The sequence below is a fragment of the Streptomyces sp. NPDC005438 genome, from assembly GCF_040606315.1.
In the GTDB taxonomy this organism is placed as follows: Bacteria; Actinomycetota; Actinomycetes; order Streptomycetales; family Streptomycetaceae; genus Streptomyces.
This window is the reverse complement of sequence record NZ_JBEXEP010000009.1, coordinates 174,784-231,003: the sequence shown is the minus strand read 5'-3', so window position 1 is coordinate 231,003 and position 56,220 is coordinate 174,784. Positions and strand designations below refer to the sequence as shown.

The following is a 56,220-nucleotide window of genomic DNA, read 5'->3' as shown; positions in this document are numbered from 1 at the left end:
CATCGGCCTGCTCATCCGTGACGCCCGGGAACACCGTGGGCTCACCCAGAGCCAGCTGGCGGAGGCCCTGCAGACCAGTCCCGGTGAGTTGAACCAGATCGAGCGCGGCACCGGGGAGATCAGCATGGAGCTGGTCGCCCGGATCTCCGAGGCCCTGGACGCCCAGCTCGTTCCCCCTGCCGGCAGAGCCGGGCCGACCCATCTGCGGGTGGTCGGCGGACGTCGCCTGGGCGGCGCCATCGACGTACGCACCAGCAAGAACGCCTGTGTGGGACTGCTGTGCGCGGCGCTGCTGAACTCCGGGCGCACCGTGCTGCGCAAGGTGGCCCGGATCGAGGAGGTGTTCCGGCTCCTGGAGGTGCTCAACAGCCTGGGCGTGAGCGCCCGTTGGATCAACGAGGACACGGATCTGGAGATCCACACCCCGGCCCGGCTGCGCCTGGAGGACATCGACGTCGAGGCGGCCCGGCGCACCCGCAGCATCATCATGTTCCTGGGCCCCCTGCTGCACCGGGCGGACCGCTTCCGCATCCCCTACGCGGGCGGGTGCGACCTGGGCACCCGGACCGTGCACCCGCACATGAACGCGCTGCGGCACTTCGGGCTGGAGGTCACCGCCACCGAGGGCACGTACCACGCCGAGGTCGACCGGGAGGTCACCCCGGCCCGGCCGATCGTGCTGACCGAACGCGGGGACACCGTCACCGAGAACGTGCTGCTGGCCGCCGCCCTGCACGACGGGGTCACGGTGATCCGCAACGCCAGCTCCAACTACATGGTCCAGGACCTGTGCTTCTTCCTGGAGCAGCTCGGGGTGCGGATCGAGGGGGTGGGCACCACCTCGCTGACCGTCTACGGCCGGCCGTACATCGAGGAGGACGTCGACTACTCCCCCTCGGAGGACCCGGTGGAGGCGATGAGCCTGCTGACCGCCGCCGTGGTCACCGACTCGGAGCTGACGGTACGGCGGGTACCGGTGGAGTTCCTGGAGGTGGAGCTGGCGGTCCTGGAGGAGATGGGCCTGGACCACGACCGGGGTCGGGAGTACCGCACCGACAACGGCCGTACCAGGCTCGTCGACCTCACCGTGCGGCCGTCGAAGCTGCGGGCCCCGGTGGACAAGGTGCACCCCATGCCGTTCCCGGGCCTCAACATCGACAACGTGCCGTTCTTCGCCGCGCTGGCCGCCGTGGCGCAGGGGCAGACGCTGATCCACGACTGGGTGTACGACAACCGCGCCATCTACCTGGCCGACCTCAACCGGCTCGGCGCGCGGCTCCAACTCCTGGACCCGCACCGGGTGTTGGTCGAGGGACCGACCCGGTGGCGGGCCGCCGAGATGATGTGTCCGCCCGCGCTGCGTCCGGCGGTGGTGGTGCTGCTGGGGATGATGGCGGCGGAGGGCACCTCGGTGCTCCGCAACGTCTATGTGATCAACCGGGGGTACGAGGACCTGGCCCGGCGGCTGAACCAGGTCGGCGCCCGGATCGAGATCTTCCAGGACCGGTGAGTCCGGGGGGCGCGGGGCCGGGCTGACTCCGCGCCCCCCGGGCTCACTCCTGGAGGACGGCCACGCCGTCCAGTTCCACCAGGGCGGTCTCGTCCCACAGGCGTACCACCCCGATCAGCGCCATCGCGGGGTAGTCCCGGCCGGCGTGGTCCCGCCAGATGCGGCCCAGCTCCCGGGCGTGCCGCCGGTAGGCGTCCACGTCGGTGGTGTAGACGGTGACCCGGGCCAGGTCGTCGGGGTGACCGCCGGCGTGCTCCAGGGCCGCCAGCAGGTTGCCCAGCGCCTGGTCGAACTGGGTGGGCAGGTCCTCGCCCACGATCCGTCCCCGGGCGTCCAGGGCGGTCTGGCCGGCCAGGAACACCAGCCGGGAGCCGGTGGCGACCACCGCGTGGGAGAAGCCGGTCGCGGGTGCGAGCCGCTCGGGGTTGAGGCGTTCCAGGGTCACCGGTAGAGCTCCTTCGCGATGATCGAGCGTTGCACTTCGGTGGCTCCCTCATAGATACGGGGTGCCCGCACCTCGCGGTAGAGGTGCTCCAGCAGGTGGCCGCACTCCAGGGCCCGGGCGCCGTGGATCTGTACGGCGGCGTCCACCACGAACTGGGCGGTCTCGGTGGCGTAGAGCTTGGCCCTGGCGGCGGACCGGGCCAACCCGTCCTCGCCCCGGTCGGCGGCGGACGCCGCCGCGTACACCAGCAGCCGGGCCGCCTCGACCCTGGTGTCCATCTCCGCCAACTGGTGGGAGACCGCCTGGAGTTGGCGCAGCGGGGAGCCGAAGGCGGTGCGCTCGTCGGCGTGCCGCACGGCGGCGTCCAGGGCGGCGCTGGCCATCCCCACCGCGAAGGCGCCGACGCTGGGCCGGAAGAGGTTGAGGGTACGCATGGCCACCGCGAAGCCCTCACCGACCTGACCGAGCACGTCCCCGGGCCCCACCAGTACCCGGTCCAGGTCGAGCCGGCCCATGGGGTGGGGGGAGAGCATCCGCAGCGGTTGACCGCCCAGCCCCGGGCGGTCGGCCGGCACCAGGAAGGCGGTGACGCCCCGGGGGCCGGCCTCGCCGGTGCGGGCGAAGACCGAGTAGAAGTCGGCCTGGGGGGCGTTGGAGATCCAGGTCTTGGTACCGGTCAACTCCCAGCCGTCGCCGGCCGGTCGGGCCTCCAGCCGGAGGGCGGCGGCGTCCGAGCCGGCCTCGGGTTCGGACAGGGCGAAGGCGGCCACGGCCCGACCGGCCACCATCTCGGGCATCCACCGGCCCCACTGTTCCGGGTCGCCGGACAGGGCCACCGGGGAGGCGCCCAGCCCCTGGAGGGCGAGGGCGGTCTCGGCCTCGGTACTGCCGTAGGCCAGTGACTCGCGCAGCAGGCACAGGTCCAGCGCGGCGGGCCGGACCCCGGGGCCGTCACCGGGGAAGACCCGGGCCAGCAGCCCCTCCTCGCCCAGGGCCCGTACCAGGGGGCGGTTGACCACTCCCGGCTCGCCCCGCTCGGCGAGGGGGCGCAGGGTGTCCTGAGCGAGGGTGCGCAGCGAGGCGCACCACCGCCGTTGCTCGGGCTCCAGGGCGAAGGCCGGCATCACACCACTCCTCTATCGCGTACCGTTGACTGCCGTCATGAACACGTTACGCTCAGCCTAGGGCGGACCGCCCCGATCCCGGCCCGGAACCGCCCCTCAGACGGCCACCGCGAAGGGGCACCGCCATGGAACTGAGCCCATCCGCACACCAGGACACCTTCGCCCGCGACCACCTGCCACCACGCGACCAGTGGCCCGACCTGCCCCTGGGGCCGCCCCTGCCGGACTACCCCGACCGGCTCAACTGCGGGGTGGAACTGCTGGACGCCACCATCGAGCGGTACGGCGCCGACCGGCCGGCCCTGCTGGACGGCGCCGGCACCGTGTGGAGCTACGCGGAGCTGAGGAACCGGGTCAACCAGCTCGCCCACGCCCTCACCCAGGACCTGGGGGTCCGCCCCGGCGAACGGGTCCTGCTGCGCGGCCCCAACTCCCCCACGCTGGCCGCCTGTTGGCTGGCGGTGATGAAGGCCGGCGGGGTGGCGGTCACCGTGCTGGCCGCCCAGCGCAGCCGCGAACTGCGCACCCTGTGCGAGCTGGCCCGGGTACGGCACGCGGTCTGCGCGGCCGACGGCGTCGAGGACCTCGCCGGTATCCCCGGGCTGCGGGTCACCCCCTACGGCGGGGACGAGCCCGGCGACCTGCTGCGGCTGGCCGCCCGGCGCCCCGCCTCGTACCAGGCGGTGCCGGTGGCCGCCGACGACGTGGCCCTGATCGCCTTCACCTCCGGTACCACCGGGCGGCCCAAGGGCTGTATGCACTTCCACCGGGACGTGCTGGCCGTCGCCGACACCTTCTCCGAGCGGGTGCTGCGCCCCCGCCCCGAGGACCTGTTCGCCGGCAGCCCCCCGCTGGGGTTCACCTTCGGGCTGGGCGGACTGGTGGTCTTCCCGCTGCGGGCCGGCGCCAGCGCCCTGCTGGACCAGTGGGCCGGCCCCGACCAGATGCTGGAGGCGATCCGACGCCACCGGGTCACGGTGCTGTTCACCGCCCCCACCGCCTACCGCAGGATGGGCGCGCTACTCCGGGAGACCGGGCGGGACCTGCCCTCGCTGCGTCGCTGCGTCTCGGCCGGGGAGAACCTCACCGAGGGCACCTGGCGGGACTGGTACGAGCGCACCGGAACACGGCTGATCAACGGCATCGGCGCCACCGAGATGCTGCACATCTTCATCTCCGCCGCCGACGAGGACATCCGCCCCGGCACCACCGGGGTCCCGGTGCCCGGCTTCGAGGCCCGGGTGGTGGACGTCCTCGGCGAGCCGGTGCCGGACGGGGAACCCGGACTGCTGGCGGTCCGTGGCCCCGTCGGCTGCCGCTACCTGGCCGACCCACGGCAGCGGGAGTACGTACGGGACGGCTGGAACCACACCGGGGACACCTACGTCCGCGAACCCGACGGCTACTTCCGCTACGTCGCCCGCGCGGACGACATGATCATCTCCGGCGGCAACAACATCGCCGGCCCCGAGGTGGAGGACGCCCTGCTGCGGCACCCCGACGTGGAGGAGGTCGCCGTGGTGGGGGTGCCCGACGAGGAGCGCGGGGCCGTGGTGGTCGCGCACGTGGTGCTCCGCCCCGGGCGGGAGGCGGACGAGGGGACGGCCGACGAGCTGCGGGAGTTCACCCGCGCCGAGATCGCCCCCTACAAGTGCCCCCGCCGTTTCGTCTTCGCCGGCTCCCTGCCCCGCACCCCCACGGGCAAGCTCCAGCGCTACCGGCTGCGGGAGGCCGACCCGGCCGATCTACAGTGAGGCCCGTGTCCAGCGCCCGCCCCTCCCCCGGTTCCCTCATCCTCACCTGCTACGGCGCCTGGGGACGCGACTTCCCCGACCAGGGCACCGTGCCGGTGGCCACCCTGATCCGGCTGCTGGCCCCACTGGGGGTGGACGCCCCCTCGGTACGTTCGGCGGTCTCCCGGCTGAAGCGGCGCGGGCTGCTCACCGCGCACGGCTCCGGCACCCGGGGCGCCGGCTACCGCCCCTCCCCCGCCGCACGGGAACTGCTGGAGGACGGCGACCGACGCATCTTCCACCGCCCCGACCCGGACGACCGCTGGCTGCTGGTGGTGTTCTCCGTACCGGAGAGCCAACGCAGCCAACGGCACCAACTCCGGTCCCGGCTGGCCCGGTTGGGCTTCGGCACCGCCGCCCCCGGGGTGTGGATCGCCCCCGCGCACCTGGAGTCCGAGACCCGTCACGCACTGGACCGGCTGGACCTGACGCCGTACGTCGACCTGTTCACCGGAGAGCACTCCGGCTTCCAGGCCACCCCTGAGGCGGTGGCCCGCTGGTGGGACCTGGAGGACCTGGCCGGGCGGCACCGCGCCTTCCTCGCCACCCAGGAACCGGTGCTGGAACGGTGGTCGCGGGACTCCCCCGAGGGCCCCGACGACCCCGAGGAGGCGTACCGGGACTACCTGCTGGCCCTGGACGCCTGGCGCCGGCTCCCCTACGCCGACCCGGGCCTGCCCCGCCGGACGCTGCCCGAGGACTGGCCCGGACAACGCTCGGCCGAGGTCTTCGACCGGCTGCGCCAGCGGCTGTGGCGACCCGGCCGGTCCCACGTCCGACGGGTGGCCGGACTGCCCCGGGCAGAGTGACCCGTCTCGTCGGCGCCCGCGAACCGACCGGGGTTCCGTACCGGAGTGGGGGCAGGCGAGCGGCACGCCGCGCCCTCCCCGGAACCCGGGCCGGCGAGGACCACGACCGCACCGGAGGGACAGCCATGACCCATGACGAGGACCTCCTGCGGGAGCGTCTGGAGTGGGGGGTACGCCTCACCGCCGCCGTCCTGTGCCTGGGGCTGGTCGGGGCGGCGCTGTCCGGGCTCGGCGTACCCCGCACCCCCACCTGGGCGTTCGCGGTGGGCGCGGCGGTGGCCGGCTGGTGGGCCGCCGACCGGTGCGTACGCGGTCACCGGCACGGGCGCTGACCGCGCCCGGCCGCTTCCCGGACGCGGGCTCGCCCTACGGGGCCGGCGCGGGTCCTCCGCGGAGGACCAGGGTGACGAAGCCCAGGGTGCCGCGATAGCCGCTGAGCCAGGCCTCACGGTGCCGGTCAGCGAAGGTCAACGCCTCCCGGCTGTCGGGGTCGCGGGGGTGGTCCAGCGCCCAGGCGCTCAGGGTGCCGACACAGTTCCACTCGTAGGCGTCCCACTCCCCGGGGGTGCTCACATGTCCGTACACCGGCACCCAGCCGGCCTCGCGCACCGCCCGTACGGTGCCCGCCAGGTCCTGGTACTCCTCCGCCTCGAAGCCGGCGTCCAGGGTGGCCGGCCCCGGGGGCCGCTCCCAGAACCCGTCGCCCACCAGCGCGGTGCCCCCTTCGGCCAGCAGGCCCTCCACCGCCCGGAGGGTGGGCGCCAACCCCCCGAAGGCGTGGGCCGCGCCCACGCTCAGCACCACGTCGAAGCGGGTACCGGCGCTGTCGGCGTACGCCCGGGCGTCCTGGTCGAGCAGTTCCAGGCGGTCGGCCAGCCCCTCGGTGTCGCCGCGGTCCCGCCCCCGGCGCACCGCCTCCCCGTCGATGTCCACGCCCACCGCCGTGGTCTCCGGGTGCCTTCGCAGGGCGCGCCGCAGCCACTCGCCCTCCTTGCAGCCCAGGTCCAGCAGCCGGGCGGGGCCCTTCGGCAGGGAGCGGTCCAGCAGTGTGGTCACGGTGGAGTCGTCCAGGGGGCCGGCGATCGGATGGTTCCGGTGCCACAGGGCGCTGACGCGTTCACGTTCCATGGCCGGCATCCTCACGCCCGCCCGGGCCGGTGTCTCCTGGTTTTCCCCGCCCTGGGCGGCCGGTGGTGTCCCGGTGCGAGGGGCCTACGGTGGAAGGGTGAGCACGGGACCCCACGCCCCCGAGTCGGGGCCGGCCCGACGGCGGTACGCCCGGCGCCGTCGCCGCTACCTCGCGTTGATGGCCTGCTGCCTGCTGCTGTTCGTCGGGGCCGGCGCCCTGGTGCGGCTGTGGTCGGTGCCACTGGCGGTGGGCATGTGCGTGGTGGCCATGGTCATTCCCCCGGTCGCCGCCGTGGTGGCCAACCGTCGTGGCCCGGAGGACCGTTGGTGGGACGAGTGACCCCGTCACCACGGCCACGCCCCCGACTCCCGCCGGGTGGCGGGGGTCGGGGGCGTGGCACGGCCGGTCAGTAGGGGCGGTCCCCCACGATGGCGACCCGCTCGGCCACCCTGCGGTGCGGCGCGTAGTCGTTGACCGCGTAGTGCTGGGTGGCCCGGTTGTCCCAGAAGGCGATGTCACCGGGACGCCAGCGGTACCTGACCTGGACCTCGGGCAGATGGGCCTGCTGGAACAGCTGCCGCAGGAGCCGGTCGCTCTCCTCCCGCTCCAGCCCGACGATCCGGGTGGTGAAGGAGACGTTGACGAACAGCGTGCGGCGCCCGGTCTCCGGGTGGACCCGCACCACCGGGTGCTCCACGGGCGGGAACTCCTCCTGGAACCGCGCCAGTTGCTCGGGGGCGGCGAACCGGGCGAACCCGGGCAGGAAGTCGTGGACCGCGCGCAATCCGTCCACCCGTTCCCGTACCTCGGGCGGCAGGTTGTCGTACGCGGCGCCCATGTCGGCCCACATGGTGTCGCCGCCGGCCGGTGGCAGCTGGTGCAGTTGGAGCACCGCCCCCAGGGAGGGGTTCTCCCGGAAGGTGGTGTCGGCGTGCCACACGTTCTCGAAGGTGGGCAGCGCGTTCCGGTCGAAACGGGCCACCTCGGAGTCGTCCCCGGTGGCCAGGAACGGGTTGGTCTCCAACTCGCCCCAGGTGCGGGCGAAGTCGCGTTGGGCCCGGGAGGAGAGGCGCTGGGCCCGGAAGAACAGCACCTTCCACTCCAGCAGGGCCCGGTGGAGTTCCTCGCGCAGCGCGGGGGTCAGCGGCCGGGACAGGTCGAGCCCGCGTATCTCCGCGCCCAACAGGGGGCCCAGCGGGGCCAGTTCGAACAGCTGGTAGGGCTTGTCGACCTGCCCGGGGGCCAGTCGGCGCACCGTACGCGGGCCCTCGACCAGGGTGTCCCCGGGGACGCGGTGGTCGCGCAGCGGTGGGGAGCCGACCTTGGTGGACTGGGTGATGGTCATCTGTCTTCCTCCCTCTCGCTCGCTGTCGTCGTCTCTCGTACCACCGCGTGGACCGCGCCCCCTCCGGGGGTCAGCGCGTCCGGCGCGTCCGGGGCCTCCGGGCCTCTTTCGCCGTCCCGTGGGAGGGCACGGAGTACCGGTGGTGAACCGTCCGGTTCACCGGACGATCACTCAACACCACCACCGGTCGCCGGGGAAGACCGCCTCCACGCGCCCGGGACGCACTTCGGCCGGGCACCCGGTGCTCTGGGGTGGACCTGGCCGACGTCCCGTCGGGGGCCTCGCCTCGGTGGGGCCGGGCCCTGGTGTCCGGTCAGCGGACAGGGCCGGCCTCGGGCCGGTTCAACAGTGAGAACTGGCCACGCGGCAGAGGTCGATGTGGAGGCGTTCCACAAGGGGGCTGTGGTCCATGGCCCCTGCTTTCTAGCACGTCGTGCGGTCAGTGGCCAGGGTGCTCCACAGCGTGAGACACCACGGCGCCCGCGTCCGTCCCGGGTTCCGGCGGCGCCCCTGACGCCGGCTCAACGGTCCAGGCTCAGCCGGGGTTTGGGGGCGTCCAGCCGTCCGGTGGGCGGACGTCTGCTGCCGGCCCGGTAGGAGGTGGGCCAGGGGGCGCCGGGGCCCGCGTACTCCTGCTCGGCCGCCGCGTGCAGGGTCCAGTGCGGGTCGTACAGGTGCGGGCGGGCCAGCGCGCACAGGTCCGCCCGGCCGGCCAGCACCAGCGAGTTCACGTCGTCCCAGGAGGAGATGGCGCCCACCGCGACCACCGGTACGCCCACGGTGTTGCGGATACGGTCCGCGTACGGCACCTGGTAGGAGCGGCCGAAGTCGGGGGCCTCCTCGGGCACCACCTGCCCGGTGGACACGTCGATGGCGTCCGCGCCGGCCTCGGCGAAGGCGGTGGCGATGTCCAGGGCGTCCCGCGGGGAGGTGCCGCCCTCGGCCCAGTCGGTGGCCGAGATCCGTACCGTCATCGGCCGGTCGGCGGGCCACACCTCGCGGACGGCGGCGAAGACCTCCAGGGGGTAGCGCAGGCGACCGGCGAGGTCGCCCCCGTACTCGTCCCGGCGCTGGTTGGTCAGCGGGGACAGGAAACTGGACAGCAGGTAGCCGTGGGCACAGTGCAGCTCCAGCAGGTCGAACCCGGCGCGGGCGGCCCGTTCGGCGGCCCGTACGAACTCCTCGCGGACGGCGGCCAGTCGGGGCCGGTCCAGCTCCCGGGGCACCTGGTTGACCCCGGCCCGGTACGGCAGCGGGGAGGGGGCCACCACGGGCCAGTTGCCCTCCGGCAGCGGCTGGTCGATGCCCTCCCACATCAGCCGGGTGGAGCCCTTCCGCCCGGAGTGGCCCAGCTGGACGCCGAGGGCGCAGCCGGGGGCCCGCTGGTGGACGAACCCGGTGATCCGCCGCCAGGCGTCCTCCTGGGCGTCGGTGTACAGGCCGGTGCAGCCGGGGGTGATCCGGCCCTCGGCGCTGACACAGACCATCTCGGTCATCACCAGCCCGGCCCCGCCCAGGGCGCGAGCGCCCAGGTGGACCAGGTGGAAGTCGTCCGGCAGCCCGTCGGTGGCCTGGTACATGTCCATCGGGGAGACCACCACCCGGTTCCGCAGCCGCAGCCCGCCCAGGGTGTACGGGGTGAACATCGGCGGGGTGCCCTCGGGGACGCCCGCCTCCCGCTCCACCCGGGCCACGAACTCCGGGTCACGCAGCCGCAGGTTGTCGTGGGTGATGCGGCGGCTGCGGGTGAGCAGGTTGAAGGCGAACTGGTGGGGCGGCTGGTCCAGGTAGGCCGGCAGGTCCTCGAACCACTCCAGGCTGGCCCGGGCGGCCCGCTGGGTGGAGCGCACCACCGGACGGCGCTCCTCCTCGTACGCGGCCAGGGCGGAGGGCAGGTCGGGCTGTTCCTCGACGCAGGCGGCCAGGGCGAGGGCGTCCTCGACGGCCAGCTTGGTGCCCGAGCCGATGGAGAAGTGGGCGGTGTGGGCGGCGTCGCCCAGCAGCACGATGTTGCCGTGCGACCAGCGCTCGTTGACGACCGTGCGGAAGGGGATCCAGCTGGAGTTGTTGCCCCGCAGCCGGCAGCCGTCCAGGGTCTCGGGGAACAGGGCGGCGCAGCGCCGCGCGGACTCCTCCTCGTCCAGCCGGTCCAGCCCGGCCGACCGCCAGGTCTCCTCCCTCATCTCCACGATCACCGTGCTGGCTCCGGGGGTCGAGCCGGTGGGCGCGGCGTAGGGGTAGCCGTGCAGTTGCATCACGCCGTGCGGGGTCTCGGCGATGTCGAAGCGGAAGGAGTCCAGGGCGCGGTCGGCGGCCAGCCAGATGTAGCGGCAGTGGTGGGTGGTCAGCCGGGGCCGCAGGTGGTCGGCGAGGGCCGCCCTGGTGGCGCTGTGCACCCCGTCGGCGGCGACCACCAGGTCGTGGTCGGCGGCCAGTTCGGTCGCCGGTGGCGCCTCGTGGTGGAAGCGCAGCCGTACGCCGAGCGCGCGGCAGCGGTCGTGCAGCAGGGCGAGCAGCCGTTGCCGGGAGACGGCCGCGAAGCCGTGTCCGGTGGAGGTGAGGGTGCGGCCCCGGTGGGTGATCGCGATGTCCTCCCACCGTACGAACTCGGCGCTGAGGGCCGCGTACACCTCGGCGTCGGCGTCCTGGATGCCGCCCAGCGTCTCGTCGGACAGCACCACCCCGAAGCCGAAGGTACGGTCCGGGGCGTTCCGTTCGTGGACGGTGACCTCCCGGTCGGGGTCCAGCCGTTTGAGCAGCATCGCCGCGTAGAGGCCGCCCGGGCCTCCGCCGATGACCGCGATCCGTCGGGGCTTGCCCTCGGCCACCGGGATCACCTGCCTCGCCACTGCGGGGGGCGCTTCTGGGTGAAGGCGGAGTGGAACTCGGCGTAGTCGGCGCTGTTCATCAGCAGCGCCTGGGTCGCCGCGTCCATCTCGACGGCGGCGGCCAGCGGCATGTCCAGTTCGGCCGTCAGCAGCGCCTTGGTCTGGGCGTGGGCCAGGGCGGGGCCGTCGGCCAGTCGGCGGGCCAGGGCGTCGGCCGCCGGGTGGGCCTCGCCGTCGTCGACCAACTGGCTGACCAGTCCGAGGCGTTCGGCCTCCGGGGCGCGCACCGGCTCCCCCAGCATCAGCACCCGGGTGGCGTGGCCGAGGCCGATCACCCGGGGCAGCAGGTAGGCGGCGCCCATGTCGCCGCCGCTGAGCCCGACCCGGGTGAACAGGAAGGAGAAGGTGGCAGTGGGGTCGGCCACCCGGAAGTCGGAGGCGAGGGCGAGCACCGCTCCGGCTCCGGCCGCCGCCCCGTGCACGGCGGCGATCACCGGGAACGGCGCCTCCCGGATCGCCCGCACCACCTGGCCGGTCATCCGGTTGAAGTCCAACAGTTCGGCGGTGTCCAGCTCCAGGGTGGCCCCGATGATCTCCTCGACGTCGCCGCCCGAGCAGAAGCTCCGTCCGGTGCCGCCCAGCACCAGGGCCCGCGCGCCCCGGGTGCGGGACAGTTCGGCGAGCAGGTCCCTGAGGTCGGCGTAGGCCTCGAAGGTGAGGGCGTTGAGCTTCTCCGGGCGGTCCAGGGTCACGGTGACGACCCCGTCGCGCTGGCTGACCCTGAGGTGCCGCCAGCTCTCGGTGTTCTGGGCGGTGCCGGTGAACGGGCTCATGGGGCGGCCTTCCTGTGCCGGCCGACGCCGGCGGTTCGGCTACGTCTACCGTCAGCAACGTATCACCGGTTTATGACCGTCGTCACGAGTACGCGATACCCCTCCGCCCCACCGACAGCGCAGCACCCTTTGCGCCCACCCGGGCGCTCCACCAGCATGGAGAGCGGTAGCCACACGAACACCAACGGCAACGAGCTACGAGGTGAGCCCCATGGGCGTCGCACAGGTCTACGCGGTCCTCCCGGTGGACGACATCGACTCCGCGTCCACCTGGTACGAGCGACTCTTCGGCCGCCCCGCCGACCTGGCGCCCATGGACGGCCTCCTGGAGTGGCAGGTCACCCCCGGTGGGGCCCTCCAGGTCGTCCGCGACCAGGACCGTTCCGGCCAGGGGATGCTCACCCTGGGGGTCGACGACATCGACGAGCACACCGCCGCCCTGGCCGACCGGGGCGTGGAGGTCGGGGAGATCGTGGACACCTCTGTCGGCTTCCGCATCTCCACCCTGCTGGACCCGGCGGGCAACACCCTCACCCTCGCCGAGGAGGCCCTGGACTGAGGAGGCCCTCCGCCGAGGAGCGCCGGTGCCGGCGCCCCACGGAAGGGTGCGGGTCCGCGCGGCCGGCCGCACCAGGGGCGGCGCGGGTTCAGTCCCGCGTCAGGGTGGCGACCAGCAGGGCCTTGACGGTGTGCATCCGGTTCTCCGCCTGGTCGAACACCACCGACCTCGGCGACTCGAAGACCCGCGAGGTCACCTCCATCGACTCCAGGCCGAACCGCTCGTGGACGGTCCGCCCCACCTCGGTGCCCAGGTCGTGGAAGGCCGGCAGGCAGTGCATGAACCGGGTCTCGGGGTTGCCGGTGGCGCGCAGCACCTCCTCGGTCACCGCGTACGGCAGGAGCTGGGGGATGCGCTCCTCCCACACCCGGGGGTCCTCCCCCATGGACACCCAGACGTCGGTGCTGAGGAAGTCGGCGCCCCGTACGCCCTCCTCCACGTCCTCGGTGACGGTGATCCGGGCGCCGCTGTCGGCGGCCAGTTCGCGGGCGCGGGCGATCAGGGCGTCGTCCGGCCACAGGGGGCGGGGGGCGACGATCCGCACGTCCATGCCCAGCAGGGCCCCGGTGACCAGGGTGGAGTTGCCGGTGTTGTGGCGGGCGTCGCCGAGGTAGGCGTGGGTGAGGGAGGACGGGGGCCGGCCGGGGAGGCACTCGGTCATGGTGAGGACGTCGGCCAGCATCTGGGTGGGGTGCCAGGCGTCGGTGAGCCCGTTGTAGACGGGCACCCCGGCGTGGGCGGCCAGTTCCTCGACCACCGACTGGTCGCCGCCCCGGTACTGCAGGGCGTCGTACATCCGCCCCAGCACCCGGGCGGTGTCCCGGGCGGACTCCTTGTGCCCCAGCTGGGAGCTGCGGCCGTCCAGGTAGGTGGTGTGGGCGCCCTGCTGGGCGGCGGCCACCTCGAAGGCGCAGCGGGTGCGGGTGGAGGTCTTCTCGAAGATCAGCGCGACGGACCGCCCGACCAGGCGGGGCACCTCGGCCCCCGCCCGTCGGGCGGCCTTCAACTCGCGAGCCAGGTCGAGGAGTCGGGTGAACTCCTCAGCCGTGAGGTCCAACTCCTTGAGCAGGTGGCGGCCGAACAGATCTGTCGCCATGGCGGGCTCCCGGGTCGCGGTGGTCGTCGGTGGTGCTGGTGGACGGCCGGAGGAGCCGGCGCGTCACACCCACTGACCGAAACTCTATACGACGCTCCGCATTCTTATACGGGACCCCTCTCGACCGGGCAGCTCATGCACCGGGGGCCGCCCCGACCCCGCCCCAGCTCGCTGCCGGGGATCTCCAGCACCTCGATGCCCTGCTTGCGCAGGTAGGTGTTGATGGCCACGTTGCGCTCGTAGGCCAGCACCACCCCGGGCTCCACCGCCAGTACGTTGCAGCCGTCGTCCCACTGCTCCCGCTCGGCCGCGTACACATCCTGGGTGGCGGTCAGCACCCTGATCCGGTCCAGTCCCAGGGCCGCCGCGATGGCCCGGTGCATGTGCTCCGGCGGGTGGTCGGTGACCTTCAACTCCGACTCCTCGGCGCCCGGTTCGATGGTGTACGAACGGAGGGCCCCCAGACCGGCGTACTGGGTGAAGGTGTCACCGTCGATCATCGTCATCACGGTGTCCAGGTGCATCGAGGCCCGCGCCTTGGGCATGTCCAAGGCCACGATGGTCTTGGCCGAGCCCTGCGCGAACAGCCCCCGCGCCAGCATCTCCACCGCCTGCGGGGTGGTGCGCTCACTGATCCCCACCAGCACCGCGCCGTTGCCGATCACCAGCACGTCGCCGCCCTCGATGGTGGAGGGGTAGGCCGCCTGCCCCTCGGACCAGACGTGGAAGTCGGAGGAGGCGAACAGCGGGTGGTGCTGGTAGACGGCCTCGTAGTGCACCGTCTCGTGCCAACGGGCGGGCCAACGCATGGCGTTGATGGACACCCCGTCGTAGATCCAGGCGGAGGTGTCCCGGGTGAACAGGTGGTTGGGCAGCGGGTTGACCAGGAAGTCGTCCAGTCCCATCACATGGAAGCGGACCGAGGTCGGCTCCGCCCAGCGGGCCAGGAACTCCCGCTTGGTCATCCCCCCGATCATCGACTCCGCCAGCTCGGCCGGGGACAGCTCCTCGAAGGCCCGCCGCAGCAGGTCGGTGGCGAGCGGACCGTACTCCTTCTCGTCGAAGACCCGGTCCAGCACCAGGTCGCGGGCCTGGGGCACCTCCAGGCTCTCGGCCAGCAGGTCACCGAACAGGTGCACCCGCACCCCACGGTCCCGCAGCACGTCCGCGAAGGTGTCGTGCTCCTGGCGGGCCCGGCCCACCCACAGCACGTCGTCGAAGAGCAACTCGTCCTTGTTGCTCGGGGTCAGGCGCTTCAGCTCCAGATCAGGGCGGTGCAGGATGACGCGGCGCAGTCTGCCCGCCTCGGAGTCGACTTGGAATCCCATACCTCCATCCTCGCCGAGGAGCGCCCCAGAAGCTCGGGGTTGGCCGGCGAAGATGACGGACCTCACCCCGCCAAGCGGACCTATCGGTCGGGGTCGGGCGGGCCGCCCCGCGCGGAACGCCCGTCCGCTGAGAGGTGCGGCCCGCCCGCTATACGGAGGAACCGCACCTCTCGGCACCGAACGGGCCACCCCTCACAAGCGGGGATCGACCGGCTCCGACTCCAGGGCCAGCACCGCGAACACCGCCTCGTGCACCCGCCACAGCGGCTCGCCCCCGGCCAGCCGGGCCAGGGACTCCAACCCGAGGGCGTACTCCCGCGAGGCCAGCGAGCGCTTGTGCCCCAGGTGCCGTTGGCGTAGCCGCTCCAGGTGCTCGGGGCGGGTGTACTCGGGGCCGTAGACGACCCGCAGGTACTCCCGGCCGCGCACCTTCAGGCCCGGCTGCACCAGTCGGCCCCGCCCGTCCCGGGTGTCCGGCCGCCAGGGCTTGACGACCATGCCCTCACCGCCCGCCGCCGTACGCTCCGTCCACCAGCGCACGCCCCGCTCCACCGACCCGGGGTCGCCGGTGTCCACCCGCAGCCTTTCGGTGGGGCGCAGCAGGGGGTCGCCGGTCCGGCAGAGCCGGTCCAGCCGGTCGACCTGCCGTTCCCTGGGCTCCAGGGCGAGGGAGGCGCCCTCGGCGGCCAGCACCTGGAAGGGCGCCAGACGCACCCCGGCGAGCGGGTCGCCGTCCTGGCCGGTGCGCCAGCAGTAGCGGCGGTACGCCTCGGTGTACGCCCGGGTGTCGGCGGCCCGCTCCCGCTGACGCCGCCCCAGTTCGTCCACGTCCAGGCCCCGTTTCGCGGCCTTCTCCAGGGCGGCCAGGACCGGCGGGAACACCGCGGCGGCGGCCGAGCCCACCTGGGCGTACTGGTCCCGCAGCAGCCCCTCGGCCTTGAGCGACCAGGGCAGCACCTCGGCGTCCAGCAGCAGCCAGTCGGTCCCCAGCTCCTCCCAGAGGCCGGCCGCCCCGACCGCCCGGCCCAGCCGCTCCAACAGCGCCCGCTCCAGCGCCGGTTCGCCCAGGAAGGGCCGGCCGGTACGGGTGTAGAGGGAGCCCGGTACGTCCCCGGGCACGTCGAACCGGCGGCGGGTGACCTCCGGGTCGCGGCACACCAGGGCGACGGCCCGGGAACCCATGTGCTTCTCCTCGCACACCACCTCGGCCACCCCGTCCTGGCGGTAGGCGTCGAAGGGCTCCCGGGGGTGTTCGAGGTACCCCTCCTCGCGGGAGGTGGCGCAGGGGGCCATGGTCGGCGGCAGGTACGGCATCAGCCGGGGGTCCACCGCGAACCGGCTCATCACCTCCAACGCGGCGGCGGCGTTCTCCTCCCGCACCGAGAGCCGGCCCGAGAAGCGGGTCTCGACCACCCGCCTGCCCTGGACGTCGGTCAGGTCCAGGGGGCGGCCCTCGGCACCGCCCGGGGCCTCGGTGGCCAGCGGACGCACCGGCTCGTACCAGACCCGCTCGGCGGGCACGTCCACCAGTTCCCGCTCCGGCCAGCGCAGCGCGGTCAGGGCGCCGCCGAACACGCAACCGGTGTCCAGGCAGAGGGTGTTGTTGACCCAGGAGGCCCGTGGGGTGGGGGTGTGGCCGTAGACCACGGCGGCCCGCCCCCGGTACTCCTCGGCCCAGGGGTAGCGCACCGGCAGCCCGTACTCGTCGGTCTCCCCGGTGGTGTCGCCGTACAGGGCGTGCGAGCGGACCCGGCCCGAGGTGCGCCCGTGGTACCTCTCGGGCAGACCGGCGTGGCAGACCACCAGGTCGCCGCCGTCCAGCAGGTAGTGGCTGACCAGGGAGTCGATGAACCGGGCGGCCCGCTCGGCGAAGTCCGGCTCCTCGGCGGCGACGGCCTCCAACTGCGCGACGGTCTCCGCCAGTCCGTGGGTGAGCCGTACGGTGCGGCCCGCCAGGTGCCGTGTCAGCTTGTTCTCGTGGTTGCCGGGCACACACAGCGCGGTACCGGCCTCCACCATGCCCATCACCAGGCGCAGCACCCCGGGGCTGTCCGGCCCCCGGTCCACCAGGTCGCCGACGAGGACGGCGGTGCGTCCCGCCGGGTGGCGGGCGCCGGTGGGACGCCCCCGGTCGTCCCGCTCCAGGACGTACCCCAGCCGGTCGAGCAGGGCCTCCAACTCCGAACGGCACCCGTGCACGTCGCCGACCAGGTCGAAGGGGCCGGTCAGGTGGCGCAGGTCGTTGTACCGGCGGGTGAGCCGTACGGTGGCCGCCTCGACCTCCTCCACGCCCCGCAGGTGGTGCACCCTGCGGAAGCCCTCGCGGGCCAGTCCGCGCAGCGAACCGCGCAGTTCCCTGCGCTGGCGGCCCACCACCCGGGCCGGCATGTCCGCACGGTCCGACCGTTGGGCGTTGCGGGCCAGACAGACCTCCTCGGGTACGTCCAGCACCACCGCCACCGGCAACACGTCGTGTTCCCTGGCCAGTTGGACCAGCTGACGCCGTGCCTCCCGCTGGACGTTGGTGGCGTCGACCACGGTCAGCCGGCCGGCGGCCAGGCGCTTGCGGGCGATGTGGTGCAGCACGTCGAAGGCGTCGCCGCTGGCCGACTGGTCGTTCTCGTCGTCGGCGACCAGCCCCCGGCAGGTGTCGGAGGAGAGCACCTCGGTGGGTCGGAAGTGCCGGCGGGCGAAGGTGGACTTGCCGGCGCCGGTGGTGCCGACCAGCACCACCAGGCACAGGTCGGGTATCTCCAGCTCGCTCATACGGCGGCCCCCTCGGTGGCGTCGGTGTGCTCGCCGCGCTCCTCGGCGTCCCGTCGGAACAGGGCGAGCTGGGTGGGTGTCCCGACCTCGGGGTCCGGCTCGCCCACTCCTCGGAACCGCACGTGGTAGCCGTGTCGTGCGGCCACCGCGCGGGCCCAGTCGGCGAAGCGGGCGCGGTCCCACTCGAAACGGTGGTCCCGGTGCCGGACCGTGCCGGCCGGCAGGGAGGCGTAGCGCACGTTGTACTCCACGTTGGGGGTGGTGACGATCACCGTGGTGGGACGGGCCGTGCCGAAGACCGCGTACTCCAGGGCCGGCAACCTGGGCTCGTCCAGGTGCTCGATCACCTCGCAGAGCACCGCCGCGTCGTAGCCCCGCAGCCGGGAGTCGGTGTACACCAACGAGCCCTGGAGCAGCCGCAGTCGGGAGGAGAGCCGCTCGCTCATCCGGTCCACCCTCAGCCGGCGTTCGGCGGCGCGCAGGGCCCGCATCGACACGTCCACGCCCACCACCTCGCCGTAGCGCGGGTCGGCGAGCAGGGCGGCCAGCAGCTGGCCCTGGCCACAGCCGAGGTCCAGCACCCGCCGCGCGCCGCTGTCCCGCAGGGCCTCCAGGACGGCCTCCCGTCGCGCCCGGGCCAGCGGCACCGGGCGCTCCGCCCGCTCTCCGGGGGTCTCCGGGTTCTCCGAGGTGGCCGGGGTGGCCGGGGCGGCCGGGTCCTCAGTGGTCCCGCTGTCGTCCGACACCTCCTCCTCCGGGGTGTCGTCCACCGCGTTGTCCAGCTCCTCGACCCCGGTGTCGTCCACCTCGGCCAGCCGGGCCAACTCCAGGCGTTCCAGGGCCTGTCGGGTCAGCTGGTGGCGCCGCATCAGGTAGCGGCGGGCGATCAGCCGCTGCTCGGGGTGCTCCTCCAGCCAGCCCTCGCCGGCGCGGAGCAGCTTGTCCACCTCGTCCGGGCCGATCCAGTAGTGCTTGGCGGCGTCCAGTACCGGCAGCAGCACGTACAGCTGACGCAGGGCGTCGGACAGCCGCTGTTCCCCGGTCAGGGTCAGCCCCAGGCAGCCGGAGTCGCCCCACTCGGGGAACTCGGGGTCCAGTGGCGCCGTCCCGACGGCCACCTCCCAGCCCAGCGGCTCGAACAGCCGCCGCACCAGGGCCGGTCCACCGCGCGCCGGCAGGGACGGCACCTCGATGGTCAACGGCCAGGTGCGCGAGGCCAGTTCGGGTCGGGCCCGGCACTGGCCCCTCAGGGCGCTGGAGAGCACCTGGGCCAGGGCCACGGCCAGCAGCGAGGAGGCCGCGTACGGGCGGTCGTTGACGTAGCCGGCCAGGCTGGCGTCCGGGGAGGGCGACCGGCCCCGGCCCCGTCGGACCAGTGCCACCGGGTCGACCTCCAGCAGCAGCGCCATGGTGCAGCGATGGTCGTCCGCCTCGGGGTAGAACACCCGCGCCCGCCCCGGGGAGACCGGGAACTCCTGCACCCGGTGCGGGTGCTTGTGCAGGACGTACCCCAGGTCGGTCGCCGGGCGGTCAGGGTCACCGGTGGTGGAGAGAGTGAGGAACACCCGTCCGAGTATGGGGACGCGACCTGCGAGGTTCACCCGGTTTTCGGGCGCCCCCGGTCGCGTACGGCCGCCAGTGCGGCGATCTGGTCCGGGCCCACCCGGCAGCAGCCGCCGACCAGTCGGGCCCCGGCCGCGTACCACGCCTCCAGCTCCGGCACCGGGAAGTGGGCCCCGCCCGACCACCGGTGGCGCCCGGCGTCCCAGCGTTCCCCGCTGTTGGGGTAGGCCACCACCGGCAGTCCGGTGACCTCGGCCGCCAGCCGTACGGCCGGCAGCACCTCCTCGGCGGCGCAGCAGTTGACCCCCACCGCCGCCACCCGGGGGTGGCCGCGCACCAGGGCGAAGGCCTCCCGCAGGGGCTGCCCGGCCCGGGTCCGGCCGTCAGCCACGGTGTAGCTGAGCCAGACCGGCACCCGGTGGTCGGCGACCACCTCCAGCAGGGCCTCGGCCTCCACCACGTCCGGCACCGTCTCCAGGGCCAGCACGTCGGGGTCGGCCTCGACGAGCGCGGCCACCCGGGGCCGGTGGAAGGCGGCCAGTCGGTCCCGGTCGAGGCCGTAGCGGCCCCGGTACTCGCTGCCGTCGGCGAGCACCGCCCCGTACGGCCCCACCGAGGCGGCCACCCACACCGGGCGGTCGCCGGCCGCGCGGCGCGCCAACTCCACGCTGTGGCGCAGCAGTCGGGCCGAGGTCGGGGCGTCCAGGCCACGGCGGGCGAACCCCTCGAAGGAGGCCTGGTAGCTGCTGGTGATCAGCACCTCGGCGCCGGCGGCCACATAGGCGGCGTGGGCCCGTTCCAACTGGTCGGGGTCCTCGGCCAGCAGCCGGGCGGACCACAGTTCGTCCCGCAGGTCCGCGCCCTGGGCCTCCAACTGGTTGGACAGTCCCCCGTCGAGCAGCAGCGGGCTCCCGCGCTCCGTGGCGGAGCGCAGGGCGCGCGGCAGGTCAACGGGCGGGCGGCTCATGACAGTTGGGGGGCGACCTGGTCGGCGATCAGCTCCAGGTGGTCCAGGTCGTGCAGGTCCAGCACCTGGAGGTAGACGCGTGAGGCGCCGGCCTCCCGGTAGTGGCCCAGCTTGTCCACCACCTCGGCCGGTGAACCGGCGAGTCCGTTCTCCCGGAGTTCCGGCACCTCCCGGCCGATGGCCCGGGCCCGACGGGCGATCTGGTCCTCGTCCCGGCCGACGCACGCCACCAGGGCGTTGGAGTACACCAACTCGTCGGCGTCGCGGCCGTGTTCCCGGGCGGCCTCGCGCACCCGGCCGAACTGCTGTCGAGCCTCCTCCACCGACACGAAGGGGCAGTTGAACTCGTCGGCGAACCGCGCGGCCAACCGGGGAGTGCGCTGGGCCCCCATGCCGCCGACCAGCACCGGGATGTGCGGCTGGTGCGGCTTGGGCAGCGCCGGGGAGTCGGTCAGCTGGTAGTGCTGGCCCTGATACTGGAAGGTCTGCCCCGGCTCGGTGTTCCACAGGCCGGTGATCACCTCCAACTGCTCCTCCAGCCGGGACATCCGGGCCTTGGGGAAGGGGATGCCGTACGCGGTGTGCTCCGCCTCGTACCAGCCGGAGCCCAGCCCGAACTCCACCCGGCCACCCGACATGGCGTCCACCTGCGCCACCTGGATGGCCAGGACCCCCGGCAGCCGGAAGGTACCGGCGGTCATCAGGGTGCCCAGCCGGATACGGGAGGTCTCACGGGCCAGGCCGGCGAGGGTGATCCAGGCGTCGGTGGGGCCGGGCATCCCGTCCCCGTCGCCCATCACCAGGTAGTGGTCGGAGCGGAAGAAGGCGTCGAAGCCGAGGTCCTCGGTGGCCTTGGCGACCTTCAGCAGGGTGTCGTAGCTGGCCCCTTGCTGGGGTTCGGTGAATACGCGCAGTTCCATGGGTCCCATCTTGCCCCTGGCGCCGGCCGGGCGGAGACCTGACCTCGTCGGAGGGGACGGACGAAGGAGGGGCGGGGGGTGTCGTACGGACCTCGGGTGACCACCGCGCACACGTTCCGGTGCCGTGTGCCGCGTGCCGGAGGACGGCGGAGGGAGGGGGGCCACCACAGCGGCGTCGGTGACGGTGACCGTGAGAGCGACGGGGACGCCCCGGACCGGTGGCGCCCGCTCAGTGGGGGCGGTCCGCTGCTGAGCCCGTGGGGGCGGTGGCGGGGACACGGTACGACCCGACGGTGGGCCGCGAGCGGGGGTGACGCCGTTCGGCGCCCGGGACGGGTCGGCGGCGGGTGTGGGGGGACCACACACGAGCGCCCAGCACCGACATCCACCGGCGGGTTCGGTCGGTCGCTGGACGTGACACGGAAGGGCGGGCGGTCACGGCAGGTGGTCGGCCAGACCCCCGTGTTCCTCGGGCACCTCCAGGGCCCGCAGCATTCCCGCGACCCGGTCCCCGGACTCGTCCAGGGCGTCGATGGCCTCCACGCACTGCCAGTACAGGGCGGCCTCCTCGGCCCGGGCGGCGATTCCCACCAGGGCGGCGGCGCACTCCCCGAGGAGTTCGCCCAGGTCCACCAGCACCATCCGGGGCTCGTCGACACCGGACAGCAGGGCGGCCCGGGCTCCGCTCTCGTACTGGGCGAACTGACGGGGTATGCGTCGGCCCCCGGTGGCCGCCAACTCCCGGGCGTGGGAGCGCAGTTCGCGCGGGCCCCGGGAGGCGAGCCGGCCACCCACCGCACGGGCGAGGGCCTGCGCCTGCCAGGATTCGGCGAGGATCTGGGGCACCGTTTCGCCGCGCGCCAGCGCCTGACGGGTCGCCTTGATGAGTCCAGCGGCTTCCATCTGGGCCATCCCCCTCCTTAAAAAGTAACTCTGTGTAGCCATCAACAGGCCTGACTGTGCGGCAATTTGGGACTATTTTGGACATAGGCGCCAGAGGATGCACACCCATCACTCCATAGAGTGACCATTTTCCGCAGGTGGGAAACGCGACTCGTTGCGGGAGATCTTCGCTTCCAGGGCGGAGAGCGGGTCCACCCCGACGACCGTGCACAGCTGGAGCAGGTACGCCAGGACGTCCGCCACCTCGTCCTCGACCCTCCCCAGCAGCTCGGCGTCCTCCGCCACCGCCGAGGACTCCTCCGGGGTCAACCACTGGAAGATCTCCACCAGTTCGGAGGCCTCCACGCTCAGGGCCATCGCCAGGTTCTTGGGGGTGTGGTACCGGCCCCACTCGCGCCGTCGCGCGAACTCGGCCAACTCCCGCTGTAGTCGCGGCACATCCGGGGTGGTCCCCTCGCTTCGCTCACTCATCCGCCCAGGTCTACCAGGGACAACCCACCCGCCCCGACCGCACCCCGGGCCCGGCCCGCCCCCACCTTCCCCACCGACCCCGGCAGCCCGCCCCCACCCCCGACGCGCACCCGACCGGACAACGCCACCAACTCCCGGGCCCGGCCGGCGCCCAGACCCCGACCCCGGCAACCGGCCAGCACGACGTGACCCGCCCCTCCGGGGACGCCGCCCGGGCCCCGGGCGGGGACAGCACTCCCGGGCCCACCAACACCAGGGCGGGGCAGCCCGGCCCACCCTCGCCGAGCGACCCCACCGGCCGGCACCCCGTACCGCCCCGACCCACCCGCACCCGGGCCACCACCCCGGCCACCTGGGGCCCCACCGAGGTACGGCCGCCCGCCCGTAGCGCCTCCACCAACTCCCGCCGTCGTCGGGGCCGTTCGGCCCACGGCCGGCGCGGTTCGGCCGCGAGGCCGCCGCAGGGGCGCCGGACCACCGTCCAGGCCGGCCGCCTCGCCCCCTCGGGCGCCGCCGGCGCCGAGCGCGGCGACCCCGCCCGGACCGTCGGGCCGGGCGAGCGGGCCGAGGCGGTTCACGGGCGGCACCCGGTCACAGCGGTCGCGACGACGGCGGACGGACAGCCGGAGTTCGGTGAGGGCGGGGGTACGGACATGCGCTGGACGTTAGACACCACGACTGGCGGCGAACCGTTACCTCCCTCGCCGGCTCCCCCTAACGAGGGAGGCGGTCATCACCAGTGGACGCGCCGGCCGGGAGGCGAGACCGAAGGTCGCCCCACCCCGGCTACCGCGATTGGTTACCGGCCAGTATGTTGGGGGCCGACGCGATCCCGGACCAGCCGCGACCCCTGACGAGCGGCACCCCCTGGCGGGCACCCTCTGCTGCCAGTCCCCCCGGCGAGGAAGGCGAACCATGACCGCGTACCCGACCCTGCTCTCCCCCCTCGACCTGGGCCATCTGACCCTGCGCAACCGCGTGGTGATGGGGTCGATGCACACCGGTCTGGAGGACCGCGCCAAGGACCTGCCGCAGCTGACCGCCTACTTCGCCGAACGGGCCCGGGGCGGGGTGGGCCTGATCATCACCGGGGGCTACGCGCCCAACCGCACCGGCTGGCTGCTCCCCTTCTCCTCCAAGATGACCACCCGCGCCGAGGCACGCCGCCACCGGCCGCTCACCGAGGCGGTGCACCGCGAGGGCGGCCACATCGCGCTGCAACTGCTGCACGCCGGCCGTTACGCGTACCACCCGCTGTCGGTCTCGGCCTCCTCGATCAAGGCTCCGATCACCCCCTTCCGCCCCCGACGGCTCTCCGACCGGGGCGTACGCGCCCAGATCCGCGCCTTCGCCGAGTCCGCCGCCCTCGCCCGCGAGGCCGGCTACGACGGGGTGGAGATCATGGGCTCCGAGGGCTACCTGCTCAACCAGTTCCTCGCCCCCCGCACCAACCAGCGCACCGACCGCTGGGGCGGCTCGGCGGAGAACCGTCGCCGGCTGGCGGTGGAGGTCGTACGGGCCACCCGGCGCGCGGTGGGCGAGGACTTCCTGATCGTCTACCGGCTCTCCCTGGTGGACCTGGTGGAGAACGGCCAGACCTGGGAGGAGATCCTCGCGCTGGCCTCCGAGGTGGAGGCCGCCGGCGCCAGCGTCATCAACACCGGCATCGGCTGGCACGAGGCACGGGTGCCCACCATCGTCACCTCGGTGCCCCGGGCCGCCTTCGCCGGTGCCACCGCCGCCCTGCGCCCCCACGTCGGCCTCCCGGTCGCCGCCGCCAACCGCATCAACACCCCGGAACTTGCCGAGGAGTTGCTCCGGCGCGGCGACGCCGACCTGGTCACCATGGCCCGCCCCCTGCTCGCCGACCCGGAGTGGGTCCGCAAGGCCGGCGACGGCCGGGCCGAGGAGATCAACACCTGCATCGCCTGCAACCAGGCGTGCCTGGACCACGTGTTCGCCCGCCGCAAGGTCTCCTGCCTGGTCAACCCGCGCGCCGGCCGGGAGACCGAGCTACGGCTGTCCCCCACCCGCAGGGCCAGGAGGGTCGCCGTGGTGGGCGCCGGACCGGCCGGACTGGCCGCCGCCACCGGGCTGGCCGAGCGGGGCCACCGGGTGGAGCTGTTCGAGGCGCTGCCGGACATCGGCGGACAGTTCGGGATCGCCCAACGCATCCCCGGCAAGGAGGAGTTCGCCGAGACCATCCGCTACTTCCGCCGCCGCCTGGAACGCACCGGCGTCACCCTCCACCTGGGCACCGAGGTGACCGCCGACCAGCTGGCCGGGGGCGGCTGGGACGAGGTGGTGCTGGCCACCGGGGTACGCCCCCGGATACCGGCCATCCCCGGCGTGGACCACCCCAGCGTGCTGTCGTACGTGGACGTGGTGCGGCACGGCCGGCCGGTCGGGGAACGGGTCGCGGTGATCGGGGCCGGCGGCATCGGGGTGGACGTCAGCGAGTTCCTCACCCACGAGGTGGGGGCGCCGATGGACACCGAGGAGTGGAAGGCGGAGTGGGGGGTCGGCCCCTGGGACGGCACCCGGGGCGCGCTGGTCGAGGCCCGGCCCAAGGCGCCGCCGCGACAGGTGTACCTGTTGCAGCGCAAGAGCACCCGTATCGGGGCCGGGCTGGGCAAGACCTCGGGGTGGGTGCACCGGGCGACGCTGCGGGCCAAGGGGGTGGAGCAACTGACCGGCGTCAACTACGAGTTGGTCGACGACCGGGGGCTGCACCTGACCTTCGGCCCGGACCGGGAGCGCCCCCGGGTGCTGGAGGTGGACACCGTGGTGGTGTGCGCCGGGCAGGAGCCGGTACGGGAACTGGCGGACGAGCTGGAGGCCCGGGGAGTGTCCACCCATCTGATCGGCGGGGCGGAACTGGCCGCCGAGCTGGACGCCAAGCGCGCCATCGAGCAGGGCACCCGGCTGGCCGCGCGGCTGTAGCCACCGGTCACCCGCTCCCGGGTACGCCGTACCGCCGCACCGCCCGGGGTGTGGTGCCCCACCAGCGGCGGCAGCAGCGACTGAGCGCGGACTGCTCGGACAGCCCCAGGAGGGCGGCGACCTGCCCCATGGGCATGTCGGTACCGGTCAGGTACCGGAACGCGGCCTGCCGGCGCGCCTCGTCCAGCACCCGGGCGAAGGTGGTGCCCTCGGCGGCCAACCGCCGTTGCAGGGTGCGCGGGTGGAGGGTGAGCAGCCGTGCCACGGTCCCGACCTCGGGCGGGGTGGTGCCCAGGCACTGTTCCAGCGCCCCGCGCACCCGGTGGGTGGTGCTGGCCGACTCCGGCGGCGCCTCCTGGGCGAGGAAGGCCAGCGCCAGTTGCCGCAGCCGTTCGTCGCCCGGACCCAGCGGGCGGGACCGCAGGCTGAGCGGCACCCGCAGCATGGCGGCCGGCCGCCGTACGCGTACCGGCACCCCGAAGAACTCCTCGTACCGCTCCAGCGGGGCACCGGGCCGGTGGGGCAACTCGACGCTGCGCAGTCCGTAGGGCCCGTCCAGCAGGAAGGTCAGGGAGCGGTGGACGAAGCCCAGGCTCAGCTCCAGCCCCTGGGCCGGCAGCGGTACCCCCGGAAGCGCGGTGTAGCTCAGCCCGACCACTCCCGGGGCCCGGTACGGGTCGGGCTCCAGCCGCAGGCTGAGGGAACGGGCGTGGACGTGCAGGTAGCGCACCGTGCAGTCCAGGGCGTCCCCCACCGTGGGCGAGTTCTGGATGGCCACCGCCAGCGGCCCCAGCATCCCCAGGTCCTGGCGGCCGGCCACCCTCAACCCCAGGTCGGGGCAGTCGAGTTGGCGTGCGGCCAGCTCCAGGACCTCGCCCATGGCGGTCTCCGGCACCAGCACGTCGTCCGCGTCCAGGGCGCGGACGGGCACCCCGCTGGCCCGGGCGAGGGCCTCCGCGTCCCCGCCCAGCTCCGCGACCGTCGCGCGCAGCCCCCGCAGTCCCGCGGACCGGATCACCGACATGTCGCCCAGGGTCAAACAGCTGTCGTACCCGGTCAAGTTCCGGCCCCGGGCCGCCCGCACACTGGTACCCATGACGCATCTCGCCAGCGACCAGCCCTCCCCCGAGCACCTGGACGTGGTCATCGTGGGCGCCGGACTCTCCGGGGTGGGCGCCGCCTACCGGCTGGGGACCGAGTGCCCCGGACGGACCTACACCATCCTGGAGGCCCGGGACTCCCTCGGCGGCACCTGGGACCTGTTCCGCTACCCCGGCGTGCGGTCCGACTCCGACATGTTCACCCTCGGCTACCCGTTCCGCCCCTGGCGGGAAGCCAAGTCCATCGCGGACGGCCCCAGCGTCCTGCGCTACATCCGGGAGACCGCCGCCGAGTACGGCATCGACCGGCACATCCGCTACCGCACCAGGGTCCGGTCCGCCGACTGGTGCACCGACACGGCCCGTTGGACGCTCACCGTCGACCACACCGACGCCCGGGGCCGGACCACCGAACGCACCCTCACCTGCTCCTTCCTCCACAGCTGCGCCGGCTACTACGACTACGAGCGGGGCCACTCCCCCGACTTCCCCGGCGTGGACTCCTACCAGGGCGCCCTGGTCCACCCGCAGTTCTGGCCCGAGGACCTGGACCACTCCGGCAAGCGCGTGGTGGTCATCGGCAGCGGAGCCACCGCCGTCACCCTGGTCCCGGCGCTGGCCGAGCGGGCCGCGCGGGTCACCATGCTCCAGCGGTCCCCGACCTGGATCAGCTCGCTGCCGGCCCGCGACCGGTTCGCCGACGCCCTGCGCCGGGTGCTGCCGGCCGGGGCCGCGCACCAGGCGGCGCGCACCAAGAACATCCTGTTCTCCGTCGCCCTCTACCAGTTCTGCCAACGCCGGCCCCGGGCCGCCCGCAGACTGCTGAGCCGGCTCAACTCCCGTGCCCTGGGCGACCGGGAGATGGTCCGCCAGCACTTCACCCCGAGCTACGACCCCTGGGACCAGCGGCTGTGCGCGGTGCCCGACGGCGACCTGTTCACCGCCCTGCGGGAGGGCAACGCCGAGGTGGTCACCGACCACGTGGACCGCTTCGTGCCCGAGGGTGTCCGCCTGCGCTCCGGGCGGGTGCTGGAGGCCGACGTGGTGGTGACCGCGACCGGGCTGCGCCTGCTGGCCTTCGGCGGCATCACCCCACGGGTGGACGGGCGGGAGGTGCCGCTGAGCGACCAGTTCGTCTGGCGTGGGGCGATGGTCACCGGACTGCCCAACTTCGCGGTGTCCATCGGCTACACCAACGCCTCCTGGACCCTGCGCTCGGACCTCACCGCGCGGCTGGTGTGCCGGGTGCTGAACCACATGGACCGCCACCAGTACGCCGCCGTGGAGCCCCGCCCCGAGGGCGAGTTGACGCCCCGGCCGCTGCTGGACCTCGCCTCCGGCTACATCCAGCGCTCCATCGGGGCCTTCCCCCGGCAGGGCGACCGTGCCCCCTGGCGGGTACGCCAGAACTACGTGCTGGACGCGGCCACCACCCTACGCGCCGACCTCGACCGCACCCTGTGGCCCACCCACCGTTCCGCGGTCCGCTCCCCACTGCCCGTACCGGAGCGGCAGGGCGCGGGCTGACCCCTCGCCGAACGCCGGCCGTGCGGGGGTACGGCACGGGGCCGCCGCGTCCTGGGCGATGCGGCGGCCCCGTACTCCCCGAACCGGGTTGACCGGCACCGGCCGGCCGGTGGGTCACTTGTTGGGGAACTGCCAGCGGTAGGGGTCGGTGTCGTTCCTCTCGCTGGACCAGCGAACCTCGATGGTCTTGGCGTTCTCCGGGATCATGTAGGTGTCGCAGAAGGTGTGCTTCTGCCCCTGGCCCCACTCCTTCACGCTGTAGGGCTTCTCGCAGCCCGGGCTGTCCTCGGGGGCGAAGATCAGCAGTCCGCCACGCTGGCCGTCGGCGTAGATCTGGATGTTGTCGTCGACCTTCGGGGACCGCTTGACCGTCCCCCCGCCCTTGTTGGTGAACTCCACCTGGGCGGTCACGGCCACCCGGCCCTTGGCGTCCTTGGGGTCCTTGAGCATCTTCGCGGTATCAGCCGCGCTCTTGATGTCGACCTTCTTGGCCAGGACCTGGTAGGTGATCGTGCCGTCGTCCTCCTGGAACTTGTCGGTGGCCGGCTGCCCGGTGCCCAGTTCCTTGTCCCCGCCCTGCTCCTGGTCGTCGGCGGGCTGCTGGCTGGCGGACTGGCTGGGCTTCTTGTCGTCCTTCGCGTCGGAGTCCGAGTCCGAGTCGGAGTTGCAGGCGGTCAGCGCGAGACCGAGGGCGAACACGGGGGCAGCGAGCCGGAGTCCGGCGTTTCTCTTCATCAAGACGGTTCCTTGAGCGGTGGGGGCGAGCCGGGGGTGGGGTGCCCGCCCGGATGTGCGGTCTGTCGTGGCGACTGCGCTCGGTCCCTCCGTCGCGACCGAGGGGGGAGACCGTGGGTGACGGGCACCACCGACCTCCCCCGACCGGGTCCGGTGGTGTCACACCAGCCCCGGCAGTCAGTGCCTGTCTCCCAGGACGTCGGTGGGACCTTCGGGGTTGCCGAACTCCGTAACTTGCCGGTAACGGCCGTGCGACGTGCCGGTACCGGCCCGACCCTCCGCGAGCACCCGACGTACGGCGGGTGACGGACGTACCCTCGAAGCGCCCCGCGCCCGCCCATCCCACCCCTCCCCGGAGGCCGCTCGCATGGCGACGCCCGCCCCCGCCACTCCCCTGTACCGTCACCCCTCCCTGGACGAACTGGCCGCGCGCGCCCTGCGCCTGGCGCACGGCCGGCGGGCTCTGCTGGGCGTGGTGGGCGAACCGGGGGCCGGCAAGTCCACCTTCGCGGCACAGCTGTTGGCCCGCCTGCACCGGACCCACCCCGGGCTGGCGGTCGGGGTGTCCATGGACGCTTTCCACCTGGCGCACCGGGTCCTCACCGCACGGGGGCAGGTCGCGCACAAGGGCACCCCGGACACCTTCGACGGCCACGGCTTCCTGGCCCTGCTGCGGCGCACCGTCGTGGAGACCGAACACGGCGTGTGGTGGCCGGAGTTCGACCGGGAGGTGGAGGACTCGGTGTGCGCGGCCGTCGAGGTCGCCCCCGCTCATCAACTGGTCGTGGTCGACGGCAACTTCCTGCTGTGCGACTCCCCGCCCTGGCACGGGGTACGCGGGACGCTGGACGAGGCGTGGTTCCTGGACGCCTCCCCCGCACCACGGCGGGAGCGGCTGCTGCGGCGCTACGTCCACCACGGTTTCACCCCCGAGGACGCCCGCGCCAAGGTCGACGGGGTGGACGCGCGGACCAGCGCCCTCGTCCGGGGCACCCTCGGCCGGGCGGACCTGGTGCTGACCGAGGGGCCGGCCGACCGGGACGGCTGACCCCGGTGGCCACCGGCGCCAACGGGCCGGTGCCGCGCGGGCCTTGGCGGACCGGTGCGCCCGGTGTCCATCGGCGTCCATCCGTGGAGCCCCGCGTCGGGGGCCGCCCGGTGGGGCCGGTCAGCCGTGGACCGAGATCCGGGTCCGGTGGTGGCGGGGGGTGTCGATCTCGTCCAGCAGGGCCACGGCCAGGTCGGCGTAGGACAGCCGTGCCGTCGCCTCGTCCCCGACGGTCTCGCCCCCGACCCGGTAGCCGCCGGTACGGGGCGCCCCCGCCTCCAGCCGGGCCGGAGGAGTGACCATCAGCCAGTCCACCTCGGTCGGGGCGGACCGGAGCCGGTCCAGTCCGGCCTGGTGGGCCTCGGCGAAGGGACGGATCCCGGGCGGCAACATGTGGGGATCCTCGCTGAGTGGCCGCCCGTCGGGGTCACGGAGGTTGGCGAACAGGCCGACCACCAGCAGTCGGGGCACTCCGGCCCGGGCGAGCCCGTACAGCAGGGCCTCGGCCGCCCGGACGAAGAACGCGGGGTCGAGGTCCGCGAAGCCCTGTTCCGGTCCGCTGAACGGGCTGACCGCGTGGACGGCGGCGTGGTGGGCGTGTGCCGCCCGGGCCACCTGGGCGGGGTCGGTGATGTCGCCGGACACCACCCGTACCCCCTGACCGGGTTCCGCGAGGTCCGGGTGCCGGTCGGGGTCGCGCACCACGGCGGTGACCCGGTGTCCTCGGGCGCGCGCCTCGGTGGTGGCCGCCCGTCCGGCGCGACCGCCCGCGCCGAAGATCACGATGTCCGCCATGCCCCCTCCTCCCGGTGGCGTATCTCGCCTCCGAGCTGCACGGTATCCATCGGATACTGGTTACCTCAACGATACTGGGCTAGCCTCCGCACCATGTCCGAGCCGCTGGACCCCGAGATGTTCGACCCGATGTGTCCGTCGAGCGCCATGCCGTTCCAGATCGGCGACAAGTGGACCGGCATGGTGGTGCTCTGCCTGCGGGACGGACCCCGGCGCTTCAGCGAACTCCGCGTCCCCCTGCGGAACATCACCCCCAAGGTGCTCACCCAGACCCTGCGGGCCATGGAACGGGACGGCCTGGTGACCCGGACCGCGTACGACGAGAATCCGCCCCGGGTCGAGTACGAGCTGACCCCGCTGGGGCACAGCCTCTTCCCCCTGATCGAGGCGGCCCGCACCTGGAGCCGGGAACACCTGCCCGCCCTGCTGCGAGCCCGTCACGCCCACGCGGCCGGCCGGGACTGAACCCGCCGGGCTCCGGCCGGCCACACGCCCGCCGGGTCACTCCGGGGGCAGCCGCAGCGGACCGTTGCCCTCCCGCACGTCACGGATCACCCGGGGCTCGCCGACCAGCGAGCCGTCCAGGTCGGTGGTGACCCGCACCGCGTGGTCGCCCCGACAGCGGGCGGCCCCGGCCCTCCCCCGCTCCTCCGGGTGGGACCGGTCGCAGAAGAGCACGTGCCCCCACAGCCGGTCCACCCTGCCGGGCACCAGCCGCACCACCCCGTGCGGCCTCAACTGGTGGGCGCCGGGGTGCCGTGGGGCCAGCCAGGCGGCGGTGTGGTCCCCCACCGCCCGCTCGAACGCACGCCGCTCCCGGAAGGGGCGGACCAGCCGCACCGCGCCCGACCCGGCGTCCAGGACACCATTCCGGTACGTCCAGGTCACCGCGTACGAGGGCCTGGTCGCCAGCGCGGCGTGGACCCCGCGTTCGGTCAGCCGGACCAGGGTGGGTCCCCGGCCCGCCGCGTTCTCGGGGGCGTCGGGGGCGGTACCGGGAGCCGCGATGTGGACGGTGACCGCGCGCTGGCGCGAGGGGGCGGCGCCGTCGGCCGGTGAGTACGCCGACGCCCAGCCCCGCAGGCACTCCCCCAACCTCTCCAGCACCCCGGTCACGTTGTCGTTGGTCAGCCGGGCCTCGATCCAGGGCTCGCCGACCGAGGAACGGTAGGCCCGTACGGCACGCGGGGTGTGGCCGCACTCCCGCAGGGCGGCGCGCAGCAGCCGCAGGTCGCGGGCGGCGGCCCGGGCGTCCTCCAACGCCACGTCCAGGGCCCGGTCGCAGGGGGCCCCTCCGCAGACACCGGAGTCGGCGTCGATCCGCAGGCGTACCACCGCGTCCGGGTCGTCGGCCACCGACAGCGAGACCTCCGAACCGCTGGTCCGCGGGAACAGGGTGCGCGCGCCGACCACCCGCAGCAGCCCCGGATGGCGTTCGTCGGCGATCTCCTGGGCCCGCCGACGGTCCTCCCTGGTGCCCAGGCCACAGCCGGTGACCAGCAGCGCGAGACCCAGCAGCGCCAGGGCCCCGCGCGGTCGTCTCCGTCCCCTCATGGTGTCCCTCCCCGTCCGGTGTGCCGGCCACGGTAGGAGGAGGGGCCGGCCGGTCGGATGAGTACGGATACTCATCCCCGTCCCCTCGGAGGCGCCGAGGTGCCGAGGCGCCCCGCGCCGGACGCGTCCCCACAGGTCCTAAGGAACTCAGGCACCGGGGAGGCGTACCTTCCAGGTCCGCGAGCACCCCGGGGCGACCCGCACCGCGCCCGGTGACCGGAGCGCCCCCGTCCGGCGCCTCCCACCAGGACGTCGGCGGGGACGGGAGGCACGCTGGCGGTGCGCCACCCGCGGTTCCCGGGGCGCCACCGGCACCCGGCGCGGGTGTCACGGAGGCCACGGGTTGCCGAACGGTGGGAACCGTGACGTCGGCGGTCTCGTGTTGGTGGGGCGGAGGGAGAGGGAGGAGCGATGGACACGCGGTACTTCGAGCGGGACGAGGACGGTGTCGTACGGCGCTGGCGGATCAGCCGCGACGGCGTGCACTGTCACGTCGGGTGGGGTCTGGGGTGCGGACCGACCCGGCAGTCCACCACCACGCTGCCCGACGAGACCGAAGCCGGACGGCACCTGGAACGCAGGGTCCGGGAGAAGCGGCGTCAGGGCTACCAGGAGGTCACCCCGCCGGACGTCCCGGACACGGCCGGGCCTGACCGGGAGGCGTCCCTCACCGAGGGGTACCAGCCCTTCGGCGACGAGCCGGGGGTGTTCGTGAGGCCCCCCGACCCCTCGGCCGGGGCCGACCCCCACCGCTACCTGGTGCTCGACGGGGACCAGCGGCGGGGGCTCTGCTTCGAGGTCGGGGCGTCCGGTCACGACCCGGCCATGGTCCACGGCTTCCTACGGGCGGTCCGCCCTCTGGTGGACCAGGCCTTCGACGGGCGCTCCCACCACAAGTGCGCCCTGCCCCGCCCGCTGGGGCGGTTCGACCACGTGTTGCTGTGCGGGCCCTCGCTCTCCGAGCGACGGTACGGCGACCGGCTGGCCCGGGCCTTGCCCGTACTGGACTGCGAGATCGGGGACCGGGACACCGGCACCGTGGTGGAGGCCCGGCTGCGGGGCCCGGCCGCGTCGCGGTGGAGCAGTTGGGACCGCAGGCCCTGTCCGGTGACCGACCTGCGCCACCACCTGCCGGGGGCCGTGGAGGCGCCCTCGGACCGGAGGTTCGCGGTGCGCCAACCGGCCGACCTGCACCGGCTGTTGGGGGCTCTGGCCACCTCCACGGACGACGGCTGGCTGGAGGTGCGCAACTACCGGCGCCGGGTCTGGCGCCTCACCCGGGACGAGGTGACCGCCACCACGCCGACCGAGGTCGTGGCGTTCCTGTGGGGCAGCGCCGTCCCCGCACGGTGACCGCGCGGGGACGGGCGCGGGGCGGGCCCCAGGCTCACTCGGTACCGATGGCGCGCAGCACCGGAGTACGGGCCGCGGTGACGGCGGGGGCCAGGGCGGCGAGTACGCCCACCAGCGCGGCGGCCCCGAACAGCAGGCCCACGTCCTGCCAGGGCAGCACCGGGGTCACCCCGCCCTGGGCGCGTACCCCGGCGACTCCGATCGCCCCGCCGGCGACCAGGCCCAGCACCGAGCCGAACACCGAGATGAGCACCGCCTCAGCGCTGAGCAGGGAGGCCACGCCCCGCCGGTCGAGCCCCACCGCGCGCAGCAGGCCGGTCTCCCGGACCCGCTCCAGTACGGCCATGCCCATGGTGTTGACCACCCCGAGGACGCCGATCAGCATCGTGACGCTCAACAGCCCGTACATCATCGCCAGGATGGCCGAGGTGCCGGCGCCGGCCTCCGCCCGTACGTCCGCCCGGTCCTGGATCCTCAGGGCGGGGTTGTCCAGGGTCCTCCGGGCGGCCTCCCGCAGGGCCTCGGTACCGCCCGGGGCGGCCTTGAGCAGTACCGCGCGGACCCGGGTCTCCTCGCCGCCCCGCGCCGAGGAGCGGAGCAGGCGGTCGGGGACCAGGGCGGGGGTGAGGTCGTCCGGGCCGTCGTAGAGGGCGACCACCGGCAGCGTCCGCTGCTCGCCACCGGAGTGGAAGGAGCCGCTGACCCGCGAGCCCACCCGCCAGTGGCGCTCCCGGGCCACCTCGGTACTGACCGCGACACCCCGGTCCAGGTCGGCCAGTGAGCCCTGGCGCACGGTCAGCCGGGTCACCTGTCCGACCGTGCGCGGGTTCACCCCGACCACGCCCAGACCGTCACCCCGGTCCCCCGGGGCGTACAGGGTGCCCTGGACGACGGGGGTGACCGCCTCCGCCCCGTCCAACGTGGCCAGCCGGCGCGCGGCGTCCGTCCCGACCTCGGCGCCCTCCACGGCGGTGACCTGGAGGTCGGCCACCATGCGGGCGGCGGCCTCCTCCGCGTCGTGCTCCTCCACCGCCCGTACGGCCACCGTCACGGCGGTGACCAGGGCGAGGCCGATCATCAGGGTGGCGGCCGTGGCGGCGGTACGCCGGGGGGTGCGGCGGGCGTTCTCCACCGCGAGAGTGCCCCGTACCCCGGCGAGCCGGGTCAGAGGGGCGCGCAGCAGGGCGGTGAAGCCCAGAGCCAGCGAGGGGGTCAGCAGGATGAGTCCGACCAGCAGCAGCGGGGCCCCGGCGTAGAGGAGGTCCTGGGCGTCCTTGGCGGCGACCAGCAGGGCCACCCCCAGGGCGGTGACCAGCAGCCCGGTGAGGTTGCGCCGCCGCAACGGGGCGGGGGCCGGGGGCAGTTCGGAACGCAGAGCGGCGACCGGGGGCACCTGGCCGGCCCGGCGCGCGGGCAGGTAGGCGGACAGCAGGGTGACGCCGACACCCACCGCGCAGGCCGCCAACGGCGGGAGGGGCGAGTCCAGGAGCAGCGGTACCTGGCGGCCCTCGCCCAGTACCGCGAACATCCGGCCCATCAGTGTGGCCAGTCCGATGCCCAGGGCGTAGCCGAGGGCGGAGGCGACCAGGCCCAGAAGGGCGGCTTCGGCCAACACCCGTCGGGCCACCTGGCGTCGGGTGGCGCCCACCGCCCGCAACAGGGCGTGTTCCCGGGCTCGGGCGGCCGACAGGGCGGTGAAGCTGGTGGCGACCAGGAAGACCGACACGAACAGTCCGACCCCCGCGAAGCTCACCAGCAGGGAGGTGAGCTTGTCACCGCCGCTCAGGCGCACCGCCTCCCGGACGAACTGGTCGCGGGTCTGGACGGTCACCCCCTCGGGCGTCAACTTCTCCGCCTGGCGCGCGAGTTGGGTCTCCGAGGCGCCCGCCGAGGCGGTCAGGCTGATCTCGGTGTAGCGCCCGGGCGAGGGCGCGAACAGATCCCGGGCGGTGTCCGGGGCGAAGGCGGTCAGGGTGGCGCCGGAGGCGGTACGGCTGTCCCGGGCGGTGAAGGTGCCCACCAGTCGTACGTCCCGGGTCCGGCCGTCGGCCACCACCCGGATCCGGTCCCCCACCCGGTAGCCGGCGCGTTCGGCGGCCCGGCGGTCGACGGCGACCTCCCCACCCCCGCGCGGGCCACGTCCCCGGGTCAGGGGGTAGCGGGGGTCGGAGCCCTTCCGGTCGGGTGCCCAGTTGACGCCGGTGGACTGGTAGTCGCCGAGGGTCTCGCCGTCCGGGGTGACCAGCAGGGTGCCGCCCTCGACGGTGCCCCGGGCGGCCCGCGCCCCGGGGAGTCGGCGCAGTTTCCGCAGCAGGGAGTCGTCCAGCCGAGGTGCCTCACCGTCGAAGGAGGGCTCGGGGGTGAGCCGTACCGACACGTCCGGTTGGGAGGTGGTGTGGTCGCGTTCCACCGCCGCGCCCACGGACTGGCCGTAGACCAGGGAGCCGGTGAGGAAGGCGACGGCGATGACCACGGCCACCCCGGGCAGGGCGAACCGCGACCGGTGGGCGTTCAGGGTGCGCAAGGTGGAGCGGAGCATGGAAGCCTCTCGAGACAACGGGTGGGGCCGGGGGCCGGTGGCGCCCCGACAGGAGGTGGTGGCCCGGCGCCTCGGGAGCGCCGGCCAACGCCGGGGCGGGTACGGCGAGTTCAGGCCGCCTCGGGTACGGCGGGCCCGAGGCGGGGACGCTCAGGGACGTCCGGGGGACGCCGGTGAACGCCGAGAATCACCGAGGGATGCCGGGGAACCCCGGGAGCACAGCGGCAACAGCGCCCCCGACGGGGTCAGGCCGCCTCGGGTACGGCGCTCAGCTCCCGCATCACCCTCAGCACCTCGGCCGGGGTGGGGTCCTGGACGGTGTGCCGCCGCCGGCCGTCCACCAGGAACAGGGCGCGGTCGGCCCAGGCGGCGGCCGAGGGGTCGTGGGTGACCATCACCACGGTCTGCCCGAGTTCGTCGGCCGAACGGCGGAGGAACCGCAGGAGGTCGGCGGACGCGTGGGAGTCGAGGTTGCCGGTGGGTTCGTCGGCGAACACCACCTCCGGGCGGGTCACCAACGCCCGGGCGCAGGCGACCCGTTGCTGCTGTCCGCCGGACAGCTGGGCGGGCCGGTGGTCCAGCCGCCCGGTCAGGCCCAGCAGTCCGACGAGTCGGGCCAGCCAGTCCGGGTCCGGCTCGGTACGGGCCAGTCCGCAGGGCAGCAGGATGTTCTCCCGGGCGGTGAGCGTGGGCAGCAGGTTGAACTGCTGGAAGACGAAGCCCAGCCGTTCCCGGCGCAACCGGGTCAGGGCGCGGTCCCCGAGGGCGCCCAGTTCGACGTCCCCGAGGTGGACCCGCCCGGAGGTGGGGCGGTCCAGGCCGGCCAGACAGTGCAGGAGGGTCGACTTGCCGGAGCCCGAGGGGCCCATCACGGCGGTGAACCCGCCCCGGTGGAAGGTGGCGTTCACCCCTCTCAGAGCGAGTACCCTCGCCTCTCCCTCGCCGTACGCCTTGGTCAGCTCCTCGGCTCGGGCGACCTGGTCGCCCTCGGTCGGGTGGACCCCGTTCATCTTCCGCCTCCGTCTCGTCCACGGTGGTCGCCGGCCGGTTGCCGGCGGCTGGGGCGGCCGTCACCGAAGGGGAGCCGGCCACCGCTCACGGGTACCGATGCTTCCTCCGGGCGGCCACCCTCCGTATCCACCGGACGACCGAGTGGGCCGGGGACGCGCCTCAGCCGAACGGCTGAGGCGGGTGCCGGGGGGAGGCCGTAGCGTTCCGGGACATGACCTCCCTGTTGCGACGTCCCCGCGATCCCCGGCTGGTGGTGCGGGTGGTCCTGTGCGGCCTGCTGGTTCCCCTGGTGGTCCTGGAGGCGTTCAACCCCCCGCTGTGGTCGATGAGGGTGGCGGTCGCCGTCTCCGGTCTGCTGTGCCTGGTGGCGCTGGCGGTGCCCCGGCGGCTGTTCGGCCGGTGGTCGGCCTGCGCGGTGGCGTGGTCCCTGGCGGTGACGGCGGTGCAGGCGCACCTGGCCGAGCGGCCGGAGAACACCCCGGGCATGGTCGAGTTGCTCGTCCTGATCGCGCTGGTCGTCCGCTCGGTGCGGATCGACCGCCTGGCCCGGGCCGGTGCACTGGTAGCGGGCGCCTCCCTGGCGGCCGGCTCCCTGCTGCTGCGGCTGGAGGAACGGAGCGAGGTGCTGGCCACCCTGCTCGTCGGGGTGGTCGCCGCGCTGCCCTTCGCGGTGCTGCTGGGCCTGTACCTACGGTTGAGGGACACCCTGCGGGCCCGCCAACGGCAGGCGGTGCTCCAGGCCCAACGGCTGGAGCACGCCCGGGACCTGCACGACTTCGTGGCCCACCACATCACCGCGATCGTGGCGAGGACCCGGGCCGCCCGGTACACGGCCGGCTCCGGTCGCGACCCGTCGCCCGAGGAACTGGACGGGATGCTGGACGAGATCGAGCGGGCCGGGGCGGAGGCCCTGGAGTCGATGCGGGCGATGGTCAGCGAACTGCGGGACTCCTCAACCCCGGCGGCCACCCGCCCACCCGGCGACCTGCGCCGGGTACGGGACCTGGTCGCCGACTTCACGGCGGCCTCCCCCACCGGCCCCCGGGTGGAACTCAGCCTCGACCCCCGGCTGCTGGAGCAGCCACCACCCCCCGAACTCAGCACCTCCGTCCACCGGTTGGTGCAGGAGGCGCTGACCAACGTACGGCGCCACGCCGCCGGGGCCCGCGCGGTCACGGTCCGGGTGGCGCGGGTGACCGGGGCGCCCGAACTGGAGGTGAACGTCACCGACGACGGTTCCCCGGCCCCCGTCCCGGAGTCGGCGGGTGGCGGGTACGGGCTGGTGGGGCTGACCGAACGAGTGGAGGAGCTGGGCGGTTCACTGCGGAGCGGCCCACTGCCCACCGGGGGTTGGCAGGTGCGGGCGGTACTGCCCTGGCGAAAGGCCGCGAGCTAGGGAGCCGTCGTTCGGATCACCGCGAGGCTCGCGTCTCCTGGCGCCGTGTTGGTGCCATGGCGGGCGCCCGGGCTCCTCCTCCACCTGGCGCTGTCCGCACGGCGCACGACACCGAACGCGGTCACCGACCTCCCAGCATCCGAACGACGGGAACCCTCGTGCCGTACGAGCCCGGTCGCGGCCACGGACACGGCGCCCACGCGCCCGTCCGGCTCCCCCCTCCACTGACACCCCTGGCGGCTGAGGCCGCGACGGTGCCCCCTGACAACATGAGCGCCATGACGATCCGCGTACTCCTCGCCGACGACCAGCAGATGGTCCGCGCCGCCTTCCGCATGATCCTGGAGTCCCAGCCGGACATGTGCGTGGTGGCCGAGGTCGCGGACGGCGTCTCGGCCGTGGAGCGGGCGCGTGAACTGCGGCCGGACGTGAGCCTGTTGGACATCCGTATGCCGGGCATCGACGGTCTGGAGGCCACCCGCCGGCTGGCCGGCCCCGAGGTGGCCGATCCCCTGCGGGTGCTGATCGCCACCACCTTCGACCTGGACGAGTACGTCTACCAGGCGCTGCGCGGCGGGGCCTGCGGCTTCCTCCTCAAGGACGGCGCCCCGGCGCTGCTGACCGAGGCGGTCCGCGCGGCGGCGGCCGGGGACGCGCTGATCTCCCCCTCGATCACGGTGCGCCTGCTGTCCCGGATGGCGGCCCAGGACGCCACCCCGGCCCCCACGCGCGGGAGGCGGGCCGGTCGGCGTACGGAACGTAACGAGGCCGGGCCGGGCCGGTCGGCCGAGCCACTGACCGGACGGGAGCTGGACATCGTCCGGTCGGTGGCCCGGGGACGTACCAACGAGGAGGTGGCCGCCGAGCTGTACGTCACCCTGTCCACCGTCAAGACCCATCTGGCCAACGTCCAGCGGAAGTTGGCGGTACGCAACCGGGTGGAGATCGCGGCCTGGGCCTGGCGGCACGGGGTGTGCGCCGATGATGCCGACGACGCCGAGGACGCCGACTGAGGGCACCCGCCCCGAGTCCGGGCCCGGGAAAGCCGGTCCACGGGCGGCGGAGGCTCAGCCCCACACCCCCTCGGCCAACGCCTGGCCCAACGACACCGCGCCCAGTCCGGCGACCACGCTGGCCACCACGTTGACGGCCGCGTAGAACCGCGCCCCGGACTCGGCCAGCCGCAGGGTCTCGTAGGAGAAGGTGGAGTAGGTGGTGAGCGCCCCGCACAGCCCCGTACCCCACAGCAACTGCGCCGAGTGGGACGCCGCCTGATGGCTGACCGCCCCGGTCAGCGCGCCCAGCACCAGGCAACCGGCGACGTTGACCGTGAGGGTGCCCCAGGGGAACACGGTGTCGTGGCGCCGTTGCACGGACAGGTCGGTCAGATAGCGCAGCGGCGCGCCGACGACGCCGCCGAGGAACACCAGCAGCCAGTTCACCGGCCCTCCCCCGCACCGCGTCCGGCGTACCGGATGACCTCGCAGTCGTCCAGCGTGACCAGCCCCTCGGAGACCAGCTCGTCAAGCTGCGGCAGGAAGGACCGCACCCTCTCCTCCTCGTCCACCACGACCACGGCGACCGGCATGTCCTCGCTGAGCGACAGCAGCCGCTGGGTGTGGACCAGCGAGGAGGCGCCGAAGCCCTCGATGCCCCGGAACACCGAGGCACCGGCCAGTCCCGCGTCGTGGGCGCGCCGCACGATCTCGGCGTACAGCGGCTTGTGGTGCCACTGGTCGTTCTCCCCCACGAGGACGGTCAGTCGTACCGCCCGTCCGGTCAGCCTCGTCATGATCGCCTCCATGCCAGGATCAGTCGGGTCACGCGGGTCCCGCCCCAGACCGCCAGCAGGGCCGTCAGGGGGGTCAGCGCCAGGTACGCCAAGGCCGGCCGGGCGTTACCGGCGTGGAGCTGCTCGGTGAGGTCGGCCGCGTAGGTGGAGAAGGTGGTGAAGCCGCCCAGCACCCCGACCCCGAAGAACGGCCGCACCAGCCGGTGTACGGGGCGCACCTCGGTGATGACGACCATGAACACCCCGATCACCGCGCAGCCGACCGCGTTGACCGCCCAGGTGGTCCAGGGGAAGGCGCCGGTGGGGGTGGGCCAGAGTACGGCGGCGGCGTAGCGGGCCGTGGCGCCGAGACCGCCGCCCAGGGCCACCACGGCCACCGGGGCCGCCTGCGCGCGCCAGGCCCGGCGCGGTGGGCGGGTGCGGGGGAAGGCCGGGCCGGTGGACCGGTCCACGGCCGGACGGGGGGCGTTCCGGGGCATGGGTCTCCTACTCGCCGGGCGCCCGCGACGGCGGGCGCGCTTCTGCGCAAGCAGGGACCGTTGGCGGCGCTGACGCCGCGGTTCGGGTACGGCGGGCCCCACCGCCGCGCGACCTCCCGGGGGTGGTCGCCACCGCCCAGGGTACCGACCGCCGGCCCGCGCCGCCCGTGGGGTGGGGCACCTCGGTGACGGTGCCGGCGGAGGCGGGGGAAGACCGAGTGACCGGGAATGTATCCGCTTTGTATGCCCGCCCCCTTGAATCGCCCGGTCACTCGTCAACAAGGGGAGAACCATGCGAAGACACCTCCGCCGGTCGCTGACCACCGCCGGCGTGGTCGCCGCGATCGCCGTGGCGACTCCGGTCGCCGTCGCGGGGCAGGGAAGCCCGTCCGACAACGGGGAGGACTCCGTGTCGGCCGCCGCCCGGCCCGCCTTCCGTATGCCCTTCGAGTGCGGGCAGAAGTGGCTCGGCAGCAACTGGAAGGGGCACAGCCCGGCGCACTCCATCGACTGGAACCACTACGACGCGGCGGGCAACCCGGACGACCTCGGCCGTCGGGTGTTCGCCAGCGCCAAGGGCGAGGTGCTGGCCTCCTACTACTCCACCGACACCGGCTACGGCAACACCATCGTGATCGGCCACGGCAACGGCTGGCAGACCCGCTACGCGCACCTGAAGACCCGCGCCGTGCAGAAGGGCGCCCAGGTCACCCGAGGTCAGCTGATCGGCAAGGTGGGCAAGTCCTCCGCCAAGTACGAGCTGTCCCCACACCTGCACTACGAGCAGATCCACAACGGCTCCACCGTGGTGTCCGTCGTCCAGGGCGTGACCTGGAAGGACTACACCAAGCAGTACCAGACCAGCAACAACCGCTGCTGACCCGCCCGTTGACGACCACCGCCGCCTCGCCGCCGGGGGCCGGTGGTGGTCGTCCGGGGCCCGCACGGGCCGACGACACCGGGCCGCACCACGGGGGACGTGAGGGGAACCCGGGTGGGGGCGCCCGATGGATCGGCTCGGGGGTGGGGGGAGTGGGGTGGGTACGGCGCCCGGTGCACGGGTGGATCCGTACCCACCCCACCGGACCGTCCAGCCGGCGCCCGGGGCTACTCGCTCCGGGGGAGCGGCGGCAGCGGCAACGGCAACCCCGGCAGGCCGTCGATACTGGTCGCGACGTGGTCCTTCTTCTGGAAGTAGGCGTCCAGGGACGCGTCGTCCTCCCGCGCGAAGCGCGAGGCGTGCAGGGGCCGGTCCCCGTCGTAGGTCATGAACGGCACCGCGAACCCACAGGTGTCACGGATCCTCTCGGCGTTCACCATGATGATCGCGCGCAGACCGTGCGGAGTGGGGTCGACGCCCGGGAAGTGCTCCAGCAGCCCGCTCCAGCGCGGGTCGTCGCGGAAGACCGGCTGGCCACGGCCGTGTACGCGCACGATGGTGGGCGGACCGTCGAAGGCGCACCACATCAGGGTGATGCGGCCGTTCTCGCGCAGATGGGCGATGGTCTCGGCGTTGCTGCCGGCGAAGTCGAGGTAGGCCACGGTGAGTTCGTCGATCACGGCGAAGGAGCCGGACACGCCCTTGGGCGAGAGGTTGACGGTGCCGTCGCCGTCCAGAGGCGCCGTCGCGGTGAAGAACATGTGCTGCGCCTCGATGAAGGCACGTAGTCTGCCGTCGATCCGCTCGTAGCTCTTTCCCATGGTGTCGAGTATGGCGGGCGGGCGCCCGCTCCTCAGGGGAAGAGGAAGAGGTCCCGGACCGGCGCCCCGACCTCCCGCCCCCCGCGAGCTCCGCCTGGGCGTCAGGGAACCCGCCACCCCACCCCGGAGCGACTCACCCCGGACCAGCGGCAACCCCACCCGCCAGATACGGCACCCCCGTCCCACCCGTACGAGACCGGGCAAGGGCACCCACCACGGCGCCGCCAAGCCCCCGTGCCGAACCCCGCGAGATCACCCGCCCCGGCACATCCGGGAACCCGCCACCCCACCACGCGCACGCCTCCCCCGGAGCGACTCCCCGACCGCCACCGGTCACGAACGGCTGACACACGACCCGGCGGCCCGCCCGCCCCTGCGGAACCCCACGAGGGCGCGCACACACTCCCGGCACGCGCGCCTCCCCCGGAGCGACTCACCCCGGACCAGCGGCAACCCCAGCCGCCAGGTACGGCACCCCCGTCCCACCCGTACGAGACCGGACGAGGGTGCCCACCACGGGAGGTGGGGCGGCCGTGTGCCTCAGGGGAGGGAGCGCAGCTTGGCGTCCACCAACTCGGCCTGCTCGGGCACCTCCAGCCGGCGCCAGGTGGACAGGGAACGGTGGAAGTAACGGCGCGCGGTCTGCTCCCTGCCGGTCTCCCGGTGCAGCTCGCCCAACAGACAGGCCACCCGTGCCTCGGCCCGGCGGTCGCCCAGCTGCCGTTGCACCGCGAGTGCCCCCACCAGCAGTGTGGAGGCCTCCCGGGCGTCGCCCTGGCGCAGACACAGTTCGCCGATGCTCTGCTGGACGTAGGCCGCGCAGTGGCTGTCGGCCAACTCGTCGAAGATGGCCAGGGCCCGCTCCAACTCGGCGCGGGCGCCCCGGGGTTCGCCGCGCAGCTCGTGCAGCACCGCGATCCGGCGGAGCACCTGGGCCTCCCGGTGGCGGTCGCCGACCTCCCGGGAGAGCCTCAGCGCGCTGTCCAGCCAGCCGCTGGCCGCCGCCGGGTCCTGGCGCTCCAGCCACACCGAGGCGATCGCGTTGTGGGCGACCGCCTCACCGTGCCGGTCCCCGGCCTCCGCGAAGCCCCGCAGGGCGTGGGTGAACACCTCCAGGGCGGCGTCCAGGTCGTCGATGACGCGGTACACCGAGCCGCCGCCCACCGAGGCCACGGCCTCCCCGGAGCGGTGGCCCAGCTGGGCGAACAGTTGCCGGGACCGTTCGAAGCAGCGGAGGGCGTCGGCGTAGCGGTCCTGGTAGAGGTGGAGTTGGCCGAGGTTGCGCAGCAGTGCCGCCGCCCGGGTGTCGGTGTGCTCGGGCATGGCGTCCAGCACCCGTTGGTGGGTGTGCAGCCAGTCCGCGTAGTAGCCGCGCATGTCGAAGAAGCCGGCCAGCTCCACCGCGAGGTCGGCGGCGGGTTCGACGGCGCCCAGGCGCAGCGCGGCGTCCACGGCCGCGACCAGCAGGCGCCGTTCGCTCTCGAACCACTCCACGGGGCGGGCCCGGACGGCCTCGGCGACGCGGGCGGCCGGGCCGGTGGGGGTGGCGGTCTCGCCGAGGACGCCGAGGAACCGTACGGGCATCGCGGAGTTGGCGAGGCGGGCCAGGGTGGTCTGGGCGTCCAGCAGTCGCAGTCGTTGGCGGGTGCGGCCTCCGGGGCTGTCCGCCTCGGCCAGTTCCCGGGCGTAGCAGCGCAGCAGGTCGTGCATCCGGTAGCGCTGGAGGCCCAGGGGGTCGGCGCCGACCGCCTCCACCAGGTGCTCGTCCAGCAGGGTCTCCAGGGCGCCGTCGTCGCCGTGGCCGGTGGCCACCGCCACGGCCCAGCCGGCCACCTCCTCCTCGGCCAGCTGGCCGAGGGTGCGGAAGGCCCGGGCGGCGGGTTCGGGCAGGTGGCGGTAGCTCAGTTCGGCGCTGGCGCGCACCTCCATCTCGCCGGTCTGCAACTGGTCCAACCGGCCGCGTTCGTCGTGCAGTTGGTCGGCCAGGGTGCCGGCGGTCCAGCCCGGGCGGTTGGCCAGTCGCGCCCCGGCGATGCGGACCGCGAGGGGCAGCGAGCCGCAGCCGGCCAGTACCCGGTCGACGTCGGCCTCCTCGGCCCGCAGCCGTTCGGGGCCGACGATGGCGCCGAACAGGGCGCGGGCCTCCTGGCGCCGCATCACACCCAGGGGTGTCTGGTACGCCGGCAGTCCGGGCAGCCGTCGGCGGGAGGAGACCAGTACCGCCGAGCCTCCAGTGCCGGGCAGCAGGGGCCGCACCTGGGAAACGCTGACGGCGTCGTCCAGCAGGATCAGGAACCGCCGCTGGGCCAGACGGGAACGGAACAGGGCGGCCCGCTCACCGACCTCGTCCGGTACGGCGCTGTCGATGACGCCGAGTGCCCGCAGCATCTCGGCCAGGACCGTGGCGGGCTCCCGGGGGTGGTCGCTGGTGCCGCCCAGGTCCACGAAGAGCTGACCGTCGGGGAAGGCCTCCCGCATCCGGTGCCCCACATGCACGGCGAGGGTGGACTTGCCCGAGCCCGGGGCGCCGGACACCACGGCCACCACCGGCTGTCGGCCGGCGGAGGCCAGCAGCTTCTCCAGGGCGGTGACCTCCTCGGTCCGGCCGGTGAAGTCGGGTACGTCCAGGGGCAGTTGGCACACCGGGGCCGTGGTCGGGGTGGTACGGCGGGGCCCGGGGCGTCCGCTGACCCGCTCCCCGGCGAGGCGCAGCGGGGCGCTGGGCTCGATGCCCAGTTCGCCGGCGAGCACCCGCTCGGCCTCCTCGTACGCCGACCGGGCCTCGGTGACCCGGCCGGTGTCGTGCAGGGCGTGCACCAGCATCCGCCACAGGTCCTCGCGCAGCGGGTCCTCTGCCAGTCGGGCGCGCAGCTCGGCGATCAGGGGCGCGTGGTCGCCGAGACGCAGCCGTACCTCCAGGCACTCGTCGACGGCCGCCGACCTCAGCTCCTCCATCCTGGTCACGGCCGGGTCCCACACCACGCTGGAGGGCACGTCCTGGAGTACCCCGCCGCGCCAGAGCGCGAGGGCGTCCTCGTAGCCGCGCAGGGCGGCCGGGGCGTCGTCGCGGTCGCGGTCCGCGCGGGCGCCGGACAGCCGCCGCTCGAACAGCAGGGTGTCGAGGTCGGCGGGGTGGACGTCCAGGGCGTACCCGGAGGACTCGGTGCGCAGACCCTCGGTGTTCACCCCGGCCGTGGACAGCGCCCGGCGCAGCGAGCGTACGTAGGTGCGGACGTTGGCGACCGCCGAGCGGGGCGCTCCCTGGGGCCACAGCACCTCGGTGAGCTGGTCGAGCGAGACGAACCCGCCCGGCTGCAACAGCAGGGTGGCCAGTACGGCCCTGGGTTTCGGTCCACCGAGGTGGACCGGGGTGCCGTCCACCCGTACCCGGAGTGGCCCCAGCACCCCGAACGTCGGCTCCCCCATGTCGCGTGCCTCCGCGAGAGTCGGAAAGTGCCGAGCAGCGTACCGGGGAGTACGGAGGGCGAACAGGGCCCCGGCCCGCTCCCCCGGGGGGCCTACGGAGATCGCTAAGGGCCCGACCGCCCCGGTGGGCGCCGGCGGCGTCGGCCCGGGCCCGGCGACCGCCCGGCCTGACGCGGCCCTCCCGGGGAGGTGGGCCGGCCGGTGGGTGCGGTGCGGAGCCGTGCCGGGACACCCCGCGAGGTCCCGCGCCGGCCGCACCCGCTGGGCGGTGGCGGCCGGCGCGGTCCGGGTCAGTGGAGCTTGAGCACCGGCCGGTACAGGTCGTACCAGGTGGCCAGGTCCAGGGCCCGTTCCAGACCGGCGCGCTGGCGGTGGGTCACCCGGGGACCCTCGGTGGTGGCCGCCTCCCGCAGGCGCCCGGTGTCGCACAGCTCCAGCACCGTGTGCCCGTCGGACAGCAGGTCGCGCACCTGCCCCTGGACGGCGGACAGGTAGGCCGGGTCGAAGCTGCCGGGGTAGCCGCTCTTCTTGCGGTCGGCGACCGAGGCGGGCAGCAGGTCGCGGGTGGCGGCGCGCAGGATGCTCTTCTCCCGCCCGTCGAAGGTCTTGAGGGACCAGGGGGTGTTGAACACGTACTGCACCAGCCGGTGGTCGCAGAACGGCACCCGCACCTCCAGTCCCACCGCCATGCTCATCCGGTCCTTGCGGTCCAGGAGGGACTGCACCATGCGGGTCAGGTGGAGGTAGCAGACCTGGCGCATCCGCTTCTCCAGTCCCTCCTCGCCGTCCTTGAGCGGGGCCTCGGCGACGGCGGTGCGGTAGCTGTCCCGGAGGAAGACCTCCAGGTCCAGCTGACGCACCACGTCGTCCCGCAGGGCGTCGCGCGGATGGATGGGCGAGTCACCGGACAGCCAGGGGAACTGGTCCTGTTCGCGCCGTGCGTCGTGGAACCAGGGGTAGCCGCCGAAGACCTCGTCGGCCGACTCCCCGGACAGGGCCACCGTGGACCGCTGGCGGACGGCGGCGAACAGCAGGTAGAGGGAGTTGTCCCGGTCCCCCAGTCCGGCCGGCACGTCCCGGGCGGCGACCGTGGCCCGGCGTACGGCGGGGTCGGCGAGCGCGGCCCCGTCCAGCACGATGTCCTGGTGGTCGCAGCCCAGGTGGTCCCGCACCGCGTGCACGTAGGGGGTGTCCTGGGTGGGGCTGACGTCCATGGCCTGGAAGTTCTCGGCCTGGTCGGGGAAGTCGACGGCGAAGCTGCGCACCACCTCGCCCCGGTCCGCGAGGTGCCGGGCGGCCAGGGCGGTCATGGCCGAGGAGTCCAGGCCCCCGGACAGCAGGGAGCAGCGGGGTACGTCGGAGATCAGCTGGCGGGCGATGATGTCCTCCAGCAGCTCCCGTACGTGGGCCACGGTGGTGTCCCGGTCGTCCAGGTGCTCGGTGGCCTCCAGTCGCCAGTAGGCCCTCTCCCGCAGTCCGTCCCGGTCCAGTACGGCCAGGTGGCCGGGGGGCAGTTCGCGCATCCCCTGCCAGACGGCCTCTCCGGGGGTCTTGGCGAAGGCGAACAGTTGGCGCAGTCCGTCCGGGCCCACCACCGGCTGGGTCAGGGGGTTGGCGAGCAGCGCCTTGGGTTCGGAGCCGAACAGCAGCCCGTCGTCGGTCTGGTGGTAGTAGAACGGCTTGATGCCCATGCGGTCGCGGACCATGACCAGCCGCTCCCGGCGGGCGTCCCAGATGGCCAGGGCGTACATGCCGTTCAGCCGGTCGACCAGGGCCTCCTCCCACTCCAGGTAGCCGCGCAGGACCACCTCGGTGTCGGAGTCGGTGGTGAAGCGGTGACCGCGTCGGCGGAGTTCGTCGCGCAGTTCGCGGTAGTTGTACGCCTCGCCGGAGTAGACCATGGCCACGGCGCCCTGCTCGGTGGTCACCTCCATCGGCTGGGTGCCGCCGGGCAGGTCGATCACGGCCAGCCGGCGGTGGCCCAGGGCGGCACGGGAGGACACCCAGGTGCCCTCGTCGTCCGGGCCCCGGCAGGACATGGTGCGGGTCATGGCGTCGACGGTCGGTTGGTGGGCGGTCAGGTCGCGGTGGTAGGCCACCCATCCGGTGATGCCACACATGAGGCGTCCCTCCTCAGATAGATGTAGGGCACACCCTTATTTCTGTGTCCACTCAACTCCCGTACGTAGCAACGGAGTTGGGTGGTGTTTCTCACCGGTAAATTCCTGTTAAGGCCCGGTTACGGCACCACCCGCCAGCCCACCTGCGCGAGCGTCCCCCACGAGCCGGAACCCCCGACACGGCCTTGGGCTCCGCTTGGCCCACTCTTGGCACGGCCGAGACCCGAGCGAACCGAGCAACTTACGCGCCCCGGGCACCCGCACGGGAGACCCACAGCTCGACCCCGCGGACTGGAACCGCGAGCCCCACTCCCCCGACGCTCCCCGCGCCCGTAGGGCCGTCACAAGGGGTTCACGCGCCAACGGCCGGGAGCCACACATGGCCGGTCGACCGTACAACCTCCCACGGACCACGAGGGCGGCCCGCCCCGCCGTCGAGACCGCATCCACTCCCCGCCCCCTGCGGGGATGACCCCGGCGATCAGCTCGTACGCCGCCAACTCGTCACATGTTCCCTGCCCACGCGGGGACCGACTGGGCCCGTCCCTTAACCTCGGAGCGGAAGAGCGAGCCCGCCACGGAGGACGGAAATGTCCGTTTCTTGGAAAGTTGCTTGGCCGACCAGTCTGCCGGCATAAACTCGCAGGTCAGCAAGACTGCTCCCCGCGCACGCGGGGATGGTCCCGCGGTGTTGGCGGCGGACATGACGGCGGAGACCTGCTCCCCGCGCACGCGGGGATGGTCCCGACACATGAGGTGCCGGGCGCCTTGACCGTGGCTGCTCCCCGCGCACGCGGGGATGGTCCCGAGTCTCCGGCCCTTGATCCACGAACCGTTGGCTGCTCCCCGCGCACGCGGGGATAGTCCCCCGGGCTTCTTCCCGCCCTTGCCCTTCCGGGCCTGCTCCCCGCGCACGCGGGGATGGTCCCCGCACCCCGAACAGACCGCACTACCCCAGGAGCTGCTCCCCGCGCACGCGGGGATGGTCCCGCGGCGCAGATGCTGAGAATCTGGAGTGCTGTCTGCTCCCCACGCACGCGGGGATGGTCCCTACCAGTTCCTCGCCACCATCACCCCGGCGGACTGCTCCCCGCGCACGCGGAGATGGTCCCGCCCTGCTGCCGTAGCGCCACACATGGGCGGCCTGCTCCCCGCGCACGCGGGGATGGCCCCCTGGCACGAGCCCACCCTGGGCCTCCCCCGCCACTCCCCCGTACGACACCCAGGCCCCACACAGGAAACTCACAGCCTGATCCCGCAGGCTGGGACCATGAGCCCCGCTCCCCCCGACACGCCCCGGGTCCTGGTCGTCGACGACGAGCCCTCGATCACCGAACTGCTCTCCATGGCCCTGCGCTACGAGGGCTGGCAGGTGCGCGCCGAGGGCGACGGGACCGCCGCCCTGCGTACCGCCCGCCAGTGGAGGCCGCAGGTGGTGGTGCTCGACGTGATGCTCCCCGACATGGACGGGCTGAGCGTGCTCCACCGGCTGCGCCAGGACCTCCCGGAGATCCCCGTGCTGTTCCTCACCGCCAGGGACGCCGTGGAGGACCGCATCGCCGGGCTCACCGCCGGCGGGGACGACTACGTCACCAAACCCTTCAGCCTGGAGGAGGTGGTGGCCCGGCTACGCGGCCTGCTGCGCAGGTCCGGCGGACTGGGCGCACCGCGTGGTGACTCGGTGCTGGTGGTCGGCGACCTCAGCCTGGACGAGGACAGCCACGAGGTGCGCCGAGGCGACACCGAGATCCATCTGACCGCCACCGAGTTCGAACTGCTGCGGTACCTGATGCGCAACCCGCGCCGGGTGCTCAGCAAGGCCCAGATCCTCGACCGGGTGTGGAGCTACGACTTCGGCGGTCAGGCCAACATCGTCGAGCTGTACGTCTCCTACCTGCGGCGCAAGATCGACTCCGTGGGCCCGGCGATGATCCACACCCGTCGGGGCGCGGGCTATGTGCTCAAGGCCGCCGACCCCGTACCCCACGAGGAGGAGGGGTGAGCGGACACCCCCCGGAGGTGGGCCCGGCGAGCGCCGAAGGCGCCGACGACACGGGCGGGCCCCCGGCCCGTCGGCCCCGACGGCTCGGGCGGCTGTCCCTCCAACGTCAACTGGTGCTGTCGGCCGTCGGGTTGATCGCCGTGGTGTGCTCGGTCATCGCCGTGGTGACCATCCTGGTCCTCCAGTCCAACCTCCGCGAACGGCTCGACGCCGACCTGCGCGCCTCGGTGCAGCGCTCCCTGGGCCCGGTGAACGCGCCCCACCGTACGAGCGGGGACGACATCCGGTTCGTGGCACTGCCCGGCCAGCCGATCGGCACCGTGGGTGCCCGGCTGGACGAGGACGGGGAGATCCGCCGGGCGGTCCGCAGCACCGGTACCGGTGGACCCAACGCCCGCCTGGACCAGCGGGTCGAGGACCTCGACCGGGACCAGCGGGCCGCCCTGGCCCGGGTCACCCGCGACGGCAGGCCGCACAGCGTGGACCTTCCCGGGCTGGGTTCCTACCGCGTCCAGTCCTCACCCCCGGGCTGGCCCGCCTCCGATCCGCCCAACGGCCCGCGCGAGCCCAGCCCGCGGGAGACCTCACAGCGCCAGGAGCCCAGCCCCCTGCTGGTGGCGCTCCCGGAGGCGGAGTACCAGCGCACCATCACCACCCTGCTGGTCACCGAACTGTGTGTCACCGCGGCCGGTCTGATCGCGGCGGTGATCGCCGGCAGTGCCCTGGTGCGGGTGGCGCTGCGTCCGCTGCACCGGGTCGCGTCCACCGCCACCCGGGTCTCCCAACTGCGGCTCCACCACGGGGAGGTGGAGATCCGGGAACGCGTACCGGAGACCGACACCGACCCGCGCACCGAGGTCGGCCAGGTGGGTGGGGCCCTCAACCGGCTGCTGGGACACGTGAGTTCGGCGTTGAGCGCGCGGCAGGCGAGCGAGACCCGGGTACGGCGGTTCGTGGCCGACGCCAGCCACGAGCTGCGTACCCCGCTGGCCTCCATCCGGGGGTACGCGGAGCTGACCCGTCGGGCGCCCGAGCACGCCGACAGTGCCGACACCCGGTACGCCCTGGGCCGTATCGAGGCGGAGGCCCGACGGATGACGGTGCTGGTGGAGGACCTGCTGTCGCTGGCCCGGCTGGACAACGGCAGGCCCCAGGAGTACTCCGAGGTCGACCTCTCGGTGATGCTCAGCGACGGCGTCAACGACGCCCGGGCCGCCAGCCCGGGACACCGGTGGCGGTTGCAGATGCCGGCCGAGCCGGTGTGCGTGTGGGGCGAACGCTCCGGGCTCCACCAGGTGTTCGGCAACCTGCTCGCCAACGCCCGCGTCCACACCCCCGAGGGCACCACCGTCACCACCCGTATCCTCCGCCCCGACCCGGACTCCGAACCGGACCGCGTACGGGTCGAGATCGAGGACGACGGCCCCGGGGTACCGCCGGAGGCCCTGCCCCACATCTTCGAACGGTTCGTCCGGGGGGACCCCTCACGCGCCCGGTCCCAGGGCCAGTCCCAGGGCGGTACCGGTCTGGGACTGGCCCTGGTCAAGGCCGTGGTGGAGGGCCATCAGGGGCGGGTGGAGGTACGGTCCGCCCCCGGGCGCACGGTCTTCACCGTGGACCTGCCGGTCACCCCCACCCCGGAGGACGAACCCGCCCCCGGGTCACCGGAGTAGCCCGCCCTCGGGTGCCCCGGCCGGCGCGAGGGGCCCACTCACGGCCTCCTGTCCCCCAGCCGTCCGGCCACCACCTCCGACAGCAGCCCCGCCGCCACCTCCGCCCCGTCGGTACGGAGCGCGCCGGCCGTCGAGGTGGCCCGGGCCGCGACCCCAGGCTCCAGGGCACGGGTGAGCGCGGCCGACAGGGAGTCCGCCGTCGGTACGGGACCGTCGTGTGCGGCGCCGAGGCCCAGTTCGACCACCCGCCCCGCCCAGTACGGCTGGTCCGTCGCCTGGGGTACCACCACCTGGGGCACCCCGGCCCGGGCGGCCGTCCTCGTCGTACCCGCGCCCCCGTGGTGCACCACGGCCGCCACCCGGCCGAACAGCGCCTGGTGGTTGACCTCCCCGACGACCAGGTGGTCGTCCCCGTGATCGACCAGGCCCAGGTCGGCCCACCCCCGGCCCAGGACCAGCCGGCGCCCCACCGTGTGGGCCGCCTCCACGGCCACCTGGGCGAGGTCTCTCGCCCGGTGCAGGGGCATACTGCCGAAACCGACGTACACCGGGGGCCGCCCGGCCTCCAGGAAGGCCGACACCTCGGCGGGCAGCGGCCGTTCGTCCGGCACGGTCCACGCGCCGGTCTGTACGACGTCCAGCCAGGACGTGGGACGCCAGGGGTCCAGGACCGGGTCCGTGGCCAGCCAGGGGCACCCGCCGACGGCGCCTACGCCGTAATCGCGTACCCGCTCCACGGCCGGCAGCCCGTGCCGTGTCCGGGCGGAGTTGAGGGCCTCGCCGAACAGGGCGTCCGCGCTGCGCGCATCCAGCTCCCACAGCTCACCGGGGTCGGTCACCCCCGGCGGAAACGGCCGGCCCGGGTAGGCCAACGGCGAGCGGTACGGCGAAGGCAGGGTCAGCTGCTGAAAGGTCGCGGACACCGCGCGGACGCCCAGGAGTTCGGCCACCGACAGGGCTCCGGCCGCGGCCGGCAGCATCCCGGTCGCCACCACCACGTCGCACCCCTCGGCCGCCGCGCCGACCACCTCGAACTGTTCGGCGATCAGCGCCGCCGCCACCTCGGGCAGCGACGACGGGGATGACGGCGCGGCCGTCAGGTCCCGTGCCGACGGGCCGACCGGGACCCACGGCACCCCGATGTCGGACAGGCGCCCCGCGAAGTCCTCGTCCCGGGGCGCGCACACCCGCGTCTCGGCGCCGCGTGCGCGCAGCACCTCCGCCAGCCCCACCAGGGGTTCCACATCCCCCCGTGACCCGTAGGTCGACAACACCACACGCATCAGGCCGCTCCCCGTTCTCCGTGACTCACGGTTCCGGCCGGTGATTCTGCGCCATGATCCGGGTCTTGCCACAAGGCCCCCCACGCGCTATACGTTGAGAACGGAGAGAGGCGGATGACCTCGCTCTTTCCCCTCCCGGGCCCGGAGCCCGGCCCCTTCTCCTCTCCCGGTTCCCCTCCCTGTTCCGCCGCGTCGTCCGCGTTGCCTGGCGCCGTTGCCGGGCGCCCCGTCCACCTCGCGGTCGCGGCCGGACGGGGACACGCGCGGGCCGACACCGGCCGAACCGAGGGCGGTCGCCCACTCACAGCCGGCGCACAGGTGACGCACACCCTGGTGACAGGCCCGACGATCACCGTGGGCGTCATGCGAAGCGAACCTCTGACCACCACAGTCGCGGAGCCCGACCTCCGCCCCCCGGCACCGGACGGCACCGCCCCGTTCACCGGCCGGTCACCCGAGGAGACCCTTCCCGCGCGGAAGCCCCTCAGCGTTCCCGCCGACGGCCCCCTGCTGGAGGTGGTCGTCCCGGTCTACAACGAGGAGGCCGCCCTGGAGCACTCGGTGCTCCGGCTGTGCGCGTACCTGGAGGAGACCTTCCCGTACGCCTACCGCGTGGTGATCGCCGACAACGCCAGTACGGACGACACCCCCCGGATCGCCCGCCGGCTGGCGCGCGAGAGGGAGCCGGTCCACTCCGTACGGCTGGACCGCAAGGGGCGGGGGTACGCGCTCCGCACCGTCTGGGCCGACTCCTCGGCACCGGTCCGCGCCTACATGGACGTCGACCTGTCCACCGACCTCAACGCCCTGCTCCCCCTGGTCGCGCCCCTGGTGTCCGGTCACTCCGACCTGGCCATCGGCTCACGGCTGGCCGGCGGGTCGCGGGTGGTGCGCGGTCCCAAGCGGGAGCTGATCTCACGCGGGTACAACCTGCTGCTGAAGGGCTTCCTGTCCGCCCGGTTCTCCGACGCCCAGTGCGGGTTCAAGGCCATCCGGGGCGACGTGGCGGACCGGCTGCTGCCCCTGGTCAAGGACAGCGGCTGGTTCTTCGACACCGAGCTGCTGGTCCTGGCCGAACGCGCCGGACTACGGGTCCACGAGGTCCCGGTCGACTGGGTCGACGACCCCGACAGCAAGGTCGCCCTCTGGCACACCGCCGTGGAGGACCTGCGCGGGGTGTGGCGGGTGGGCCGCGCCCTGGCCTCCGGCGCCCTGCCGATGGGGCGACTGCGCCGCCCGTTCGGCGACGACCCCCGGGACCGTGCACTGAGCCGGGTGCCGCACGGACTCGCCCGGCAGGTGCTGAGCTTCTGCGCGATCGGGGTGGTCAGCACCCTGCTGTACCTCAGCCTGTACGCCCTGATCCGGCCGCACGCCGGCGCCCAGGTCTCCAACGCCTGCGCCCTGGTGCTCTCCACCCTGGCCAACACGGCGGCCAACCGGCGGCTCACCTTCCGGGTCCGGGGACGTACCGGAGCGGTACGCCACCAGGCGCAGGGGTTGGCGATCTTCGCCTTCGGGCTGGCACTCACCAGCGGCTCCCTGCTGGCCCTGCACCTGGCGGTACCGGAGGCGGCACGCGGTACGGAGCTGATGGTGCTGGTCGCCGCCAACCTCGCCGCCACCCTGCTGCGGTTCCTGCTGTTCCGCCTGTGGGTGTTCGCCTCGGACACCCCGTCACCGCGCCCGCCCACCCCGGCCGCGCCACCGAAGTCGCCGGCCACCACACCGACCACGCCTTCCAGGGAACGGACCCCACGATGACCAGTACCCACCTCGCCCCCGACGCCGCCGGGCCCGGACCGGGCCAGGACGGTACGCCCCCGCCGGGGCCGCCGCCGCAGCCCGGCCACCGCGCGCCCCGCGTCCGGCCACGGGCCGAATGGCCCGCGCTGGCCGCCCTGTTGGCGGTCACCGCCGTACTGCTGCTGTGGAACCTCAGCGCCTCCGGCTACGCCAACTCCTTCTACTCGGCCGCCGCCCAGGCGGGCGCGCAGAGCTGGAAGGCCTTCCTGTTCGGCTCCTTCGACGCGGCCAACGCCATCACCGTGGACAAGCCACCGGCCGCGCTGTGGCCGATGGCGCTGTCGGTGCGCCTGTTCGGCCTGGGTTCCTGGCAACTCCTCGTCCCCCAGGCGCTGATGGGCGTCGGTACGGTGGCGGTGCTGTACTTCGCGGTACGCCGCCGGGCCGGAGTCGGCGCCGGACTGCTGGCCGGGGCCCTGATGGCGCTGACCCCGGTGGCCGCCCTGATGTTCCGCTTCAACAACCCCGACGCCCTGCTGTGCCTGCTGACCGTCTCAGCCCTGGCCTGCTTCCTGCGGGCCCTGGAGAAGGGGCGCACCCGCTGGCTGGTGGCCGCCGGGGCCCTGCTCGGGGTGGCGTTCCTCGCCAAGGCCCTCCAGGCCTGGCTGGTGGTGCCCGTACTGGCCGGCGTCTACCTGGCCTGCGCGCCCACCCGCCCCTGGCGCCGGGTGGTCCAACTGCTGTGGGCGGGCGCCGCGTTGGTGGCCTCCTGCGGCTGGTGGATCGCGCTGATCGAACTCTGGCCGGAGGACTCCCGCCCCTACGTCGGCGGCTCCCAGCACAACAGCTTCCTGGAACTGACCTTCGCCTACAACGGCCTCGGACGGCTCACCGGAGACGAGCCGGGCAGCGTGGGCGGCGGCCCCGGAGGGGGCTGGGGCCAGACCGGGGTGGGCCGGCTGTTCGAGGGCGCCCTGGGGGGACAGATCGCCTGGCTGCTGCCGGCCGCCGTACTGCTGCTGGTGGCCGGACTGGTGGTCACCCGCAGTGCCTCGCGCACCGACCCGGACCGTGCCGCGCTCCTCACCTGGGGCGGGGCGCTGGTGATCACCTCGGTGACCTTCAGCCTGATGTCCGGCATCTTCCACGAGTACTACACCGTCGCCCTCGCCCCGTACATCGCCGCCGTGGTCGCCCTCGGCACCTCGCTGCTGTGGTCGCGGCGCCAACACCCGGCCGCCCGTGGGGCGTTGGCCGCCGCGCTGGCCGTGACCTCGGTGTGGTCCTTCGTCCTGCTGGGGCGGTACGGCGACTGGTACCCGGCACTGCGCTGGACCGTCCTGGTGGCCGGCCTGGCCTCGGCCGCCGCCCTGCTGGTGGTGGGCCGGGCGACCTCGGGTACGGCCGGCCGGCTGGCCCTGGTCACCGCCGCCGTGGGGGTGGCCGCCGCCCTGGCCGCGCCCCTGGGGGTCACCCTCAACACCGTGGACACCCCGCACAGCGGCTCCATCGTCACCGCCGGCCCGACGGTCACCTCGGGGGCGGGCGGCTTCCCGGGCCGGGGCCGGGGCGGGCAACCCCCCGGCGGACAGGGGCCGCCCCAGCAGG

The 56,220-nt window shown here is 73.8% G+C and carries 46 protein-coding genes and 1 CRISPR repeat array (1 of these 47 only partly in view); of the genes, 18 read left to right on the top strand and 28 right to left on the bottom strand.

Annotated elements, in window-relative coordinates:
* Positions 1–1,510: the 3' portion of a UDP-N-acetylglucosamine 1-carboxyvinyltransferase gene (locus tag ABZT14_RS20260; protein ID WP_356304664.1), read on the top strand. 23 nt of this gene lie to the left of the window's left edge; 1,510 of the gene's 1,533 nt are visible here — the last part of the coding sequence; the start codon falls outside the window, past its left edge; the stop codon is at positions 1,508–1,510.
* A 43-nt stretch (positions 1,511–1,553) separates the two neighbouring features.
* Here ABZT14_RS20260 and ABZT14_RS20255 read toward each other — a convergent pair whose 3' ends face one another.
* Together ABZT14_RS20255 and ABZT14_RS20250 are read right to left on the bottom strand one after the other, a co-directional pair.
* Positions 1,554–1,955, bottom strand: a complete 402-nt coding sequence (locus ABZT14_RS20255; protein WP_356304661.1) for a RidA family protein — start codon at positions 1,953–1,955, stop codon at positions 1,554–1,556.
* On the bottom strand, positions 1,952–3,079 hold the full coding sequence (locus ABZT14_RS20250) for an acyl-CoA dehydrogenase family protein (RefSeq protein WP_356304658.1): 1,128 nt from the start codon (positions 3,077–3,079) through the stop codon (positions 1,952–1,954). Before ABZT14_RS20250 ends, ABZT14_RS20255 begins: the two co-directional genes overlap by 4 nt.
* Positions 3,080–3,204: 125 nt before the next feature.
* Between ABZT14_RS20250 and ABZT14_RS20245 the strand changes: the two genes are divergently transcribed.
* From ABZT14_RS20245 to ABZT14_RS20235, 3 genes are all read left to right on the top strand, one after another.
* A complete protein-coding gene (locus ABZT14_RS20245; RefSeq protein WP_356304656.1) occupies positions 3,205–4,833 on the top strand; it encodes an AMP-binding protein in 1,629 nt (542 codons plus the stop codon).
* Positions 4,834–4,838: 5 nt separating this feature from the next.
* Positions 4,839–5,681 (top strand): PaaX family transcriptional regulator C-terminal domain-containing protein, encoded by an 843-nt coding sequence (locus tag ABZT14_RS20240; protein ID WP_356304654.1) that lies wholly within the window; start codon positions 4,839–4,841, stop codon positions 5,679–5,681.
* A gap of 125 nt (positions 5,682–5,806) precedes the next feature.
* Complete coding sequence (locus tag ABZT14_RS20235; RefSeq protein WP_356304651.1) at positions 5,807–6,013, top strand: hypothetical protein; 207 nt, start codon at positions 5,807–5,809, stop codon at positions 6,011–6,013.
* Positions 6,014–6,047: 34 nt separating this feature from the next.
* On the opposite strand, the gene ABZT14_RS20230 is transcribed toward ABZT14_RS20235, so the two are convergent.
* A complete protein-coding gene (locus ABZT14_RS20230) occupies positions 6,048–6,809 on the bottom strand; it encodes a class I SAM-dependent methyltransferase (protein WP_356304648.1) in 762 nt (253 codons plus the stop codon).
* Positions 6,810–6,906: 97 nt separating this feature from the next.
* On the opposite strand from ABZT14_RS20230, the gene ABZT14_RS20225 reads away from it, so the two are divergent.
* A complete protein-coding gene (locus tag ABZT14_RS20225) occupies positions 6,907–7,149 on the top strand; it encodes a DUF3099 domain-containing protein (protein WP_356304645.1) in 243 nt (80 codons plus the stop codon).
* 67 nt (positions 7,150–7,216) lie between these two features.
* Here the strand turns inward: ABZT14_RS20225 and ABZT14_RS20220 are convergent, their stop codons facing one another.
* The 4 genes from ABZT14_RS20220 to ABZT14_RS20205 all read right to left on the bottom strand — a co-directional run bounded on the left by ABZT14_RS20220 (position 7,217) and on the right by ABZT14_RS20205 (position 11,816).
* Positions 7,217–8,155 (bottom strand): TauD/TfdA family dioxygenase, encoded by a 939-nt coding sequence (locus ABZT14_RS20220; RefSeq protein WP_356304642.1) that lies wholly within the window; start codon positions 8,153–8,155, stop codon positions 7,217–7,219.
* A 342-nt stretch (positions 8,156–8,497) separates the two neighbouring features.
* Positions 8,498–8,566: a putative leader peptide gene (locus tag ABZT14_RS20215; RefSeq protein ID WP_356304735.1), complete on the bottom strand. Its 69-nt coding sequence runs from the start codon at positions 8,564–8,566 to the stop codon at positions 8,498–8,500.
* Positions 8,567–8,676: 110 nt separating this feature from the next.
* A complete protein-coding gene (locus ABZT14_RS20210; protein ID WP_356304733.1) occupies positions 8,677–10,917 on the bottom strand; it encodes a bifunctional salicylyl-CoA 5-hydroxylase/oxidoreductase in 2,241 nt (746 codons plus the stop codon).
* Positions 10,918–10,988: 71 nt separating this feature from the next.
* Positions 10,989–11,816 (bottom strand): enoyl-CoA hydratase family protein, encoded by an 828-nt coding sequence (locus ABZT14_RS20205; protein WP_356304639.1) that lies wholly within the window; start codon positions 11,814–11,816, stop codon positions 10,989–10,991.
* A gap of 211 nt (positions 11,817–12,027) precedes the next feature.
* Here ABZT14_RS20205 and ABZT14_RS20200 point away from each other — a divergent pair, with 211 nt between their 5' ends.
* Positions 12,028–12,375: a VOC family protein gene (locus ABZT14_RS20200; RefSeq protein WP_356304636.1), complete on the top strand. Its 348-nt coding sequence runs from the start codon at positions 12,028–12,030 to the stop codon at positions 12,373–12,375.
* An 88-nt stretch (positions 12,376–12,463) separates the two neighbouring features.
* Here the strand turns inward: ABZT14_RS20200 and argF are convergent, their stop codons facing one another.
* From argF to ABZT14_RS20160, 8 genes are all read right to left on the bottom strand, one after another.
* The gene (gene argF / locus ABZT14_RS20195; protein ID WP_356304633.1) at positions 12,464–13,471 is read right to left on the bottom strand and encodes an ornithine carbamoyltransferase; all 1,008 of its coding nucleotides are present in this window, start codon (positions 13,469–13,471) and stop codon (positions 12,464–12,466) included.
* Positions 13,472–13,575: 104 nt separating this feature from the next.
* Entirely contained in the window at positions 13,576–14,799 is a 1,224-nt protein-coding gene (locus ABZT14_RS20190; RefSeq protein ID WP_356304631.1) for an arginine deiminase, read from the bottom strand.
* 192 nt (positions 14,800–14,991) lie between these two features.
* Positions 14,992–17,565, bottom strand: coding sequence for a polynucleotide kinase-phosphatase (locus tag ABZT14_RS20185; RefSeq protein ID WP_356304628.1), 2,574 nt, complete (start codon positions 17,563–17,565; stop codon positions 14,992–14,994).
* Positions 17,562–19,130: a 3' terminal RNA ribose 2'-O-methyltransferase Hen1 gene (locus ABZT14_RS20180; RefSeq protein WP_356304625.1), complete on the bottom strand. Its 1,569-nt coding sequence runs from the start codon at positions 19,128–19,130 to the stop codon at positions 17,562–17,564. The genes ABZT14_RS20185 and ABZT14_RS20180 overlap by 4 nt, the downstream gene beginning before the upstream one ends.
* Positions 19,131–19,162: 32 nt before the next feature.
* Positions 19,163–20,095: a homocysteine S-methyltransferase gene (gene mmuM / locus ABZT14_RS20175; protein ID WP_356304622.1), complete on the bottom strand. Its 933-nt coding sequence runs from the start codon at positions 20,093–20,095 to the stop codon at positions 19,163–19,165.
* Positions 20,092–21,015, bottom strand: coding sequence for an LLM class F420-dependent oxidoreductase (locus ABZT14_RS20170; RefSeq protein WP_356304619.1), 924 nt, complete (start codon positions 21,013–21,015; stop codon positions 20,092–20,094). Before ABZT14_RS20170 ends, mmuM begins: the two co-directional genes overlap by 4 nt.
* 435 nt (positions 21,016–21,450) lie before the next feature.
* Positions 21,451–21,927 (bottom strand): DUF6099 family protein, encoded by a 477-nt coding sequence (locus ABZT14_RS20165; RefSeq protein WP_356304616.1) that lies wholly within the window; start codon positions 21,925–21,927, stop codon positions 21,451–21,453.
* 99 nt (positions 21,928–22,026) lie between these two features.
* A complete protein-coding gene (locus ABZT14_RS20160; protein WP_356304614.1) occupies positions 22,027–22,389 on the bottom strand; it encodes a nucleotide pyrophosphohydrolase in 363 nt (120 codons plus the stop codon).
* Positions 22,390–23,304: 915 nt separating this feature from the next.
* Between ABZT14_RS20160 and ABZT14_RS20155 the strand changes: the two genes are divergently transcribed.
* Positions 23,305–25,332: an NADPH-dependent 2,4-dienoyl-CoA reductase gene (locus tag ABZT14_RS20155; protein WP_356304611.1), complete on the top strand. Its 2,028-nt coding sequence runs from the start codon at positions 23,305–23,307 to the stop codon at positions 25,330–25,332.
* 7 nt (positions 25,333–25,339) lie between these two features.
* On the opposite strand, the gene ABZT14_RS20150 is transcribed toward ABZT14_RS20155, so the two are convergent.
* The gene (locus tag ABZT14_RS20150; RefSeq protein ID WP_356304608.1) at positions 25,340–26,356 is read right to left on the bottom strand and encodes an AraC family transcriptional regulator; all 1,017 of its coding nucleotides are present in this window, start codon (positions 26,354–26,356) and stop codon (positions 25,340–25,342) included.
* A gap of 70 nt (positions 26,357–26,426) precedes the next feature.
* On the opposite strand from ABZT14_RS20150, the gene ABZT14_RS20145 reads away from it, so the two are divergent.
* Positions 26,427–27,959 (top strand): NAD(P)/FAD-dependent oxidoreductase, encoded by a 1,533-nt coding sequence (locus tag ABZT14_RS20145; protein ID WP_356304605.1) that lies wholly within the window; start codon positions 26,427–26,429, stop codon positions 27,957–27,959.
* Between the two features lie 114 nt (positions 27,960–28,073).
* Here the strand turns inward: ABZT14_RS20145 and ABZT14_RS20140 are convergent, their stop codons facing one another.
* Complete coding sequence (locus tag ABZT14_RS20140) at positions 28,074–28,694, bottom strand: hypothetical protein (protein ID WP_356304602.1); 621 nt, start codon at positions 28,692–28,694, stop codon at positions 28,074–28,076.
* Between the two features lie 367 nt (positions 28,695–29,061).
* Between ABZT14_RS20140 and ABZT14_RS20135 the strand changes: the two genes are divergently transcribed.
* A complete protein-coding gene (locus ABZT14_RS20135; RefSeq protein ID WP_356304599.1) occupies positions 29,062–29,742 on the top strand; it encodes a nucleoside/nucleotide kinase family protein in 681 nt (226 codons plus the stop codon).
* 120 nt (positions 29,743–29,862) lie between these two features.
* On the opposite strand, the gene ABZT14_RS20130 is transcribed toward ABZT14_RS20135, so the two are convergent.
* The gene (locus ABZT14_RS20130) at positions 29,863–30,537 is read right to left on the bottom strand and encodes an NAD(P)H-binding protein (RefSeq protein WP_356304596.1); all 675 of its coding nucleotides are present in this window, start codon (positions 30,535–30,537) and stop codon (positions 29,863–29,865) included.
* A 93-nt stretch (positions 30,538–30,630) separates the two neighbouring features.
* Here ABZT14_RS20130 and ABZT14_RS20125 point away from each other — a divergent pair, with 93 nt between their 5' ends.
* Complete coding sequence (locus tag ABZT14_RS20125) at positions 30,631–31,002, top strand: helix-turn-helix domain-containing protein (protein WP_356304594.1); 372 nt, start codon at positions 30,631–30,633, stop codon at positions 31,000–31,002.
* A 36-nt stretch (positions 31,003–31,038) separates the two neighbouring features.
* Here the strand turns inward: ABZT14_RS20125 and ABZT14_RS20120 are convergent, their stop codons facing one another.
* On the bottom strand, positions 31,039–32,091 hold the full coding sequence (locus tag ABZT14_RS20120; protein ID WP_356304591.1) for a hypothetical protein: 1,053 nt from the start codon (positions 32,089–32,091) through the stop codon (positions 31,039–31,041).
* Positions 32,092–32,502: 411 nt separating this feature from the next.
* On the opposite strand from ABZT14_RS20120, the gene ABZT14_RS20115 reads away from it, so the two are divergent.
* Positions 32,503–33,444, top strand: a complete 942-nt coding sequence (locus tag ABZT14_RS20115) for a hypothetical protein (protein WP_356304588.1) — start codon at positions 32,503–32,505, stop codon at positions 33,442–33,444.
* A 34-nt stretch (positions 33,445–33,478) separates the two neighbouring features.
* On the opposite strand, the gene ABZT14_RS20110 is transcribed toward ABZT14_RS20115, so the two are convergent.
* Positions 33,479–35,983 carry an ABC transporter permease gene (locus ABZT14_RS20110; RefSeq protein ID WP_356304585.1) on the bottom strand — a complete coding sequence of 835 codons (2,505 nt, stop codon included), beginning with the start codon at positions 35,981–35,983 and terminating at the stop codon, positions 33,479–33,481.
* A 245-nt stretch (positions 35,984–36,228) separates the two neighbouring features.
* Entirely contained in the window at positions 36,229–36,993 is a 765-nt protein-coding gene (locus ABZT14_RS20105) for an ABC transporter ATP-binding protein (protein WP_356304582.1), read from the bottom strand.
* Positions 36,994–37,205: 212 nt separating this feature from the next.
* On the opposite strand from ABZT14_RS20105, the gene ABZT14_RS20100 reads away from it, so the two are divergent.
* Both ABZT14_RS20100 and ABZT14_RS20095 read left to right on the top strand, forming a co-directional pair.
* Entirely contained in the window at positions 37,206–38,390 is a 1,185-nt protein-coding gene (locus tag ABZT14_RS20100; protein ID WP_356304579.1) for a histidine kinase, read from the top strand.
* 269 nt (positions 38,391–38,659) lie between these two features.
* Positions 38,660–39,403, top strand: a complete 744-nt coding sequence (locus tag ABZT14_RS20095; RefSeq protein WP_356304576.1) for a response regulator transcription factor — start codon at positions 38,660–38,662, stop codon at positions 39,401–39,403.
* 54 nt (positions 39,404–39,457) lie between these two features.
* Here ABZT14_RS20095 and crcB read toward each other — a convergent pair whose 3' ends face one another.
* From crcB to ABZT14_RS20080, 3 genes are read right to left on the bottom strand one after another with little or no spacing between them, the layout of a single operon-like run.
* Positions 39,458–39,832, bottom strand: coding sequence for a fluoride efflux transporter CrcB (crcB, locus tag ABZT14_RS20090; RefSeq protein ID WP_356304573.1), 375 nt, complete (start codon positions 39,830–39,832; stop codon positions 39,458–39,460).
* Positions 39,829–40,182 carry a DUF190 domain-containing protein gene (locus ABZT14_RS20085; protein ID WP_356304570.1) on the bottom strand — a complete coding sequence of 118 codons (354 nt, stop codon included), beginning with the start codon at positions 40,180–40,182 and terminating at the stop codon, positions 39,829–39,831. The genes crcB and ABZT14_RS20085 overlap by 4 nt, the downstream gene beginning before the upstream one ends.
* A complete protein-coding gene (locus ABZT14_RS20080; RefSeq protein ID WP_356304567.1) occupies positions 40,179–40,661 on the bottom strand; it encodes a CrcB family protein in 483 nt (160 codons plus the stop codon). Before ABZT14_RS20080 ends, ABZT14_RS20085 begins: the two co-directional genes overlap by 4 nt.
* Before the next feature lie 292 nt (positions 40,662–40,953).
* Here ABZT14_RS20080 and ABZT14_RS20075 point away from each other — a divergent pair, with 292 nt between their 5' ends.
* Positions 40,954–41,541 carry a M23 family metallopeptidase gene (locus ABZT14_RS20075; protein ID WP_356304564.1) on the top strand — a complete coding sequence of 196 codons (588 nt, stop codon included), beginning with the start codon at positions 40,954–40,956 and terminating at the stop codon, positions 41,539–41,541.
* A 227-nt stretch (positions 41,542–41,768) separates the two neighbouring features.
* Here ABZT14_RS20075 and ABZT14_RS20070 read toward each other — a convergent pair whose 3' ends face one another.
* The 3 genes from ABZT14_RS20070 to asnB form a co-directional block, all read right to left on the bottom strand.
* Positions 41,769–42,362 carry a pyridoxamine 5'-phosphate oxidase family protein gene (locus tag ABZT14_RS20070; RefSeq protein ID WP_356304561.1) on the bottom strand — a complete coding sequence of 198 codons (594 nt, stop codon included), beginning with the start codon at positions 42,360–42,362 and terminating at the stop codon, positions 41,769–41,771.
* A 540-nt stretch (positions 42,363–42,902) separates the two neighbouring features.
* Positions 42,903–45,788 carry a BTAD domain-containing putative transcriptional regulator gene (locus ABZT14_RS20065; RefSeq protein WP_356304558.1) on the bottom strand — a complete coding sequence of 962 codons (2,886 nt, stop codon included), beginning with the start codon at positions 45,786–45,788 and terminating at the stop codon, positions 42,903–42,905.
* Between the two features lie 290 nt (positions 45,789–46,078).
* Positions 46,079–47,908 (bottom strand): asparagine synthase (glutamine-hydrolyzing), encoded by a 1,830-nt coding sequence (gene asnB, locus ABZT14_RS20060; protein ID WP_356304555.1) that lies wholly within the window; start codon positions 47,906–47,908, stop codon positions 46,079–46,081.
* A 656-nt stretch (positions 47,909–48,564) separates the two neighbouring features.
* Positions 48,565–49,081: direct repeats of the CRISPR family, unit length 29 nt; unit sequence CTGCTCCCCGCGCACGCGGGGATGGTCCC.
* A gap of 97 nt (positions 49,082–49,178) precedes the next feature.
* On the opposite strand from asnB, the gene ABZT14_RS20055 reads away from it, so the two are divergent.
* The gene (locus ABZT14_RS20055; protein ID WP_356304551.1) at positions 49,179–49,910 is read left to right on the top strand and encodes a response regulator transcription factor; all 732 of its coding nucleotides are present in this window, start codon (positions 49,179–49,181) and stop codon (positions 49,908–49,910) included.
* Positions 49,907–51,583: an ATP-binding protein gene (locus tag ABZT14_RS20050; RefSeq protein WP_356304548.1), complete on the top strand. Its 1,677-nt coding sequence runs from the start codon at positions 49,907–49,909 to the stop codon at positions 51,581–51,583. Before ABZT14_RS20055 ends, ABZT14_RS20050 begins: the two co-directional genes overlap by 4 nt.
* A 38-nt stretch (positions 51,584–51,621) precedes the next feature.
* Here ABZT14_RS20050 and ABZT14_RS20045 read toward each other — a convergent pair whose 3' ends face one another.
* Positions 51,622–52,866: a glycosyltransferase gene (locus ABZT14_RS20045; RefSeq protein ID WP_356304546.1), complete on the bottom strand. Its 1,245-nt coding sequence runs from the start codon at positions 52,864–52,866 to the stop codon at positions 51,622–51,624.
* 363 nt (positions 52,867–53,229) lie between these two features.
* Here ABZT14_RS20045 and ABZT14_RS20040 point away from each other — a divergent pair, with 363 nt between their 5' ends.
* Both ABZT14_RS20040 and ABZT14_RS20035 read left to right on the top strand, forming a co-directional pair.
* Positions 53,230–54,630 (top strand): bifunctional glycosyltransferase family 2/GtrA family protein, encoded by a 1,401-nt coding sequence (locus ABZT14_RS20040; RefSeq protein ID WP_356304543.1) that lies wholly within the window; start codon positions 53,230–53,232, stop codon positions 54,628–54,630.
* Positions 54,627–56,220, top strand: a 1,594-nt coding sequence (locus ABZT14_RS20035) for a glycosyltransferase family 39 protein (protein WP_356304540.1), incomplete at its 3' end; no start/stop codon positions are given. The genes ABZT14_RS20040 and ABZT14_RS20035, both read left to right, overlap by 4 nt.

Excerpts from the sequence above, each read along its gene's own strand:
- ABZT14_RS20160 (WP_356304614.1), bottom strand. The coding sequence starts at position 22,389 with ATGAGTGAGCGAAGCGAGGGGACCACCCCGGATGTGCCGCGACTACAG.
- ABZT14_RS20205 (WP_356304639.1), bottom strand. The coding sequence starts at position 11,816 with ATGAGCCCGTTCACCGGCACCGCCCAGAACACCGAGAGCTGGCGGCAC.
- asnB (WP_356304555.1), bottom strand. The coding sequence starts at position 47,908 with ATGTGTGGCATCACCGGATGGGTGGCCTACCACCGCGACCTGACCGCC.
- ABZT14_RS20100 (WP_356304579.1), top strand. The coding sequence starts at position 37,206 with ATGACCTCCCTGTTGCGACGTCCCCGCGATCCCCGGCTGGTGGTGCGG.
- ABZT14_RS20220 (WP_356304642.1), bottom strand. The coding sequence starts at position 8,155 with ATGACCATCACCCAGTCCACCAAGGTCGGCTCCCCACCGCTGCGCGAC.
- ABZT14_RS20165 (WP_356304616.1), bottom strand. The coding sequence starts at position 21,927 with ATGGCCCAGATGGAAGCCGCTGGACTCATCAAGGCGACCCGTCAGGCG.
- ABZT14_RS20235 (WP_356304651.1), top strand. The coding sequence starts at position 5,807 with ATGACCCATGACGAGGACCTCCTGCGGGAGCGTCTGGAGTGGGGGGTA.
- ABZT14_RS20105 (WP_356304582.1), bottom strand. The coding sequence starts at position 36,993 with ATGAACGGGGTCCACCCGACCGAGGGCGACCAGGTCGCCCGAGCCGAG.
- ABZT14_RS20120 (WP_356304591.1), bottom strand. The coding sequence starts at position 32,091 with ATGAGGGGACGGAGACGACCGCGCGGGGCCCTGGCGCTGCTGGGTCTC.
- ABZT14_RS20250 (WP_356304658.1), bottom strand. The coding sequence starts at position 3,079 with ATGCCGGCCTTCGCCCTGGAGCCCGAGCAACGGCGGTGGTGCGCCTCG.
- ABZT14_RS20150 (WP_356304608.1), bottom strand. The coding sequence starts at position 26,356 with ATGTCGGTGATCCGGTCCGCGGGACTGCGGGGGCTGCGCGCGACGGTC.
- ABZT14_RS20200 (WP_356304636.1), top strand. The coding sequence starts at position 12,028 with ATGGGCGTCGCACAGGTCTACGCGGTCCTCCCGGTGGACGACATCGAC.
- ABZT14_RS20110 (WP_356304585.1), bottom strand. The coding sequence starts at position 35,983 with ATGCTCCGCTCCACCTTGCGCACCCTGAACGCCCACCGGTCGCGGTTC.
- ABZT14_RS20190 (WP_356304631.1), bottom strand. The coding sequence starts at position 14,799 with ATGGGATTCCAAGTCGACTCCGAGGCGGGCAGACTGCGCCGCGTCATC.
- ABZT14_RS20085 (WP_356304570.1), bottom strand. The coding sequence starts at position 40,182 with ATGACGAGGCTGACCGGACGGGCGGTACGACTGACCGTCCTCGTGGGG.
- ABZT14_RS20055 (WP_356304551.1), top strand. The coding sequence starts at position 49,179 with ATGAGCCCCGCTCCCCCCGACACGCCCCGGGTCCTGGTCGTCGACGAC.
- ABZT14_RS20065 (WP_356304558.1), bottom strand. The coding sequence starts at position 45,788 with ATGGGGGAGCCGACGTTCGGGGTGCTGGGGCCACTCCGGGTACGGGTG.
- ABZT14_RS20135 (WP_356304599.1), top strand. The coding sequence starts at position 29,062 with ATGGCGACGCCCGCCCCCGCCACTCCCCTGTACCGTCACCCCTCCCTG.
- ABZT14_RS20095 (WP_356304576.1), top strand. The coding sequence starts at position 38,660 with ATGAGCGCCATGACGATCCGCGTACTCCTCGCCGACGACCAGCAGATG.
- ABZT14_RS20040 (WP_356304543.1), top strand. The coding sequence starts at position 53,230 with ATGCGAAGCGAACCTCTGACCACCACAGTCGCGGAGCCCGACCTCCGC.
- ABZT14_RS20125 (WP_356304594.1), top strand. The coding sequence starts at position 30,631 with ATGTCCGAGCCGCTGGACCCCGAGATGTTCGACCCGATGTGTCCGTCG.
- ABZT14_RS20145 (WP_356304605.1), top strand. The coding sequence starts at position 26,427 with ATGACGCATCTCGCCAGCGACCAGCCCTCCCCCGAGCACCTGGACGTG.
- ABZT14_RS20185 (WP_356304628.1), bottom strand. The coding sequence starts at position 17,565 with ATGAGCGAGCTGGAGATACCCGACCTGTGCCTGGTGGTGCTGGTCGGC.
- ABZT14_RS20230 (WP_356304648.1), bottom strand. The coding sequence starts at position 6,809 with ATGGAACGTGAACGCGTCAGCGCCCTGTGGCACCGGAACCATCCGATC.
- ABZT14_RS20155 (WP_356304611.1), top strand. The coding sequence starts at position 23,305 with ATGACCGCGTACCCGACCCTGCTCTCCCCCCTCGACCTGGGCCATCTG.
- ABZT14_RS20245 (WP_356304656.1), top strand. The coding sequence starts at position 3,205 with ATGGAACTGAGCCCATCCGCACACCAGGACACCTTCGCCCGCGACCAC.
- ABZT14_RS20045 (WP_356304546.1), bottom strand. The coding sequence starts at position 52,866 with ATGCGTGTGGTGTTGTCGACCTACGGGTCACGGGGGGATGTGGAACCC.
- ABZT14_RS20080 (WP_356304567.1), bottom strand. The coding sequence starts at position 40,661 with ATGCCCCGGAACGCCCCCCGTCCGGCCGTGGACCGGTCCACCGGCCCG.
- ABZT14_RS20170 (WP_356304619.1), bottom strand. The coding sequence starts at position 21,015 with ATGGAACTGCGCGTATTCACCGAACCCCAGCAAGGGGCCAGCTACGAC.
- ABZT14_RS20115 (WP_356304588.1), top strand. The coding sequence starts at position 32,503 with ATGGACACGCGGTACTTCGAGCGGGACGAGGACGGTGTCGTACGGCGC.
- ABZT14_RS20075 (WP_356304564.1), top strand. The coding sequence starts at position 40,954 with ATGCGAAGACACCTCCGCCGGTCGCTGACCACCGCCGGCGTGGTCGCC.
- ABZT14_RS20070 (WP_356304561.1), bottom strand. The coding sequence starts at position 42,362 with ATGGGAAAGAGCTACGAGCGGATCGACGGCAGACTACGTGCCTTCATC.
- ABZT14_RS20130 (WP_356304596.1), bottom strand. The coding sequence starts at position 30,537 with ATGGCGGACATCGTGATCTTCGGCGCGGGCGGTCGCGCCGGACGGGCG.
- ABZT14_RS20210 (WP_356304733.1), bottom strand. The coding sequence starts at position 10,917 with ATGCTGCTCAAACGGCTGGACCCCGACCGGGAGGTCACCGTCCACGAA.
- ABZT14_RS20140 (WP_356304602.1), bottom strand. The coding sequence starts at position 28,694 with ATGAAGAGAAACGCCGGACTCCGGCTCGCTGCCCCCGTGTTCGCCCTC.
- mmuM (WP_356304622.1), bottom strand. The coding sequence starts at position 20,095 with ATGAGCCGCCCGCCCGTTGACCTGCCGCGCGCCCTGCGCTCCGCCACG.
- argF (WP_356304633.1), bottom strand. The coding sequence starts at position 13,471 with ATGGCGACAGATCTGTTCGGCCGCCACCTGCTCAAGGAGTTGGACCTC.